The 56,414-nt window shown below is 68.6% G+C and carries 53 protein-coding genes (2 of these 53 cut by a window edge); 21 read left to right on the top strand and 32 right to left on the bottom strand.

The window, feature by feature from the left end; all coding sequences use genetic code 11:
- Positions 1–515, bottom strand: partial view of an NAD(P)-dependent oxidoreductase gene (locus tag D1610_RS03415; protein ID WP_118862680.1) — the 5' portion only. 352 nt of this gene lie to the left of the window's left edge; 515 of the gene's 867 nt are visible here — the first part of the coding sequence; it begins with the start codon at positions 513–515; its stop codon lies off the left edge, out of view.
- 59 nt (positions 516–574) lie between these two features.
- Between D1610_RS03415 and D1610_RS03410 the strand changes: the two genes are divergently transcribed.
- The 3 genes from D1610_RS03410 to D1610_RS03400 all read left to right on the top strand — a co-directional run bounded on the left by D1610_RS03410 (position 575) and on the right by D1610_RS03400 (position 3,672).
- Entirely contained in the window at positions 575–1,816 is a 1,242-nt protein-coding gene (locus D1610_RS03410; protein ID WP_118862679.1) for a threonine ammonia-lyase, read from the top strand.
- 9 nt (positions 1,817–1,825) lie between these two features.
- Complete coding sequence (locus D1610_RS03405) at positions 1,826–2,695, top strand: SAM-dependent methyltransferase (RefSeq protein WP_118862678.1); 870 nt, start codon at positions 1,826–1,828, stop codon at positions 2,693–2,695.
- A 176-nt stretch (positions 2,696–2,871) separates the two neighbouring features.
- Complete coding sequence (locus D1610_RS03400) at positions 2,872–3,672, top strand: arginyltransferase (RefSeq protein ID WP_118862677.1); 801 nt, start codon at positions 2,872–2,874, stop codon at positions 3,670–3,672.
- A gap of 34 nt (positions 3,673–3,706) precedes the next feature.
- Here the strand turns inward: D1610_RS03400 and D1610_RS03395 are convergent, their stop codons facing one another.
- The 4 genes from D1610_RS03395 to D1610_RS03380 all read right to left on the bottom strand — a co-directional run bounded on the left by D1610_RS03395 (position 3,707) and on the right by D1610_RS03380 (position 7,831).
- Positions 3,707–4,480, bottom strand: a complete 774-nt coding sequence (locus tag D1610_RS03395; protein ID WP_118862676.1) for a proteasome-type protease — start codon at positions 4,478–4,480, stop codon at positions 3,707–3,709.
- Positions 4,477–5,289 carry a transglutaminase family protein gene (locus tag D1610_RS03390; protein WP_118862675.1) on the bottom strand — a complete coding sequence of 271 codons (813 nt, stop codon included), beginning with the start codon at positions 5,287–5,289 and terminating at the stop codon, positions 4,477–4,479. The genes D1610_RS03395 and D1610_RS03390 overlap by 4 nt, the downstream gene beginning before the upstream one ends.
- Positions 5,289–6,227: an alpha-E domain-containing protein gene (locus D1610_RS03385; RefSeq protein ID WP_118862674.1), complete on the bottom strand. Its 939-nt coding sequence runs from the start codon at positions 6,225–6,227 to the stop codon at positions 5,289–5,291. The genes D1610_RS03390 and D1610_RS03385 overlap by 1 nt, the downstream gene beginning before the upstream one ends.
- Positions 6,228–6,379: 152 nt before the next feature.
- Complete coding sequence (locus D1610_RS03380) at positions 6,380–7,831, bottom strand: circularly permuted type 2 ATP-grasp protein (RefSeq protein WP_118862673.1); 1,452 nt, start codon at positions 7,829–7,831, stop codon at positions 6,380–6,382.
- A gap of 197 nt (positions 7,832–8,028) precedes the next feature.
- On the opposite strand from D1610_RS03380, the gene D1610_RS03375 reads away from it, so the two are divergent.
- Positions 8,029–8,847, top strand: coding sequence for an outer membrane protein (locus tag D1610_RS03375; RefSeq protein ID WP_118862672.1), 819 nt, complete (start codon positions 8,029–8,031; stop codon positions 8,845–8,847).
- A gap of 265 nt (positions 8,848–9,112) precedes the next feature.
- Here the strand turns inward: D1610_RS03375 and D1610_RS03370 are convergent, their stop codons facing one another.
- The 3 genes from D1610_RS03370 to D1610_RS03360 all read right to left on the bottom strand — a co-directional run bounded on the left by D1610_RS03370 (position 9,113) and on the right by D1610_RS03360 (position 12,591).
- A complete protein-coding gene (locus tag D1610_RS03370) occupies positions 9,113–9,721 on the bottom strand; it encodes a redoxin domain-containing protein (RefSeq protein WP_245941965.1) in 609 nt (202 codons plus the stop codon).
- On the bottom strand, positions 9,721–11,763 hold the full coding sequence (locus D1610_RS03365; RefSeq protein ID WP_245941964.1) for a protein-disulfide reductase DsbD family protein: 2,043 nt from the start codon (positions 11,761–11,763) through the stop codon (positions 9,721–9,723). Before D1610_RS03365 ends, D1610_RS03370 begins: the two co-directional genes overlap by 1 nt.
- Before the next feature lie 243 nt (positions 11,764–12,006).
- Positions 12,007–12,591 (bottom strand): ankyrin repeat domain-containing protein, encoded by a 585-nt coding sequence (locus D1610_RS03360; protein ID WP_118862669.1) that lies wholly within the window; start codon positions 12,589–12,591, stop codon positions 12,007–12,009.
- A 148-nt stretch (positions 12,592–12,739) separates the two neighbouring features.
- On the opposite strand from D1610_RS03360, the gene D1610_RS03355 reads away from it, so the two are divergent.
- A complete protein-coding gene (locus D1610_RS03355; RefSeq protein WP_118862979.1) occupies positions 12,740–14,416 on the top strand; it encodes an alkaline phosphatase family protein in 1,677 nt (558 codons plus the stop codon).
- Between the two features lie 118 nt (positions 14,417–14,534).
- Here D1610_RS03355 and D1610_RS03350 read toward each other — a convergent pair whose 3' ends face one another.
- The 5 genes from D1610_RS03350 to D1610_RS03330 form a co-directional block, all read right to left on the bottom strand.
- On the bottom strand, positions 14,535–15,464 hold the full coding sequence (locus tag D1610_RS03350) for a right-handed parallel beta-helix repeat-containing protein (RefSeq protein ID WP_118862668.1): 930 nt from the start codon (positions 15,462–15,464) through the stop codon (positions 14,535–14,537).
- A 53-nt stretch (positions 15,465–15,517) separates the two neighbouring features.
- Entirely contained in the window at positions 15,518–18,274 is a 2,757-nt protein-coding gene (locus D1610_RS03345) for a vitamin B12 dependent-methionine synthase activation domain-containing protein (RefSeq protein ID WP_118862667.1), read from the bottom strand.
- Between the two features lie 126 nt (positions 18,275–18,400).
- Positions 18,401–19,447: a homocysteine S-methyltransferase family protein gene (locus D1610_RS03340; RefSeq protein WP_118862666.1), complete on the bottom strand. Its 1,047-nt coding sequence runs from the start codon at positions 19,445–19,447 to the stop codon at positions 18,401–18,403.
- Between the two features lie 120 nt (positions 19,448–19,567).
- Entirely contained in the window at positions 19,568–20,509 is a 942-nt protein-coding gene (gene metF / locus D1610_RS03335) for a methylenetetrahydrofolate reductase (RefSeq protein ID WP_118862665.1), read from the bottom strand.
- Positions 20,506–21,459: an ArsR/SmtB family transcription factor gene (locus tag D1610_RS03330; RefSeq protein ID WP_118862664.1), complete on the bottom strand. Its 954-nt coding sequence runs from the start codon at positions 21,457–21,459 to the stop codon at positions 20,506–20,508. Before D1610_RS03330 ends, metF begins: the two co-directional genes overlap by 4 nt.
- A 181-nt stretch (positions 21,460–21,640) precedes the next feature.
- Between D1610_RS03330 and D1610_RS03325 the strand changes: the two genes are divergently transcribed.
- The 4 genes from D1610_RS03325 (at position 21,641) to D1610_RS03310 (ending at position 23,492) form a co-directional block, all read left to right on the top strand.
- Positions 21,641–21,937 (top strand): hypothetical protein, encoded by a 297-nt coding sequence (locus D1610_RS03325; RefSeq protein WP_118862663.1) that lies wholly within the window; start codon positions 21,641–21,643, stop codon positions 21,935–21,937.
- A gap of 78 nt (positions 21,938–22,015) precedes the next feature.
- Entirely contained in the window at positions 22,016–22,186 is a 171-nt protein-coding gene (locus D1610_RS16965; protein WP_182466680.1) for a hypothetical protein, read from the top strand.
- A complete protein-coding gene (locus D1610_RS03315) occupies positions 22,183–23,121 on the top strand; it encodes an aldo/keto reductase (RefSeq protein ID WP_118862661.1) in 939 nt (312 codons plus the stop codon). The genes D1610_RS16965 and D1610_RS03315 overlap by 4 nt, the downstream gene beginning before the upstream one ends.
- Positions 23,121–23,492: a YidH family protein gene (locus D1610_RS03310; RefSeq protein WP_118862660.1), complete on the top strand. Its 372-nt coding sequence runs from the start codon at positions 23,121–23,123 to the stop codon at positions 23,490–23,492. Before D1610_RS03315 ends, D1610_RS03310 begins: the two co-directional genes overlap by 1 nt.
- Before the next feature lie 105 nt (positions 23,493–23,597).
- On the opposite strand, the gene D1610_RS03305 is transcribed toward D1610_RS03310, so the two are convergent.
- Entirely contained in the window at positions 23,598–24,980 is a 1,383-nt protein-coding gene (locus tag D1610_RS03305) for a helix-turn-helix domain-containing protein (protein WP_118862978.1), read from the bottom strand.
- 163 nt (positions 24,981–25,143) lie between these two features.
- Between D1610_RS03305 and aceA the strand changes: the two genes are divergently transcribed.
- Positions 25,144–26,424: an isocitrate lyase gene (aceA, locus tag D1610_RS03300; protein WP_118862659.1), complete on the top strand. Its 1,281-nt coding sequence runs from the start codon at positions 25,144–25,146 to the stop codon at positions 26,422–26,424.
- Positions 26,425–26,525: 101 nt separating this feature from the next.
- Here aceA and D1610_RS16960 read toward each other — a convergent pair whose 3' ends face one another.
- From D1610_RS16960 to D1610_RS03285, 4 genes are read right to left on the bottom strand one after another with little or no spacing between them, the layout of a single operon-like run.
- Positions 26,526–26,729, bottom strand: a complete 204-nt coding sequence (locus tag D1610_RS16960) for a hypothetical protein (protein WP_222926918.1) — start codon at positions 26,727–26,729, stop codon at positions 26,526–26,528.
- Positions 26,730–26,750: 21 nt separating this feature from the next.
- Positions 26,751–27,152, bottom strand: a complete 402-nt coding sequence (locus D1610_RS03295) for a type II toxin-antitoxin system death-on-curing family toxin (RefSeq protein ID WP_118862658.1) — start codon at positions 27,150–27,152, stop codon at positions 26,751–26,753.
- Positions 27,149–27,397 carry an AbrB/MazE/SpoVT family DNA-binding domain-containing protein gene (locus D1610_RS03290; RefSeq protein WP_118862657.1) on the bottom strand — a complete coding sequence of 83 codons (249 nt, stop codon included), beginning with the start codon at positions 27,395–27,397 and terminating at the stop codon, positions 27,149–27,151. Before D1610_RS03290 ends, D1610_RS03295 begins: the two co-directional genes overlap by 4 nt.
- 31 nt (positions 27,398–27,428) lie before the next feature.
- Positions 27,429–28,748, bottom strand: a complete 1,320-nt coding sequence (locus D1610_RS03285; protein ID WP_245941962.1) for an amidohydrolase — start codon at positions 28,746–28,748, stop codon at positions 27,429–27,431.
- A 224-nt stretch (positions 28,749–28,972) separates the two neighbouring features.
- Here D1610_RS03285 and D1610_RS03280 point away from each other — a divergent pair, with 224 nt between their 5' ends.
- Both D1610_RS03280 and D1610_RS03275 read left to right on the top strand, forming a co-directional pair.
- Positions 28,973–29,389 (top strand): ester cyclase, encoded by a 417-nt coding sequence (locus D1610_RS03280; RefSeq protein WP_118862655.1) that lies wholly within the window; start codon positions 28,973–28,975, stop codon positions 29,387–29,389.
- Positions 29,389–30,009, top strand: coding sequence for a TetR/AcrR family transcriptional regulator (locus D1610_RS03275; protein WP_118862654.1), 621 nt, complete (start codon positions 29,389–29,391; stop codon positions 30,007–30,009). Before D1610_RS03280 ends, D1610_RS03275 begins: the two co-directional genes overlap by 1 nt.
- A 15-nt stretch (positions 30,010–30,024) precedes the next feature.
- Here D1610_RS03275 and D1610_RS03270 read toward each other — a convergent pair whose 3' ends face one another.
- From D1610_RS03270 to D1610_RS03260, 3 genes are all read right to left on the bottom strand, one after another.
- Entirely contained in the window at positions 30,025–30,666 is a 642-nt protein-coding gene (locus D1610_RS03270; protein WP_118862653.1) for a DUF4893 domain-containing protein, read from the bottom strand.
- Positions 30,667–30,823: 157 nt separating this feature from the next.
- Positions 30,824–31,609: a 3-hydroxybutyrate dehydrogenase gene (locus D1610_RS03265; RefSeq protein WP_118862652.1), complete on the bottom strand. Its 786-nt coding sequence runs from the start codon at positions 31,607–31,609 to the stop codon at positions 30,824–30,826.
- 132 nt (positions 31,610–31,741) lie between these two features.
- Entirely contained in the window at positions 31,742–32,890 is a 1,149-nt protein-coding gene (locus D1610_RS03260; protein WP_118862651.1) for a patatin-like phospholipase family protein, read from the bottom strand.
- A gap of 488 nt (positions 32,891–33,378) precedes the next feature.
- Here D1610_RS03260 and ypfJ point away from each other — a divergent pair, with 488 nt between their 5' ends.
- Positions 33,379–34,254, top strand: a complete 876-nt coding sequence (gene ypfJ / locus D1610_RS03255) for a KPN_02809 family neutral zinc metallopeptidase (RefSeq protein WP_118862650.1) — start codon at positions 33,379–33,381, stop codon at positions 34,252–34,254.
- Positions 34,255–34,395: 141 nt separating this feature from the next.
- Here ypfJ and D1610_RS03250 read toward each other — a convergent pair whose 3' ends face one another.
- Complete coding sequence (locus tag D1610_RS03250) at positions 34,396–35,757, bottom strand: NAD-dependent succinate-semialdehyde dehydrogenase (protein WP_118862649.1); 1,362 nt, start codon at positions 35,755–35,757, stop codon at positions 34,396–34,398.
- Positions 35,758–35,804: 47 nt separating this feature from the next.
- On the opposite strand from D1610_RS03250, the gene D1610_RS03245 reads away from it, so the two are divergent.
- Together D1610_RS03245 and D1610_RS03240 are read left to right on the top strand one after the other, a co-directional pair.
- Positions 35,805–36,050 (top strand): exodeoxyribonuclease VII small subunit, encoded by a 246-nt coding sequence (locus D1610_RS03245; RefSeq protein WP_118862648.1) that lies wholly within the window; start codon positions 35,805–35,807, stop codon positions 36,048–36,050.
- Between the two features lie 60 nt (positions 36,051–36,110).
- Positions 36,111–36,956, top strand: coding sequence for a polyprenyl synthetase family protein (locus D1610_RS03240; RefSeq protein ID WP_118862977.1), 846 nt, complete (start codon positions 36,111–36,113; stop codon positions 36,954–36,956).
- Positions 36,957–36,961: 5 nt separating this feature from the next.
- On the opposite strand, the gene D1610_RS03235 is transcribed toward D1610_RS03240, so the two are convergent.
- Together D1610_RS03235 and D1610_RS03230 are read right to left on the bottom strand one after the other, a co-directional pair.
- On the bottom strand, positions 36,962–37,267 hold the full coding sequence (locus D1610_RS03235) for a hypothetical protein (protein WP_245941960.1): 306 nt from the start codon (positions 37,265–37,267) through the stop codon (positions 36,962–36,964).
- A gap of 9 nt (positions 37,268–37,276) precedes the next feature.
- A complete protein-coding gene (locus D1610_RS03230) occupies positions 37,277–38,281 on the bottom strand; it encodes a glycerophosphodiester phosphodiesterase (RefSeq protein WP_425453201.1) in 1,005 nt (334 codons plus the stop codon).
- A gap of 67 nt (positions 38,282–38,348) precedes the next feature.
- Here D1610_RS03230 and D1610_RS03225 point away from each other — a divergent pair, with 67 nt between their 5' ends.
- Genes D1610_RS03225 through D1610_RS03200 form a run of 6 tightly spaced genes read left to right on the top strand, consistent with a single transcriptional unit; the run spans position 38,349 to position 45,827 of the window.
- Complete coding sequence (locus D1610_RS03225) at positions 38,349–38,849, top strand: 2Fe-2S iron-sulfur cluster-binding protein (protein ID WP_118862646.1); 501 nt, start codon at positions 38,349–38,351, stop codon at positions 38,847–38,849.
- A complete protein-coding gene (locus tag D1610_RS03220; RefSeq protein ID WP_118862645.1) occupies positions 38,846–39,829 on the top strand; it encodes an FAD binding domain-containing protein in 984 nt (327 codons plus the stop codon). The genes D1610_RS03225 and D1610_RS03220 overlap by 4 nt, the downstream gene beginning before the upstream one ends.
- A 17-nt stretch (positions 39,830–39,846) precedes the next feature.
- Positions 39,847–42,042 carry a xanthine dehydrogenase family protein molybdopterin-binding subunit gene (locus D1610_RS03215; RefSeq protein ID WP_118862976.1) on the top strand — a complete coding sequence of 732 codons (2,196 nt, stop codon included), beginning with the start codon at positions 39,847–39,849 and terminating at the stop codon, positions 42,040–42,042.
- Between the two features lie 60 nt (positions 42,043–42,102).
- On the top strand, positions 42,103–44,310 hold the full coding sequence (locus tag D1610_RS03210; RefSeq protein WP_118862644.1) for a xanthine dehydrogenase family protein molybdopterin-binding subunit: 2,208 nt from the start codon (positions 42,103–42,105) through the stop codon (positions 44,308–44,310).
- Positions 44,311–44,322: 12 nt separating this feature from the next.
- Positions 44,323–45,246, top strand: coding sequence for an XdhC family protein (locus D1610_RS03205; protein WP_118862643.1), 924 nt, complete (start codon positions 44,323–44,325; stop codon positions 45,244–45,246).
- On the top strand, positions 45,243–45,827 hold the full coding sequence (locus D1610_RS03200) for a nucleotidyltransferase family protein (protein WP_118862642.1): 585 nt from the start codon (positions 45,243–45,245) through the stop codon (positions 45,825–45,827). The genes D1610_RS03205 and D1610_RS03200 overlap by 4 nt, the downstream gene beginning before the upstream one ends.
- Positions 45,828–45,986: 159 nt before the next feature.
- Here the strand turns inward: D1610_RS03200 and D1610_RS03195 are convergent, their stop codons facing one another.
- From D1610_RS03195 to scpA, 8 genes are all read right to left on the bottom strand, one after another.
- Entirely contained in the window at positions 45,987–47,195 is a 1,209-nt protein-coding gene (locus tag D1610_RS03195) for an ABC transporter permease (RefSeq protein ID WP_118862975.1), read from the bottom strand.
- Positions 47,196–47,328: 133 nt separating this feature from the next.
- A complete protein-coding gene (locus tag D1610_RS03190) occupies positions 47,329–48,048 on the bottom strand; it encodes an ABC transporter ATP-binding protein (RefSeq protein WP_118862641.1) in 720 nt (239 codons plus the stop codon).
- Positions 48,041–49,453, bottom strand: coding sequence for an efflux RND transporter periplasmic adaptor subunit (locus D1610_RS03185; protein ID WP_118862974.1), 1,413 nt, complete (start codon positions 49,451–49,453; stop codon positions 48,041–48,043). Before D1610_RS03185 ends, D1610_RS03190 begins: the two co-directional genes overlap by 8 nt.
- Entirely contained in the window at positions 49,453–50,910 is a 1,458-nt protein-coding gene (locus D1610_RS03180) for an efflux transporter outer membrane subunit (protein WP_118862973.1), read from the bottom strand. The genes D1610_RS03185 and D1610_RS03180 overlap by 1 nt, the downstream gene beginning before the upstream one ends.
- 225 nt (positions 50,911–51,135) lie before the next feature.
- Positions 51,136–53,238, bottom strand: a complete 2,103-nt coding sequence (locus D1610_RS03175) for an acetyl-CoA carboxylase biotin carboxylase subunit (RefSeq protein ID WP_118862640.1) — start codon at positions 53,236–53,238, stop codon at positions 51,136–51,138.
- A complete protein-coding gene (locus D1610_RS17230) occupies positions 53,238–53,477 on the bottom strand; it encodes a hypothetical protein (protein ID WP_118862639.1) in 240 nt (79 codons plus the stop codon). Before D1610_RS17230 ends, D1610_RS03175 begins: the two co-directional genes overlap by 1 nt.
- The gene (bioB, locus tag D1610_RS03165; protein WP_245941983.1) at positions 53,474–54,460 is read right to left on the bottom strand and encodes a biotin synthase BioB; all 987 of its coding nucleotides are present in this window, start codon (positions 54,458–54,460) and stop codon (positions 53,474–53,476) included. Before bioB ends, D1610_RS17230 begins: the two co-directional genes overlap by 4 nt.
- A 128-nt stretch (positions 54,461–54,588) precedes the next feature.
- Positions 54,589–56,414, bottom strand: the 3' portion of a protein-coding gene (gene scpA / locus D1610_RS03160; RefSeq protein WP_118862637.1) for a methylmalonyl-CoA mutase. Its footprint extends 316 nt past the window's final position; 1,826 of the gene's 2,142 nt are visible here — the last part of the coding sequence; its start codon lies beyond the right edge, outside the window; it ends in the stop codon at positions 54,589–54,591.

Here is a 56,414-nt window from a genome sequence, read left to right as displayed (position 1 = left end):
TTGGTCGTCTGCCCCGCGCCCGGCCCGCCGACATGAACCATCCGCGCGGCATAGGCGCGCATCAGCGGCTCGGCCGCGGCGAACGCCGCCTCGCTTCCGCCGCACATGATCGAAAGCGCGCCGTTTTCCGCGCCCGCCTGCCCGCCCGAGACCGGCGCGTCGAGCGCCAGCACGCCCTTCGCCTCGGCCGCCTCGGCGATCCGCCGGGCGATGTCGGCCGAGACGGTGGTGTGATCGACGAACAGCGATCCGGCGCGCATCGCCTCCAGTGCGCCCTCCGTGCTGAGCATCACGCCGGCGAGATCATGATCGTTGCCGACGCAGGCGAACACCGCATCCGCCCCTTCCGCCGCCTCTCCCGGCGTCGCGCAGACGCGCCCGCCATGCGCCGCCACCCAGGCATCCGCCCTGGCCCGCGTCCGATTGAACACCGCGAGCTCATGCCCCGCCGCCGCCAGATGCCGCGCCATGGGGCCGCCCATCACGCCGAGACCAATGAATGCCAGTTTCGCCATGACCCCTGCGCATAAGGCGTGTTCCCCCCGCACGCCAGATGGTCTAGGCGTCCGCCCTTATGGCCACGCTCGCGAAACCCTCCCCCGCCCTTCCCGTCACCATCGACGACGTCCGCGCGGCGGCGATGCGGATCGAGGGCGCGCTGGTGAAGACGCCGACGCTCTACAGCCGCACCTTGAGCCAGCTGACCGGCGCCGAGGTGTATCTGAAGTTCGAGAACCTCCAGTTCACCGCCGCCTACAAGGAGCGCGGCGCGCTCAACACGCTGCTGCAGCTTTCGGACGAGGCCAAGGCCAAGGGCGTGATCGCTGCCTCGGCGGGCAACCATGCGCAGGGCCTGGCCTATCACGGCGCGCGGCTGGGCGTGCCGGTGACCATCGTGATGCCCAGGCACACGCCGACGATCAAGGTCATGCAGACGCAGAGCCACGGCGCGACGGTGGTGCTGGAGGGCGAGACGTTCGACGCCGCCTATGCGCATGCGCGCACGCTGGAGGCCGAACGCGGCTACACCTTCGTCCATCCGTTCGACGATCCGATGATCATCGCCGGGCAAGGCACCACCGCGCTCGAGATGTTCGAGGCGGAGCCAAGGCTCGATACGCTGGTGATCCCGATCGGCGGCGGCGGGCTGATCTCCGGCTGCGCGATCGTCGCGCGCGCGCAGGACCACGACGTCGAGGTCGTCGGCGTCGAGGCCGAGCTGTTCCCTTCGATGTACAACCGCGTCAACGGCACGCAGTATCCGTGCGAGGGCGACACGCTGGCCGAGGGCATCGCGGTCAAGGAGCCGGGCGGGATCACCGCGCAGATCGTCGAGGCGCTGGTCGACGACATCCAGCTCGTCTCCGAACGCCGGCTGGAGGAGGCGGTCAGCCTGCTGCTCCAGATCGAAAAGACCGTGGTCGAAGGCGCCGGCGCGGCGGGTCTCGCCGCACTGCTCCAGCACCCGGAGCGCTTCGCCGGCAAGACCTGCGGCATCATCCTGTGCGGCGGCAATATCGACACGCACCTGCTCGCCAACGTGCTGCTGCGCGACCTGGCGCGCTCAGGAAGGCTCGCCCGCCTGCGCATCCGCCTGAAGGACCGCCCCGGCGCGCTCTACAATGTCGCGCGCATCTTCGACGCGCAGCAGGTCAACATCATCGAGGTCTATCACCAGCGCGTGTTCACCACGCTGCCGGCGAAGGGCCTGGTGACCGACATCGAATGCGAAACCCGCGACCGCGCCCATCTCGACCGCCTGATCGCCGCGCTGAAGGCGGAGGGCTATGAGGTGGCGCCGGTGGAGCTGGCCTGAGGCCGCGGCATGGCGGCGAGCTGGAAAATCAGAATCGCCGCCATGTTCGCCACAACCCTCGCGGTCGCCGCGCTCGCGCTCGGCGCGCGCTGCATGTCGCTGACCTTGCCGCGCTGTTCGGTCGACACGCTGTGGAACGGCGGGCCGGCGCTCGACGTCCCCTATGCCCAGACCCGGCCGGAGGTGATCGCGAAGATGCTGGCCATGGCGGGGGTCGGGCGTGACGATTACGTGCTCGACCTCGGCACCGGCGATGGCCGCATCCTCATCGCCGCCGCGCGCGACCGCGGCGCGCGCGGCCTGGGAGTCGACATCGATCCGGTGCTCATCGATCAGGCGCGGGCCGACGCCCGGGCGACGGGGGTCGGCGACCGCGTCGCGTTCCGCACCCAGGATCTGTTCGAAACGCCGTTGGCGGATGCCGATGTGGTGACCATGTTCCTCCTGCCCGAGGTCAATCTGCGCCTCCGCCCGCGGCTGCTGGCGGAGTTGGAGCCGGGCGCGCGCATCGTCAGCCATGTGTTCGACATGGGTGACTGGCGGCCCGACGCGACCGGCCGCGCCGGCGGCGCACGGGTGCATGGCTGGATCGTCCCGGCGCGCATCGCCGGCCGCTGGCGTTTGCGCGAAGCCAGCGGGCGAACCGCCGAGTTGCGGCTCACCCAGCAGTTCCAGGAGGTGGCAGGCAGCGTGATTGTGGGCGAGGCCGCGCGTCCGATCGGACAGGTGGAGCTGACTGGGGGCCGCTTCCGTTTCACGGCCGACACAGGCGCCGGGCCGAGGCCCTATCAGGGCGTCGTGCGGGGCGATGCGATCAAGGGCACGGCGCCAGATTCTTCGGGCGTGGAGCGCAGTTGGCAAGCGACGAGGATCGAATGACGCCACCCGCTTGTGCGTAAGCTGTGGACCGATTTCCGTCCGTCTCGTGTTAACCTTCTTTGATGGTAAAGTGGCTTGCCCCGCGAGTCGGGGTGCGTCAAACCTTACCAGATCGAGTCATCAATTCGTAAACCCCGGCCTTTGCCGGGGCAGGCACAAGTCAGGGGCTGTCCGCGGTGAGCGCACCATTTCGCTTCCCCCGTTTCTTCGTCACCAGCCCCAATCCGTGCCCCTATCTGCCCGGAAAGCAGGAGCGCAAGGTCTTCACCGACCTTGCCGGACCGCACGCGCCCGAATTGAACGACGCGCTCGGCCGGATCGGTTTCCGCCGGTCGCAGTCGGTCGCCTACCGGCCGAGCTGCGCGGGCTGCGCCGCGTGCGTTTCGGTGCGCGTGGTCGCCGAGCGCTGGTCACCCAACAATACCCAGCGCAAGCTGCTTCGTCGCAACGAGGACATCACCGTCACCGCCTGCCGCCCCTGGGCGACGCAGGAGCAGTTCGACCTGCTGCGCGAATATCTCAGGCACCGTCATCCCGGCGGCGGCATGGCCAATATGGACGAGCATGACTATGCCGACATGGTCGAGCATTCGCCGGTCAACAGCTATGTCGTCGAATATCGCGAGCCCGATGTCGGCGGCCGGCCCGGCAAGCTGGTCGGCGCCTGCCTGACCGATCGCCAGGCCGACGGGCTTTCGATGATCTACAGCTTCTTCGACGCCGGGCCGGACGCGCGGCCCGGCCTCGGCAACCTGATCATCATGGACCACATCCTGCGCGCGCGCGCGGCGGGCGTCCCTTACGTCTATCTCGGCTATTGGGTGAAGGGATCGCCGCGGATGGCCTACAAGACACGCTATCGCCCCATGGAGGTGCTGGGTCCAATGGGCTGGAGCGCGTTCATGCCCGAACTGGAGGACAGCACCGTCGCGACGTCGGCACGGCCGATGCGGACATTGGAGCGCGAGCTGGCTTAAGCTTCACTGTTTCGGATGACTGGGTCCCTCGCCATCAAGATCCGGGGGAACTCGCCCCGCCCGCCCCATCCATGAACGGGGGCGGCGTGAGGCCGCGCAGGTCTTCCTCCAATCTTGCCGACCAGTCGCGCGACAGCTGCGCGAAATAGGCGTCGTCGGGCTCGATCCGCCGTTCGACGATCGGCCGTTCGCGGTCGGCGGGGATGACGATCAGGTCGAGCGGCATGCCGACCGAGAGGTTCGAGCGCATCGTCGCATCGAACGAGATCAGCCCCAGCTTGACGCCCTCGCCCAGGCTGATGCCCCAGTGCATCGCGCGGTCGAGCATCGGCTTGCCGTATTTGCGCTCGCCGATCTGGAAGAAGGGCGTGTCCGCGCCGCATTCTATGAAGTTGCCCTCGCCATAGACGAGATAGAGCGACAGCGGCCCGTCGGCGATGCGCCCGCCCAACAGCATCGAAGCGTTGGGATTGATCTCCGTGCCCTTGAAATGGAGGCCGATCGCGGTGCGCGCCGCCGCCACCGCCTCGCCGACGAGCTGCGCCGCCTGGAACATCGTCTGGACGGTCTTGAGCGTGCGCCTGGGCGCTTCGGCCTCGAGCGGCGGCAGGCCCTCCTGCAGCATCGACAGCATCGACTGGGTGATCGACAGGTTGCCGGCCGAGGCGATCACCATCAGCCGGCTATCGTCCTTCTCCATGACGTGAAGTTTGCGGAACGCGGAGATGCTGTCGATCCCCGCATTGGTCCTGGTGTCCGCGATCATGATGAGGCCGCCATCGGGCTTGAGGCCGATACAATAGGTCATTGCTCACCGCCGTTCATGCGCTCCACCTGGACATCCACGTCGAGCCATTCGCGCCCGGCGCCGAGGCGCGATCCCGCCACCGGAGCGGCCTGCGCCGCATCGAGCCCGCACGCCACGCGGACATAGGTCTGGTCGATCGGCCGCGCAAAGCTGGGATCGAAGCCGATCCACCCCTCGCCCTCAACATGCGCCTCCGCCCAGCCGTGCGTGGTCGGGCGCTCGGCCTCACGCTCGCAGGTCAGGCAGTGGCCCGAGACGTAGCGCGCCGGGAGGCCGAGGCTGCGCGCGGCGGCGACGAACATCTGCGCCATGTCGCGCGGGGTGGCGGTTTCGCGGGCGAAGGCCTCCGCCGCGGTGAGGCCGTGGTCGGGGCGGGCATGGCTGAGCGCGAAGCGCTTTGCGAAGGCGGTATTCAGGCTCTCCAGTTGCGCGCGCGGAGCGCCTCGTGCAGCCGCCGCGAACGCGGCGATCGCCGCATCAGCGCGGGTGAGATCGGTCGAGCGGGCGAACAGCGCCGGCGGCAGCGGTTCGAGCGTGCCCTTGACGACGCCGTCCACCTCGCCGGTCAGCACCTCGCCGGCGACGGCGATCTCGATGCCGGTGATCGGCCCGTCGATGTAGAGCATCGTCGTGCGGTTGCCGAAGCCGTCGCGCCCTTCGCGCAGCCGGGCGTCGCAATCGACGTCGATTCGCCACGACACGATGGTCTGGTCGTCGGTGTCGGACGGGGTCAGCCGCAGCAGCTGGACGATCCGCGCCTGGGGCTGCGAGAAACGATAGCGCGTCAGGTGATCGATCGAGAGGCGCATCAGTGCGTGAACCGGAACTGGCGCGCGATCGCCGCGTCGAGCAGCGCATTCTCGTCGATGAACGCCTGCAGATACTGGTGCAGCCCGGACTTGATGACCTCGCTCGAGCGGGTCTTGGCCATACGCGCCTGGCGCATCCGCGCCATCCGGTCGGCCTCGCCCTGCAGGCCTGTGCGCTTGCCGAGCGCGGAGAGGATCTCGACCGCCTCCTCGGTCGTCGCGGCGAGCGAGCGCGGCAGCTCGGCGCGCGCGAGCAGCAGGTCGATCACGTCGCCGGGACGCAGCCCCTCGCTGTAGAGCCAGCGATAGGCGGTGACGGCGGACACCGTCTGCAGGATCGTCGTCCACTGGTCGCGATCGATCGCGCCGCCGACCCTTTCGCCCTCCGGCAGCAGCAGGTGGTATTTGACGTCGATCAGCCGCGCGGTGTTGTCGGCGCGCTCGATCGCCTGGCCCAAGCGGATGAACCAGCTTGCCTGGTTGCGCATCATCCGGTGGATCGCGCCCTCGAACCCGCGCGTCTCCGCCTTGACCGCCTCGACCAGGTTGAGCGTCGCGGCGGCGCCGCCGGGGCTGGCGCGATTGTTGAAGATCAGCCAGGCGCGATTGATCGAGGTCCACGCCTCGCGGGTGAGCGCGGTGCGCACCGCGCGGGCATTGTCGCGCGCGCGATCGAGGCAGCGCACGATCGAGCCGGGGTTGGTCGCATCGAGCGTGAGGAAGCGCGCGACGAACTGCTGGCTGAGCCGCTCGCCGGTGGCGGCGAACGCCTCTTCGCTGTCGGTCACGGTCAGCGCGCTGGCCCAGGCGGCCTCTCCCGCCGGGCGCGCCGACAGCGCGTCGAGCCGCACCGTCGCCTCGACCAGCCGGGCGACGAAATCCGCGCGCTCTATGTAGCGGCCGAGCCAGTAGAGCGACCATGCGGTGCGCGAGAGCATCTAGGTCCTCCCCGAGCTTGCCTGGGGAGGGGGATCGCCCGAAGGGTGGCGGAGGGGGCATGCGGCGAGAGCGGAGTTCGGGGCTTGCCCCCTCCACCAGCCTGCGGCCGGTCCCCCTCCCCCGCTTCGCGAGGGAGGATTGGGAAGGCCACTCACGCCCGCACCTCCGGCTCATCGCCCAGCAGCACGAAGCTGTCCTTGGTCCCGCCGCCCTGGCTCGAATTGACCACCAGCGATCCCTCGCGCAGCGCCACCCGCGTCAGTCCGCCGGGGACGACCTGGACGCCGCTCGCGCCGGTCAGCACGAAGGGGCGGAAATCGACATGGCGCGGGACCACGCCCTTGTCACCGAGCGTCGGCACGGTCGAGAGCGCGAGCGTCGGCTGGGCGATGTAGCGGTGCGGCTCGGCGACGAGCGCGGCGCGGAAATTCGCGATCTCCTCATCGCTCGCAGTCGGGCCGACCAGCATGCCGTAGCCGCCCGATCCATCGACCAGCTTCACCACCAGCTCGTCCAGGTGATCGAGCACATATTCGAGCGCATCGGGCTCGCGGCAGCGCCAGGTCCGGACGATCGGCAGCTTGGCCTCCTCGCCCGAATAGAAGCGCACGATCTCCGGCATGTAGCTGTAGATCGCCTTGTCGTCGGCGATGCCGGTGCCGGGCGCGTTGATGATGGTGACGTTGCCCGCGGCATAGGCGGCGATCAGCCCCGGCACGCCGAGCATCGAATCCGGGCGGAACACCAGGGGATCGAGGAAGTCGTCATCGACCCGGCGATAGATCACGTCGACCTTCACCCGGCCGGCGATGGTGCGCATCCAGACGACATCGTCGTCCACCACCAGATCGGCCGCCTCGACCAGCTCGACGCCCAGATTGTCGGCGAGGAAGCTGTGCTCGTAATAGGCCGAGTTGTAGTGCCCCGGCGTCAGCACCACGCAATTGGGGCTGCTGCCCGCGCCCGGCGGCGCGACCGACTTCATCGTCTGGAGCAGCATATCGGTATAGCCGTCGACCGGCGCGACGCGGAACGACCGGAACAGCTCCGGACAGAGCCGGATCATCGCCTCGCGGTTTTCGAGCATGTAGCTGACGCCCGACGGCGTGCGGGCATTGTCCTCCAGCACCCAGAACTGGTCCGGCCCGGTGCGGACCAGGTCGATACCGCAGATATGCGCCCAGACGTGATGCGGCGGCTTCATCCCCGCGATCTCCGGGCGGAACTGCGGGTTGCCGAAGACCAGATCGGGCGGCAGCACGCCTTCCCTGACGATCCGCGCCTCGCCGTAGACATCGTCCAGGAACGCGTTGATCGCCTCGACCCGCTGGACCAGCCCCTCGGACAGCCGCGCCCATTCATCGGCGAGGAACACGCGCGGGACGATGTCGAAGGGGATGATCCGCTCGGCGGCGTCGGCGTCGCCATAGACCGCGAAAGTGATGCCGAGCTGGCGAAAGGCCGCTTCCGCCGCATGCTGGCGACGCGAAAGCTCGCTCGCCGGGGTCGCTTCGATCCACCGCGCCAGCTCGGCGAGTTCCTTGCGGGGACGGCGGCGGCCGCCCGTGCCCCAGATCTCATCGAACGCGCGTCGTTTCCCCATCGTAACGTCAAACCCCCACAGGCCGCGTGGTTCCATGCTGCATCGCCTTGCTGCGATGCACAAGCGATGTCGGCAAAGTGCGGCAGATAAAGGCGAATGTCGCATTTCGCCTATGCGGCGGCCCACTTCTGCCGTTACGCACGCGCCCCAACGAACGGGTCGCGCCGAACGCAAAAACTTGTCGTGGGGGGAAATCGATGACAAGCACCCGTTTCTCGCCGGCCCTGATGCTGGGCCTTGGCGCACTCGTCCTGCCTGCCGCCGCGCAGGCGCAGACCGCCGGCGATGTCGGCCCATATGGCACGCTCAAGCTCGGCGCCGAGGCGGTCGAGGATTTCGACCTCACCGCCTTCGCTCCGGCCGGCACCTTCTTCTTCGGCGAGGGATCGACCGGCGAATGCGGCGAGGGGGGCTGCCAGAGCGAGGCCGCCGTCACCATCCCCTCCGGATCGGACACCATCTCGGGCAGCATCCAGACCGACACCGGCTTCGCGGTTGCGGGGGCGCTGGGCTATGATTTCGGCATGTTGCGCGCCGAGGTCGAGGGCTCCTGGTCCGAGGCGGATATTTCGGGAATCGCGATCACCGGCGCGAGCGCGGGCGGCGAGGAGATCGACATCGACGATTTCGATCTGGAGGACGCCTGCGACGGCGATCCCGATTGCGTTGGCTTCTTCGGACCAGGCGGGTTCGGCGACGCCAAGGTGCGCCAGCTCGGCGCGATGGCCAATGTCTGGCTTGATATCCCGCTGGGCGGCGTCGAGCCCTATGTCGGCGGCGGCGTGGGCGTGGTCGACCTGAAGGTGACCGAAAGCGGCGCTGACAGCGAGACGCTGTTCGCCTGGCAGCTGGGCGCGGGCGTCGCCGTGCCCGTCGGCGACAAGATGAAGATCACGGTCGATTATCGCCACCGCGAGACCGACCGGCCCGACTTCGGATCGACCAGCAGCGAGGGCATCGCCGCCGAACGGATCAAGTCCGACGCGGCTTTCCTGGGTCTGCGCTTCTACTTCTGATCCACGCGGGGGCGGGATGCGTCCCGGAGGGGCTGGGGGGCCTCTCCGGGGCGCACTTCTCCACCCACGCCATCCGTCATCGGTGGAGCGCAATCCCCCTCCCTGCTTGCAGGGGGGGGCCAGGGGTGGGTGCACGCGTCTGCGTGCCCAAAGACTCGTCTGCGCCAGGACCAAGCGCTGATTCGGGATATCGAGTCCCGATCAGCGCCTTACCCACCCCTTATCCCCTCACTTTTTGGGGAGGGGGAGGAGCGGCGGTCGAGAGCTACGACGCGTATTTCACCGAGCAGCCATAGGGGCGGCTTTCCGCCACCGAGACGGGCTTCCCGGCCTTCATCTCGGCGAGCGCCGCCAGCACATGGTTGCGCGCGGCGGCGATGTCGGCGGCGTCGGCGGTCGGCTTGTCGTCGATCCCACCCTGATAGACCAGCACGCCTTCGGGGTTGATGACGTACATGTGCGGCGTGGTCTTGGCGTCATAGCCCTTGCCGACGATTCCTTCGGGATCGAGCAGATAGTTGCTCGCCTTGGAGCCCGAGGATTGCATGAAGGCGCGCGTCTGCTCGAGCGTCATGTGACCCTGGTTGCCCGGCGCGCCCGAGTTGATCGTCAGCCACACCGCGCCCTGGCCGACCGCCGCGCCTTGCGTCTTCTGCATGTTGCCGCTGTTGTAATGCTTCTGCACGAAGGGGCAGCCGCCATTGTGCCATTCGAGCACGACGGTCTTGCCCTTGAATTGGGAGAGCTGAACGGTCTTGCCGTTCATGTCGGTCAGCTTGAAGTCGCGCGCGGGCTGGCCCGTCACCTGCTGCGCCACGAGCGGCGCCGCGATCGCGATCGCGGCGGCGGCGAACACTCCCATCGTCATACGCATCATGTCTCTCCTTGATGAACCAGCGCGGTCAGCATGCCGGGTGTCAGGACCTGGGGCAAGATTTGCGGGACGGCGGCGCCCGGCGCGTAATAGAGATAGAGCGGCACGCCCGATCGGCCATGCGATTCGAGGAAGCGGCCGAGCGCGGGATCGCCATTGGTCCAGTCCCCCACCAGCACCTGCACCCCGCCCGCCTCGAACGCGTCGGCGACCGACGCGGTTTCGATCGCCGCCTTCTCATTGACCTTGCAGGTCAGGCACCAATCGGCGGTGAAATAAGCGAAAACCGGTTTGCCTTCGGCGCGCAGCGCGGCGAGGCGGGTTTCGCTGAATGCCTCCCCGGTGACATTTGCGCTCTCCGCCCCGGCAGGCGCGCGCGTGGTCAGCACGGTCGCACCGACAGCGAGCAGCAGCGCGGGCAGCACCGGCAACCACGCCCGGCCACTGCCGCGCATCTGCAGCCGCCCCGTCCACCACAAGGCAAGCACCAGCACGAGCGCGGCGGCGACGCCCAGCGTCATCCCGTCCACCCCCGCCTGCCGCCCCAGCACCCAGGCGAGCGCCAGCGCGGTGAGGAACATCGGCACGGCGAGGACGCGCCGCAGCCGCTCCATCCACGGCCCCGGTCTGGGCAGGCGGCGGCGCAGCGCGGGGACGAAGCCGATTGCGAGGAAGGGCAGCGCGATGCCGAGGCCCAGCCCGGCGAACACGCCGATCGCGGCAGCAGGCGGCAGGACCAGCGCCGCGCCCAGCGCCGCGCCCATGAACGGCCCGGTGCACGGCGTCGCGACGAAGGCGGCGAGCGCGCCCGTCAGGAACGCTCCGCCCTTTCCGCTCGCGGCAAGCCGGTTTACCGCGCCCGATCCGCTCAGCTCGAACAGCCCGGCTAGGTTGAAGGCGATCGCGGTGACGAGCAGCAGCAGCGCGAGGATCACGCGCGGGTCCTGCAGCTGGAACGCCCAGCCGACCGTCGCCCCGCCCGCGCGCAAGGCGAGCAGCAATCCGCCCAGCGCGACGCACACCGCGATCACGCCCGCGCCATAGGCCAGCGCCTCGCCACGCGCGGCGCGCTCGGACACGCCCGACCTGGCGAGGCTCAGCGCCTTGAGGCTGAGGATCGGGAAGACGCAGGGCATGATGTTGAGGATCAGCCCGCCCAGCACCGCCCCGCCCAGCGCGAGCAGGATGGTCGGGAGGCTGGCGCCGCCCCCGCCGGATGCGGCGGCCGCCACCTCGCCCGGCGTCGCGGTGAAGGAAAGCCCGCGATCGGGGCCGAGCGCCAGCACGCCGTCGAGCGACCTGAGCGCGCTCGCGCCGCCGCCCGCCTTGGTCGAGACGATCAGCGCCTCGTCCTCGCGGGTCACGCTTTGCGGCGCGCTGTGATCCAGCGCGCGCTCGGTCACGGGGAAGACATAGGGATCGGCGACGGACGCTTCGGCGGGCAGCGGTATGGCGATGCGCAGCGTGTCGCCCGCCACGGCGAAGGTCGCCGGCGAGCCGAGCGGGCGCGGCAGCTTCGCCCGCCAGCCGTCGAAACGCGCACGGATCGCCGGGTCGATCGCGCCGTCGCCCACGGTCAGCCGCGCCTCGACCGTCGCGCTTTCGGGCACGCACACCTCTTCGGTGCAGACGAGGTAATCGATCCTGGCGGAGACGGGGAGCGCGGTCCCGGCCGCCAGCCCCGCCGGCACCGAGAGCGGCGCGAGCATCGCATACTCGCCCTCGAACACATAGTTCATGATGCCGGCGATCATCAGCCGGTGGGGCACCGGATAACGGATCTCGCCCACCGTCGCTCCGGCCGGCAGCGTCCAGGCGAAGCGATCGGGCACGCCCGCGTCGCCGGGATTGATCCAGTAGCCGTGCCAGCCCGGGTCGGGCCGCGCGCGCACCGCCAGCATCACGGTGGAGCCCGGCACGGGCGCGGCGCTCTCGGCGACCAGCTCCAGCGCCAGATGCGGCCCCGGCGTGATCTGCGCGGACACGGCGCCGGCCGCGAACAGCGCCAGCCAGGCCGTCAGAAGGAAACGCAGAACCGCCACGGGGCGCACCCTAAAGTTGCCGCTCTGAACGAGCAATGGCCGGGATCGATTGGTGCTTAACGCTGCGTGCCTGAAACACGCAAATTCCTCCGTCACCCCGGACTTGTTCCGGGTCCATCGTGCCGCGAGAGTGGCGTTCACGCCTCTTGCTTTTGCCCAGCCGCCTGATGGGCCCCGGAACAAGTCCGGGGTGACGCCAGAAGGAGACATGCAACCCACAGCCCGCCAAATTTCGATCTGCCTCTAGTGGTAAGACCCCGTCTTCAGGCAGGTCTGCCACTTGCGGTATTCGCGCATCTTGCAGGTGCTGTCGCTGCACAGTGACGAGGACGAATAGTGCCGCGCATTGCACATCTTGCGGCGCGGGTCGACGGTGGCCGAGGATGTGGACGCCGCCGGCTTTCCCGGCGCAGGCTTGACCCGGGTGATCGGCGCCTTGCTCTGCGGCGCGGGCGTGTAGGGCGCGTTCTTCGCGTATTTCCCGCCCGCCTTCAACACCTCGGTCAACAGGGCCGAGCCGCTATAGGCCATGTCGGCCACGGTCGATCCGCTGTTGGTGCGGATATTGGGGTCTGCGCCGTGCTTCAGCAACGCGCGCGCGATCGTCAGATTGTTCTGGTCGGCGGCGAAATGCAGCAGCGTATAGCCCTCGCTGTTCTGCTGATTGATGTCGAACTGCCCGCTTTCAATCAGCGCCAGCGCCTTGGCGTCCTCCTTCCAGCGCACCGCCACCGCCGCATCCTCGAACGGATCGCCCGCGAACACGGCGGTTGCCATGCCCGCGCAGGAGAACGCCACGCAGGCGAGCACCAGTTTCAACGATTTCATGAGCCCCCCAACTCCCCCAAAACGCACGCGAATATCTTTCCCGCGCCCGTGTTCGCCTGTCAATTAAAACGGACGGCGAGATATCGGACCGCCTGCCATCAGAATGAAACGCAAGGCCGCCAACGGCTTCTCCTTGAAGCCGGCCGCGATGCTGAACATAAGGCCGGTCGTCCTCCACCCTCACCGGGAGCCACTCGTGAAACCAGCCCGATCGATCGCCGCCATCGCCCTGCTGGCCGCCGCGCCCGCCTTCGCGCAGGAGGCCGCGCCGGCCCAGCCCAGGCTGATCGTCGCGATCTCGGTCGATCAGTTCTCCGGCGACCTGTTCGCGCAATATCGTTCGTCCTTCACCGGCGGCCTGGCCCGGCTGGCGACCGAGGGCGCGGTGTTTCCCGCAGGCTATCAGGCGCATGCGGCGACCGAGACCTGCCCCGGCCATTCGACCATCCTGACCGGCAGCAACCCGGCGCGCACCGGCATCATCGCCAACAACTGGATCGACCAGGGCGCGGCGCGCGAGGACAAGGTGATCTATTGTTCCGAGGACGAAAGCGTCGCCGGATCGAGCTCCGACAAATACACCGTCTCTCCCGTCCACCTGAAGGTGCCGACGCTCGGCATGCGGATGAAGGCGGCCAATCCCGCCAGCCGCAACGTCGCGGTATCGGGCAAGGATCGCGGCGCGGTGATGATGGCGGGGCGCGACCCGGACCAGATCTGGTGGTGGGGCGGCCAAGGCTTCGTCACCTATCCGGGCAAGAGCTCGGCGGCGGCGGCCGCGGTCAACGCGGCGGTGACGCGCGCGATCGCGACCGCGCGCGCGCCGCTGGAGCTTTCCCCGCGCTGCGCGGCCCTCGCCCGGCCGGTCGCGGTCGGCGGAGGGACGGTCGGCGACGGCCGCTTCGCGCGCGAGGCGGGCGACCGGGGGCGCTTCCGCGCCTCGCCCGAGATGGACGGCGCGACGCTCGCGCTCGCCGCCGGGCTGATCGCCGAGATGCGGCTGGGCCAGGGTTCCGCGCCCGACATGCTGTCGATCAGCCTGTCGGCGACCGACTATGTCGGCCACGGCTACGGCACCGAGGGCAGCGAGATGTGCCTGCAGATGGCCGCGCTCGACCGCAGCCTGGGCGATTTCTTCGCCCGGCTGGACGGCGCGGGAATCGACTATGCCGTAATGCTGACCGCCGATCATGGCGGGCACGACCTGCCCGAACGCGCGCGCGAACAGGCCGCGCCAGACGCGCAGCGCGTCACCGCCGACCTCGCGCCCAAGGCGGTTTCGCAGCGGATCGGCGCGGCGCTGGGCCTGACCGGCGAGCTGGTGTTCGGCGACGGCTCCTTCGGCGACATGTGGGTCAGCCGCAGCCTGTCCGCCGCCGACAAGGCGCGCGTGGTCGCCGAGGCGAAGAAGCAGCTCTCCGCGCACCCCCAGGTGCAGGCGGTGCTGACGCGCGCCGAGATCATGGCGACGCCGATGCCGCGTGGGCCTGCCGACAGCTGGACGCTGCTCGAGCGTGCCCGCGCCTCGTTCGATCCCGAGCGATCGGGGGACTATGTCGTGGCGTTGAAGCCGCGCGTGACCCCGATCGCCAATCCGCGACCCGGCGGCGGCGTCGCGACGCACGGCAGCTTCTGGGACTATGACCGCCGCGTGCCGATCCTGTTCTGGCTGAAGGGCATGACCCCGTTCGAGCAGCCGCTGGCGATCACCACGACCGACATCATGCCGACGCTCGCGGCGCTGATCGGCCTCCCCGTACCGGCGAACGAGATCGACGGGGTGTGCCGCGATCTGGATGCCGGGCCGGGGACGACGTGCCGCTGAGGGGACCAGCCGCAGGCTGGTGGAGGGGGAGCGCCGCGAGCGAAGCGTTTGTGGATGGCCCCCTCCACCACCGCTCTTCGAGCGGCGGTCCCCCTCCCCGTGCCGGGGAGGATTTAGCTCAGCGCGCCTCGAACGGCTTGATCCCCTCGCTCAGCTGGTTGCCGGCGATCTCCAGCCGGTCGCCCGAATAATCGGCCACCCAGCTCGGCGACCTTTTCGCTCCCGGAGCCAGGCTGGCGATATTGTCGCGCACCGTCAGCCCGGCGGAGCTGTTCTGCCGATCCTCCGCCGCGACGACGATGAAGCCGGTCCAGTTCTCCTTGTCCGACCCTTGCACGAAGGTGTTGCGCGCGATCAGCCCGGTCGATCCCGCCGGCAGGTCGATCATGTAGTTGGTGCCCTCGCCCGCGCTGTCGTCGAAGCTCGAATCGGTGACCTCGATCCGCTTGGCGCGCAGCTTGACGTAATGGCCGCCGGTGCCGCGCTCGAAACGGCTGCGGGTGATCTTCACGCTGTCGATATTGCCGATATAGACCGAATGCGCGCAGCTCAGCCCCTGGTCGCAGCGGCCGAGGCCGGAGAACGTCGATCGATCGATGCTGATCGATTGCGGCTGGTCGCCGGCCAGGATGCCCTCCTGGCTGTCGAGGAACATCGCGTTCTTGACCGCGAGCGTGCCGATCTCCAGCCGGATGCCCGCGCCGTTGCCGTCGGGCACGCGCATGTTGCGGAAGACGATGCCGTCGACCACCGCGCTGGTGCCACGAAGCACGAAGGCGGCCTTGCCTTCGCAGGTGCCGCCATCGAAGATCACCTTGCCCGGCACCGCGGCCTGATAGACGATGTTGCCCGCTTGCTGGACGGTGCAGTCGCGATAGGTGCCCGGCGCAATGCGGATCGTCGCGGTGTCGTTATGGACCGCCTCCACCGCTTCGTCGAGCGTGCGGAAGCCCTGCCCTGTCTCGACCACGGTGAACGGTGCGGACGCCGGCTGGGCGAGACCGGGGCCGGCGGCGAGCGCGGCGGCGAGAAGGAGGAGTGTGCGCATGCCGCCAGGATGCCGCGCATACGCCCCCGCGATAAGGCGAATAGAGGGTTAACTCAGTCCAGATTTGGCCGCAGCCAGCGTTCCGCCTGTGCCAAATCGACACCGCGGCGCGCGGCATAGTCCTCCAGCTGATCGCGCCCGATTCGCGCCACGCCGAAATATTCGGCCTGGGGGTGACCGAAATAGAAGCCCGATACCGCCGCGGTCGGCAGCATCGCGAAACTCTCGGTCAATGACAGGCCGGTGCGTTCGGCGCCGAGCAGGTCGAACAGGACCGGCTTCAGGCTATGCTCTGGACAGGCGGGATAACCGGGCGCTGGGCGGATGCCGCGATATTGCTCGCGGATCAACGCCTCGTTGGTCAGCTGCTCGTCCGGCGCATAGCCCCACAATGTGGTGCGGACGTGCTGGTGGAGCCGCTCGGCGAACGCCTCGGCCAAGCGGTCGGCCAGCGCCTTCAAGAGGATGTCGCGATAATCGTCATGCTCGGCCCTGAAGCGCGCGAGGTGCGGCTCGATGCCGTGGATGCCGACCGCGAAGCCGCCGATCCAGTCGCCCGCGGGATCGATGAAATCGGCGAGGCACATGTTGGCCCGCCCCTCGCGCTTGGCGATCTGCTGGCGGAGCATGGGGAGGCGCACCTCCCCCTCCCCTTCAGGGGAGGGGGTCGGAGGGAGGGGCAGTGTGTCCATCGCCCTAGCCGGCTCTTCGCCGCCAATGTCGTTCCCCTCTCCCAACCAGTTCCGGGTCAACATCGCCCCGCGATGTTGAGATTGTGCCGGGGGCACAATCGACCCGGAACTCCTCTGAAGGGGAGAGGGCTTTAGAAAGACGTCATCGCCCTCCCTCCGGCATTCCCACAGTCCCGCAACGCCCCTTGCGGTCAGCCATTTCTCGGCGATGATTGTGTCGAGCATCGCCTGCGCATCGGCGAACAGGCCGCGCGCGCTTTCGCCGACCACCGCGTCGTCGAGAATCCCCGGATAGGTGCCGGCCAGCTCCCAGGCGCGGAAGAAGGGCGTCCAGTCGATCGTCTCGCGCAGATCGGTCAGGTTCCAATCCTCGAACAGGTGCACGCCGGGCTGCTTGGGAGCGGGCGGTTTGAGCCCGAAATCCGCCTCGAACCCACGTTCGCGCGCGGTCTGGAGCGGCAGCAGCTCGCTTTGTCCCTTGTTTGCGCGCGCGACGCGGACGGCTTCGTAATCCTCTGCGGTCTTGAGCACGAAGGCGTCGCGCTGCGTATCGCTCACCAGGGTCGAGGCGACGCCCACCGCGCGGCTGGCGTCGAGCACATGCACCACCGGTCCTTGATAGGCGGGCGAGATGCGCAGCGCGGTGTGGACCTTCGATGTGGTGGCGCCGCCGATCAGCAGCGGCATGGTCATCCCTGCGCGCTGCATCTCCTCGCCTACCGTCACCATCTCGTCGAGCGAGGGGGTGATCAGGCCGGAGAGCCCGATCATGTCGGCGTCGTTCTCGTTCGCCGCCTCGAGAATCTTCGACCAGGGCACCATCACCCCCAGATCGACCACCTCGAAGCCGTTGCACTGCAGGACGACGCCGACGATGTTCTTGCCGATATCGTGGACGTCACCCTTGACCGTCGCCATCACGATCTTGCCCTTGCCGCGCTGGCCCGGCTGCTTTTCCGCCTCGATGAACGGCAGGAGGTGCGCGACCGCCTTCTTCATCACGCGTGCCGACTTCACCACCTGCGGCAGGAACATCTTGCCCGATCCGAACAGGTCGCCGACGACGTTCATCCCGTCCATCAGCGGTCCTTCGATCACCTCGATCGGACGGGCATATTGGAGGCGCGCCTCCTCGGTGTCCTCGACGACATGGCTGTCGATGCCCTTGACCAGCGCGTGCTCCAGCCGCTTGGTCACGTCCCAGCCGCGCCATTCGGCCGCCTGCTTCTCGGCCACCGCGTCGCTGCCCTTGTAGCGTTCGGCGAGCGCGATCAGCCGCTCGGTCGCGTCGGGATCGCGGTTGAGGATGACGTCCTCGCACGCCTCGCGCAGCTCGGGATTGATCGTGTCGTACACGTCGAGCTGCCCGGCATTGACGATCCCCATGTCCATCCCCGCGGGGATGGCGTGGTAGAGGAAGATCGAGTGCATCGCCCGGCGCACCGGCTCGTTGCCGCGAAAGCTGAACGACAGGTTCGATAGCCCGCCGGAGATGTGGCAATGCGGGCAGCGCGCCTTGATCTCCCTGCACGCCTCGATGAAATCGACCGCGTAGTTGTTGTGCTCCTCGATCCCCGTCGCCACCGCGAAGATGTTGGGATCGAAGATGATGTCCTCGGGCGGGAAGCCGATGCCGGTGAGGAGCCGATAGGCGCGCTCGCAGATCTCGACCTTGCGGTCCCTGGTGTCCGCCTGGCCGACCTCGTCGAACGCCATCACCACCACGGCGGCGCCGTAGGCCATGCACTTGCGCGCTTGCTCAAGAAACTGCGCCTCGCCTTCCTTCATGCTGATCGAGTTGACGATCGGCTTGCCCGAGACGCATTTGAGGCCGGCCTCGATCACGCTCCATTTGGAGCTGTCGATCATGAAGGGCACGCGGGCGATGTCGGGCTCGGCGGCGATCAGCTTGAGGAAGGTGGTCATCGCCACCTCGGCGTCGAGCAGGCCCTCGTCCATGTTGACGTCGATCACCTGCGCGCCGTTTTCGACCTGCTGGCGCGCGACCTCGACCGCACGGGGATAGTCCCCCGCCATGATCAGCTTCTTGAACGCGGCGGACCCGGTGACGTTGGTGCGCTCGCCGATATTGACGAATTGGGCGGAGGATTGGGTCATCGTCTTCTTTCCCCCTCTCCCCTTCAGGGGAGAGGGTCGGGGAGAGGGGAAGTAACGGGAGACGGCGCTTGGGGCAGACTGCCCCTCTCCCAACCCTCTCCCCTGAAGGGGAGAGGGCTTTAAGGACTAAGCCGCCATCGTCATCGGCTCCAGTCCGGCGAGGCGGGTCAGCACCGGCGGCTGAGGCAGCGCACGCGGCTTCAGCCCCCGCACTCCGTCGGCGATCGCCTTGATGTGCGCGGGTGTCGATCCGCAGCAGCCGCCGAGGATGTTGACCTGTCCCGCGCCGGCCCACTCGCCGACCAGGCCGGCGGTGGTCTCCGGCGCCTCGTCATAAGCGCCAAGCTCGTTGGGCAAGCCTGCATTGGGATAGACCATGATCAGCGTGTCGGCGATGTCGGCCAGCGTCTTGACGTGCGGTCGCAGCTGCTCGGCCCCGAACGAGCAGTTGAGCCCGATCGTCACCGGCCGCGCATGGCGCACCGCGTGCCAGAACGCCTCGACCGTGTGGCCGGACAGGTTGCGGCCGGACAGGTCGGTCAGCGTCATGGAGAGCATGATCGGCACGTCGCGGCCCAGCGCCGCGCCCGCCTCGATCGCCGCCATGATCCCGGCCTTGGCGTTCAATGTATCGAACACCGTCTCGATCAGGATGAAATCCGCCCCGCCCTCCAGCAGCGCATCGATCTGCTCGCGATAGACACCGGTCAGATAGTCGAAGTCGATCTCGCGAAAGCCGGGATCGTTGACGTCGGGCGACAGCGACAGCGTCTTGTTGGTCGGGCCGATCGCGCCGGCGACGAACCGGGGGCGGCCGTCCCTCGCGGCATATTCGTCGGCCAGGCGGCGCGCGATCTTCGCCGATTCCAGGTTGATCTCGCGCACCAGGCTTTCCGCGCCGTAATCGGCCTGGCTGATGCTGTTGGCGCTGAAGGTGTTGGTCGAAACGATATCCGATCCGGCGTCCAGATAGGCGCGGGTGATCGTCTCGGGCACCTCGGGCATCGTCACCGCGAGAATGTCGTTATTGCCCTTCTGATCGTGGCTCAGGCCAAGGCTGCCGGCATAGGCCGCTTCGGCCAGCTTCCAGTTCTGGATCTCGGTGCCGAACGCGCCGTCGGTGATCAGGATGCGCTTGGCGGCCTCGGCGAGCAGTTTTTTTCGAGCACTCATCTCATTCTCCGTCACCCCGGACTTGTTCCGGGGTCCATCTCTCCACCCGCACGACCATCGCTCGTGGCGCGATGGACCCCGGAACAAGTCCCGGGTGACGGGCGGAGAGCGATGTGAAACCTAAGCCGCCTTCTCCCCTGCCACCGCCTTGGCCCTGAGGCCGAGCAGGTGGCAGATCGCGAAGCTCAGCTCCGCGCGGTTCAAGGTGTAGAAGTGGAAATGGCGCACCCCGCCGGCATAGAGCTTGCGGCACATCTCGGCGGCGATCGTCGCCGCGACCAGCGCACGCGCGCCGGGGTGATCGTCCAGCCCCTCGAACAGCCGGCCCATCCAGTCGGGGATTTCCGTTCCGCACATCCCGGCCATGCGCCGCGTCTGCGCGACGTTGGAGACGGGCAGGATGCCCGGCACGATCTCGCGGTCGACGCCCGCCTTCGCCGCCGCGTCGCGGAAGCGGAAGAAGGTTTCGGGCGAGAAGAAGAACTGGGTGATCGCGCGCGTCGCGCCGGCATCCAGCTTGCGCTTGAGATTGTCGATGTCGGCGGCCGCATCCGCCGCCTCGGGATGGCATTCGGGATAGGCCGCTACCGAAATCTCGAACGGATGCCGCGCCCTGAGCCCCGCGACCAGATCGGCAGCGCCGGCATAGCCGTCCGGCCGGGCGACGAACTTCGCCCCCGCGGTCGGCGGATCGCCGCGGAGCGCCACGATATGCCGCACCCCCGCCGCCCAATATTCATCGGCGACGGCGAGGATCTCGTCCTTCGTCGCCTCGACGCAGGTCAGATGCGCCGCGGCCGACAACAGTGTCTCGCGCTGGATCCGCGCGACGGTGGCGTGGGTGCGCTCGCGGGTGGAGCCGCCGGCGCCGTAGGTCACCGAGACGAAACGCGGGCACAAGGGGGCGAGCGCCTGAATCGAATCCCACAGCGTCTCCTCCATCTTCTCCGTCTTTGGCGGGAAGAATTCGAAGCTGACCTGCGCGTCGCCCGCCAGATCGGCGAACAGCGGCGCGTCGAGCGCGCGGCGCGCCTCCTCCAGTTGTCCGAACGTCGGGGTCATGCCGCCTTCACCTCTTTCAATTGCGCGGCGGGCCGGCGGCCCAGCCAGAGTTTCACCGTCAGCTCGCCGCCCTCGAGCGTCTCGACCGCCGCCGTCTCAAGGCCGGCGGCGTCGAACCAGCCCGCCATCTGCGCGTCGCCGAAGCCGAGGCGGGCATGCGCGTCGCGGGTGCGCAGTTCCTCGCGCTCGTGCGGGGCGAAATCGGCGATCAGCAGCCGCCCGCCGGGGGCGAGCACGCGCGCGGCTTCCGCGATCACCGCTTCCGGCTCCTGCGCGAAATGGAGGACGTGATGCAGGATGGCGAGGTCCGCCGCGGCCGCGTCCAGCGGCAGAGCGGTGAAATCGGCCTGGCGCAGCTCGGCATGATCGAGACCCTGGGCGGACAGCTTGGCCCGCGCGAGGCGGAGCATCTCCGACGAACGGTCGATCCCGATCGCCGAGCGCGCCCCGCCGGCGAACAGCTCCAGCATCCGGCCGGTGCCCGTCCCGATATCGACGAGCTTGGCCACCGGCCGGTCGCCGAGGATGCGGGCCATCGCCGCCTCGACCTCGCTTTCGGCGATGTGGAGCGACCGGATCGCGTCCCACTCGCCGGCGTTGGCTTCGAACCAGGCGGCGGCCGCGGCGGCGCGATCGGCGCGCACCGCGGCGAGACGCGCGGCGTCCGCCACCGCCCAATGGTCCTCGCCCGGCCACGCATCGATCGCGGCGATGAGCGGCGCCACGCGCTCGGCGGCGCCCAGCGCAACGAACACCCAGCTGCCTTCCTTGCGCCGCTCGGCTATGCCGGCATCGCACAATATCTTCACATGGCGCGATACGCGTGGCTGACTCTGCCCCAGCACCTGCGCCAGTTCGCCGACCGACAACTCCATTCGCCTGAGCAGCGCGAGAATGCGCAGCCGCGTCGCATCGCCAACGGCGCGGAAGATGTCGAGTGCGGGGCTCATTCCCTATCATATAAAGAAATCTTTATATGAGGTCAATGTTCGGAACATTGCGGAGACGTGACGGTTTGGCATTGCGCGCAGGCGGACGGACGTTTAGCTTTCCGCCGCGCGGCGCAGGAGGGGACGTCAGCATTGCCTTTCCACGCCGCAGCGTTTTCCCATCACATGTAAGGGGTTGTCCATGAAGAAGCTTGCTCTGTCGATCGCCGCCGTGGCCGCGCTCGGCCTCGCCGCCTGCAGCCAGAATGCGCAGAACGAAACCGCCGAAGCCGGCAACGCCGTCGCCGCCGACGCCAACGCCACCATGGGCGAAGCGATCGACGACATCGACGCCGCGACCGACAATGCGCTGGGCGCCGCCGAAGCGACGATGGACGAGGCCGGCGCGGCCGTCGCCAACGGTGCGGACGCCGCTGGCGAAGCGGTGAGCGACGCGGGCAACGCGCTCTCCGAAGCCGGTTCGGACATGAAGAACTGAGGCCGGTCCTTCGACCGTCTGATCATGACGGGGGCCGTTCCGGGATACCGGAGCGGCCCCTTTCGTTTGGAGTTGACGATGCGCGCGCAGATTCTGCTTCCCCTCCTCGCCCTCGCCGCCTGCGGCAGCGATCCGGAACCCGCCCCGGGGGGCGTCACGCCCGCGGAGCAGCAGGCGCTGAACGACGCCGCGGCGATGCTAGACAATCAGAGCCTCGTCGATTTCAACCAGACGGAGACCCAGGAATGACGGAGAAGCGCCCGCTCGGATCGAGCGGCCTCGAGATCGCGCCGCTGGTGCTGGGCGGCAATGTGTTCGGCTGGACCGCCGATCGGCAGGCGAGCTTCGCGGTGCTCGACGCCTTCGCCGATGGCGGCGGCACGATGATCGACACCGCCGACGTCTATTCGGCCTGGGTATCGGGCCACAAGGGCGGCGAATCCGAAAGCATGATCGGCGAATGGTTGAAGGCTTCGGGCAAGCGCGACCGGGTGTTGATAGCCACCAAGGTCGGCATGATGCCGGGCGGCCTCGCGCCCGATCGTATCGCCGATGCGGTCGAAGAGTCGCTCCGGCGGCTCGGGACGGATCGGATCGATCTCTATTTCGCCCATCAGGACGACGAGAACGTCCCGCTGGCCGATGCGCTGGGCGCGTTCGCCCGGCTGGTCGAGGCGGGCAAGGTCCGCAGCATCGGCGCATCCAACTATAGCGCGATGCGGCTGAAGGAGGCGATCGATGTCGCCGCGGCCGAGGGCCTGCCGCATCATGCGGTGCTGCAGCCCGAATATAACCTGCTCAGCCGCCGCAAGTTCGAAGGCGAGCTGCAGGACCTCGCCATCCAGCACAATATCGGCGTGATCCCCTATTACGGCCTCGCCTCGGGCTTTCTCACCGGCAAATACCGCTCCGAAGCCGATCTCGGCAAAAGCCCCCGTGGTGGGGGCATGAGGAAGTATCTCGAAGGCAAGGGCCCCGCCATGCTGGCGGCGATGGACGGCGTCGCTGACGAAACCGGCGCCACCCACGCGCAGATCGCGCTTGCCTGGCTCGCCGCACAGCCCGGCGTCACCGCGCCGATCGCCAGCGCGACCAGCGCCAGCCAGGTAGAGGATATGCTCGGCGCGATGCGGCTGGAACTGAGCGCCGGCCAGATCGCCAAGCTGGATGCGGCGGGCGGCTGATGCCGGCCGAGGACCGAACCCATCTCGCCGAAGACCGCACCGCCTTCGCCGAGGATCGCACCGCGCTCGCCAACGAACGCACCTTCGCGGGCTGGATGCGCACCGGCCTCGCCGCCGTGGCGGTCGGAATCGGTTTCCACGCGCTGTTCCGCTCGATCGAGCCGCTCTGGGTGCCCAAGGCGCTGGCGACGGTCTTCGTCCTGGTCGGCATCTTCATCTTCTGGGCGGCCGAGCGCCGCGCCTGCGCCGTCATGGAAAGGCTCGACACCCACCAGGTCCGCACCGCGGCCAATCGCAGCCTGCGCATCATCGCCGTCGCGCTGTCGCTCGGCGCGCTGGGCCTTATCGCCGGGCTATGGCTGCTGGTGTAGCGCCGACGTCACAGATGGGCGATCACCGCTTCCGGCTCGGTCGACGGCACCGCTCGACGAGCGGCCGGCAGGGTCGCGCGCACGATATCGGGCAAGCTTCGAGGCCTAGTCCGCGACGAAGCCGAACGGCGACACCCCCCGCTCGCGATCATTGACGATGAGCGTGCGCCCCGCCGGCGGAGCGGACCTTTGCGGGCAATCGATCCGGGTGCAGGCCCGGCAGCCCAGTCCTATCGGCGTTGCGCCCGCGCCCTTCAGATCGATGCCCTTCGCCATGGCGAGGGGCGCGGCAAGGCCCGCCGCGACACCCAGGCCGATGGCGAACTCGGCGCTCACACCGCCGTAACGCCGCCCCTGCGGCTGCACCGTACGGCTCATCGTCAGCCAGCGGGCGCCGTCTTCCAGCTCGACCAGCTGCACCATCAACCGTCCCGGCCGGTCGAAAGCATGGTGCAATTGCCAGAGCGGACAGCGTCCATCCGCCTCGACAAGCGCAGCGCCGCTCGCGCCGGCGTAGCGCTTGGACGCCACGCCCGCGCGATCGATGCGGATCATGAAGAAGGGAAGCCCGCGCGCGCCGACGCGCTGCAGCGTCGTCAGCCGGTGGGCGACCTGTTCGAACCCGCTGCCGAAGCGTCGCTGAAGCAGCTCGATATCGTAGCCGGTTCCCTCGCACGCGCGCAGGAAGCGGGCGTAGGGCATCATCAGCGCAGCGGCGAAATAGCTCGTCAGGTGGCGGCGATAAAGGCGTTCGGCGGCGCGGTCGACGAAGCCAGCGCCGGTCACCATCGCTTCGATCTCGTCGCGCGCCTCGATTTGGCCGAGTTGGAAGGCGGCGGCGAAGCTGCGCGAGGCGGGATCGAGCGTTTCGGACAGCTGCAATTGCCGGGCGTGAAGATCGAGGCGGCGCAGCCTGTCTGGCATCACGTCGAGCGGCAGGATGCGGATCGCCAGGCTGTGGCGGGCGCGCAGCCGCTCCGCGATCGCGCCGTAAAGGTCGCCCGACCCCAGCCGCAGTTCGTCCGACAGCGCCTCCGCCGCCGCGTCGAGGTCAGCGAAATGGTTGCGCCAGCGCTCGATCTCGCGCCGCACCCGCACGATCGGGTCGTCCGCCGGCGTCGTCCCGCCAGCGCCCATCCGGTCGAACGCGCGCGCGAACGCCTCGACGCCGCCCGGCGCGGCGGAAAGCCATTCGGCGAGCTCGGTGCGATCGATCTCCAGATCGGCGAACAGCGGATCGGCCAGCCGCCGCCGCATCGCCTCCACTCCCCCGCCCGGCTCCTCCGCCGCCAGCCGCAGCGGATCGAAATCGAACCGCTCGGCCAGCCGCAGCATCAGCGTCGCCGAGAGCGGCCGCTGGTTGCGCTCGATCAAGTTAAGATAGCTGGGCGACACGTCGAGCACGCCGGCCATCGCCGCCTGGGTCAATCCCGCGCCGCGCCGCAACCGCCGCACCGCATGCCCGGCAAACAGCTTCGGATCGGCCATCATACCTCTGTCAATTTATTACAGAACGACAATGCGTACCGATGACGAGCCCACAGCGCCACATCAATTTCACCATGTCCCCTCTCGCCGTCTTGCCGAATGTCCCGCAACAAGGCGGCACCGACACGTCCTATCCGGCGAATCGGCAGTGAAGGACATGACAATGACCAGCTTCGAAGACCTGATCCCAGCTCCGACCGGCCGTTTCGACGGCATCACCCGGCCCTACGGTCCGGCGGACGTTCAGAAGCTGCGCGGGTCGGTCGTTATCGAGCACACCCTGGCGCGCAAGGGCGCCAACAAGCTGTGGGAGCTGCTGCAGAACGAGGACTATATCAACGCCCTCGGCGCGCTATCCGGCAACCAGGCGATGCAGATGGTCCGCGCCGGGCTGAAGGCGATCTACCTTTCCGGCTGGCAGGTCGCCGCCGACGCCAACACCGCAGGCGCGATGTACCCGGATCAATCGCTCTATCCGGCCAATGCCGGGCCGGAGCTGGCGCGCAAGATCAACAACACGTTCCAGCGCGCCGACCAGATCGAGCATTCGGAAGGCGGCGCGACGCGCGACTGGTTCGCCCCGATCGTCGCCGATGCCGAAGCGGGCTTTGGCGGGCCACTCAACTGCTTCGAGATCATGAAGGCCTATATCGCCGCGGGCGCGGCAGGCGTGCATTATGAGGACCAGCTCGCTTCGGAAAAGAAGTGCGGCCATCTGGGCGGCAAGGTGCTGATCCCGACCCAGGCGCATATCCGCAACCTCGACGCCGCGCGTCTCGCCGCCGACGTCTCGGGCGTGCCGACGATCATCTGCGCGCGCACCGATGCCGAGAGCGCCAAGCTGATCACCAGCGACATCGACGAACGCGATCATGAGTTCCTGACCGGCGAGCGCACCGCCGAAGGCTTCTTCCGCCTGAAGGAGGGCACCGGCGTCGACCATTGCATCAAGCGCGGACTCGCCTTCGCCGAACATGCCGACCTGCTCTGGTGGGAGACGAGCTATCCCAATCTCGACGATGCGCGGCGCTTCGCCGAGGCGATCAAGCGCGAATATCCGAACAAGATGCTGGCCTATAACTGCTCGCCCAGCTTCAATTGGGAGGCGAAGCTGGACAAGGAGACGATCGCGAAATTCCAGCGCGAGATCGGCGCGATGGGCTACAAATTCCAGTTCGTAACCCTCGCAGGCTTCCACCAGCTCAACTACGGCATGTTCGAGCTGGCGCGCGGCTACAAGGATCGCGGTATGGCGGCCTATTCAGAACTGCAGCAAGCGGAGTTCGGCGCTGAGGCGCACGGGTACACCGCGACGCGGCATCAGCGCGAGGTCGGCACGGGTTATTTCGATCTGGTCGCGACCACGCTCGCCGGCGGATCGAGCAGCACCACCGCGCTCGCCGAATCGACCGAGGCGGACCAGTTCAAGGCCGCCGCCGCCTGACGAGTTCGGCGCGGGCGTTCACCCCGGCCCCGCGCCAACATTTTCCTGGGGAGGAAAGGTGCCCGCCGTGGGAAGCGATTCCCGCGGCGGGCATTTTCATGTCACTCGGCCGGCTCGGCCTCGTCGGGCCAGAATTCGTAGCCGATGGCGGTCTGGACGATCACCAGCGTATCATCCACGGCCACCCCCAGATGCTTGACGACGGCCTCCGGCAGGACGATCCCGATCGCATCGCCGACGGGTATGATCTGTGCGCGCAGCATGGCGAACACCGCTAAAGCACTCCCGCCCAACATGACCGCCAATATCGTCCGAAACGGATACGATTATTCCGGTGCGGCAACGATGTGCCGGCGGAACCAGGCGGAGACCGCGCCTTCTTCCAACTCCCCCGAAGCGAGTGCGATCATCATCCGAATTGCGTCTGCCTTATCGAAGGCGAGCTCGACGCCGTTGAGCTTGAGGAACAGGCGCGCCATCACCCACGCAGTACGCTTGTTGCCGTCGGCGAAAGGGTGATTGCGCGCAATCCCAAAGGCGTAAGCGGCTGCCAACGAACACAAATCGGTCTCGCCATAGTTGAACCGGTTGACCGGTCGCGCCAGGGCTGATTCGAGCAGGCCGACATCCTTGGTTCCGGCGAGTCCGCCATGTTCCGCGAGCTGGCGATCATGCACCGCCTGGGCGACATCCGCGCCGACGAAGCGCGGCGCAGAGGCGCCGCTCATTTCGCCAGGACGGCGAGAATGTCGCGGTCGTCGCGCATGATCGCTTCGGCGGCCGCCATCGCGTTGACGAAATCGGCGTCGCGCGCGCCGATCGTGATCGCATCGCCGGGCGCTTCGGTGATGAACACCTCGTCGCCAGCCGTCACCCGCATGCGCGCCAGCACTTCCTTGGGCAGCACTATGCCGACCGAGTTACCCACCTTGACGAGCTTGGCGGACCGAGTGAAAGGCGTGATTGCGTTCATACGAATGTTATAACTTCAGCATGCTCTTCAGTCAACGCTTCGCCAATATGTCGAGCGCCGCGGCGGTGATCGCTTCGGTGGCGGTGGCGATGGTCTTTTCGGCGTCGGGCGCCCAATGGGCGGAGTGGAGCGAGGGGAGCGGCTTGCCGCCGGGCTGCCTGGAGGCGTCCCACACCGCCTGCGGCACGCCGCCGACCCAGAAGATCGTGCTCTGGATCGACTTGTCGGCGAGATGATAGCGGCCGAAATCCTCGCCGCCCATCGTCGCGGGCGTGGCGACCACCCGGTCCGCGCCGAAGCGCGCGGCGAACAGCTCGCGCAGCCGCCCGGCGAGCTCGGGCGTGTTGTAGGTGGCCGGCGTGAACTCGTCCTTGATCTTCACGGTCGGCATCAGGTTTTCGGGGATGCCGGCGGCGATCGCCTCGCCCCTCGCGATCCGCGCGATGCCGTCGAGCAGCTGCTTCCTCACCTCGGGCGTGTAGCTGCGCACGGTCAGGAGCAAGGTCGCCTCCGCGGGCACGATATTATGCTTGGAGCCGGCGCGGAAGCTGCCGACGGTCACCACCGAAGGCGCCTGCGGATCGACCTCTCGGCTGACCAGAGTCTGCAGCGCGGTGACGATGCGCGCGGCGAGCACCACCGGATCCTTCACCGTGTGCGGATAGGCGCCGTGGCCGCCGATGCCCTTCACCACCAGATCGACCGAATCGACGTTCGCCAGCGCATAGCCGCTGGTGATGCCGATCATCCCCGCGGGCATTGCGGCGTTATCGTGAAAGGCGATGGCGTGGGTCGGCTTGGGAAAGCGCGTGTAGAGCCCGTCATCGAGCATCCACTTCGCCCCCCAGCCGCGTTCCTCGGCGGGCTGGAGGATCATGACCAGCGTGCCCGACCAGCGATCCTTCATCGCCGCCAGCCGCTTCGCCGCGCCGACCCAGGCGGACATGTGCGTATCATGCCCGCAAGCGTGCATCACCCCGCTCTCGATCCCCTCGTCAGTGGTCGCGCGGACCTTTGAGGCGAAGGGCAGCCCGGTATCCTCGGTCACCGGCAGGCCGTCCATGTCGGCGCGCATCAGGAGCACCGGGCCGGGGCCGTTCTCCATCACCGCGACGACGCCGGTGCGCCCGACCTTCTCGGTCACCTTGAAGCCGAGCTTCCTCGCCTCGGCGGCGAGCTTGGCGGCGGTCTTGACCTCCTTGCCCGACAGCTCGGGGTTGGCGTGCAGATCGCGGTAGAGCGCGATGAGCGAGGGCATGTCCTTCGCGACATCGGCGCGGAGACTGTCCTGCGCGGCGGCGGGCGCGGCGAGCAGCAGCGAAGATGCGGTAACCAGATACCCGAACTTCACGATCCTCGCGCTTATGGGAATAAGCGATTTCGGGCGAAGTTCGCCGATGCGTGGGAAGGCGGTGCGAAGGATGGATGCGCTCATGCGGGGAACGTATCGAAGCCCGGCGATGTAGGACAGCGCGAAATCGTCCCGCCCTCCAATGCGCCCTGATCATGAAATATGGATATTGTAATGAGATTGGAGTCTCATTATAGGAGATTCATCTCACAGGGAGGACGACGATGACACATGAGGATATGGACCGCGCGCTGGACGAGCATTTCGGCTTCGAGATGCGGGACGATGTGGAAGGGGTGCTGGCGACGCTGACCGACGACGTCGAGCACGACATCGTCGGATGGCCGACCGGCCCGACCTTCGGATCGGCCGCGCCGCGCGGCTTTTACGAGGCGCTGTTCACGGACCTGACGGACGGGGAAGTGACGAGCCAGCGGCGGCTCTACGGCGAGAATTTCATGGTCGACGATTCGGTCTGGCGCGGTTCGGCCCCGGGGCGCCCGTTCGGCATCGACGGCAAGGGCCGCCCGCTTTCGTTCCGCCTGCTGCACGTGATCGAGTTCGCCGAGAGCGGAAAGATCAAGCGCGAGAATGTCTGGGTGGACCTTGCCGCCATCCAGCAGCAACTGGCGAGCGCCTGATGGGAGCCGGACAGGGCACGGGCAGGACCAACCAGCGCAATCGCACGCGCAAGGACCTGCTCGACGCCGGCGCCCGGCTGATGAAGGCGAACGGATCGCGGCCCACCCTGGAGGAGGTGGCCGAGGAGGCGATGGTCTCCCGCGCCACGGCCTACCGGTATTTTCCCGGCGTGGAGGCGCTGCTGCTGGAAGCGTCGGTCGACGTCGCCTTTCCCGACGCGGAAGCGATCCTGGAAGACTCGCCCGCGGACGATCCGGTCGCCCGTCTGACGGCGGCCGACGATGCGATCGAGGCGATGATCCGGGACAACGAGGTCCAGCTGCGCATGATGCTGATCCAGAGCCTGGAGCAGTCGCTCCAGAAGGATTCGGCCGGCGTGCCGACAAGGCAGAACCGGCGTTCGGCATTGATCGACAGCGCGCTCAAGCCGACGAGCGAGCAGTTCGAACCGGCTTCGTTCAAAAGGCTCAAGATGGCGCTGGCGCTGATCATCGGCCCGGAGGCGATGCTGGCCTTCAAGGATGTGCTTCGGATCGACGATCGCCGCGCGCGCGAGCTGCGGCGCTGGATGATCGACGCGCTTGTCCAAGCGGCCAGAACGCGGAAACAGGGCGGATAGGGAAAGACGGGCGGGCTACGCCGCCGCAGGCACCAGCTCGATCACGTCCAGCACGCTTTCGAAGCGCGGATAGGGCAGCACCAGGCGCCATTTGCGCGGGCCGACGCGCTCGACAAGGCCGGCCATGTCGCGCTCGCCGTCCTGGCCGTATTCGATCGCGCGGGTCTCGTCGCCGAGCATGAGCGTGCCGAGGAATATCTCGCGGCTGCCGGTATCGGGGAAGACCAGGCCGACCGGTCGCTGCGAGCCGCTGACCTTGGCGAAGCCCTGCACCTCTCCCTGATCGTCCACCCGGCAATCGAAGGCGGGATAGGCGGTGAAGGCGCGGCCGGCATCGGACCGCGACCCGAGCTTGATCACGCGGCATTTGTACGGGCCCGGCGGCAGCGCCGCGCCGGCGAGCGCCGCGTCGGGCTCAAGCAGCGCGCCCTCGGCCTGGATGCGGTTGAGGTCCGCGGCCGAATCCACCTGATCGAGCGCGGCGAGCCAGGCCTGACGCCAGCCGCGGATGCGTTCGCGGTCGGCCGAGGTGGCGGTCGCGCGCCAGTTGGCGGCGGCGGGCGAAGCGGACGGGGTCTCGACGCCTTCGCGCTGGGCGCAGGCGGCAAGGGCGATGACGGACGCGAACGCGATCCCGAGGTGCGACCTTCTGGGCATGTGCGCGCGAGGCTAATGGCTCGGCGTGGGATGGCAAGCGCTCTTGCTCCCCTCCCTGGAAGGGAGGGGCTGGGGGTGGGTCGATGCCGCGGGCGTTATGCTCTGCGAGGCGCCGGACCCACCCCCGCCCCCTCCCTTTCAGGGAGGGGAGAAGAAGTCATGCCGCGGTCCAGCCGCCGTCCATGCTGAGGTTGGCGCCGGTGATCGACTTGGCTTCGTCGCGGCAGAGGAACAGGGCGAAGGCGGCGACCTGTTCGGGGGTGACGAACTCCCGGGTCGGCTGGGCGGAGAGGAGGACGTCGTTCAGCACCTGATCGCGCGTCAGGCCGCGCGAGGCCATGGTGTCGGGGATCTGTTTTTCGACGAGCGGCGTCCAGACGTAGCCGGGCGAGATGCAGTTGACCGTGATGCCGTCGGTCGCGACCTCGAGCGCGATGGTCTTGGTCAGCCCGGCGATGCCGTGCTTGGCCATGACGTACGCCGACTTGTTGGGACTGGCGACGAGGCTGTGCGCCGAGGCGGTCGAGATGATCCGCCCCCACCCCTTCTTCTTCATGTGCGGCACCGCGGCGCGCATCATGTACCAGGCGGAGGTTAGGTTGATCGCGATGATCGCCTCCATCTTCTCGGGCGGGAAATCCTCGATTCTGGCGACATGCTGGATGCCGGCATTGTTGACGATGATGTCCGCGCCGCCGGTCTCCGCGACCGCGCGCTCGACCAGCGCGGCGATCTGATCGGGTTTGGTCATGTCCGCGGGATCGTAGAGCGCGGCGGCGCCCGAGCTATCGGCGAGCGCGGCGCGCTCCTTCTCGATATCGGCCGCATCGCCGAAGCCGTTGATGACGACGTGCGCGCCCTCGGCGGCGAAGGCCTTGGCATAGGCGAGGCCGATACCCGAGGTGGAGCCGGTGACGATGGCGGTCTTGCCCTTGAGGAACATGGGTTTCTTCACTCCTGCTATTCTCAACTCCGTTCGTTTCGAGCGTAGTCGAGAAACGTGGTTTCGCGCGCGGGGGCTACGTGTCTCGACTTCGCTCGACACGAACGGGGAAGGGAGCGGACCGCATCCTTTCTAGCCCGGCCCCAGATCGAACGCGGCGTCCTTGCCGGTGGCGATGTTCATGGCGAGGAGGGCGGACCGGTCCATCGTCGCGGCGACCGCCTCCTGCCCCGCCGCCCAATGTTCGCGCATGGTGCGCTGGCTGAATTCGTAATCGCGGCTGCCGCCCTCCCAGGCATTGGCGCGGTAGATCAGGTGGACGAGGTTGACCGGCTGTTCGGCCGATCGCGCAGCGAGATCGCGCGCGTCGGGATCGTCGCGCAATTCCGGCGGCAGCTTCGCCAGCAGGCGGCGGATCGCGGCGCGTTCGTCGCGCAGCTTCAGCCGCTCCACCGTCACCTGGCGGGTGCGGCTGGAAAAGCGGATCTCCTTCTCGCGCGCCATCACGTCCATGATGGTGTGCGGCAAGGGCGCGGCCGAGGAGAAGAGATCGACCTGGAACACCAGCAGCTCTGCGGTCTGGTTGTCGAGGACATGGCCGAGCGGGGTGTTCGAGACGAGGCCGCCGTCCCAGTAGAATTTTCCGTCGATCTCGACCGGCGGCAGGCCCGGCGGCAGCGCGCCCGAGGCCATGATGTGGCGCGCGTCGATCCGATCATGCGCCGTGTCGAAATAGCGGAAATTGCCGCTTTCGAGCTCGACCGCGCCCACCGAGAGGCGCACGGGGCCGTGATTGACGCGATCCCAGTCGATCAGGCTGTCGAGCGTCGCCTTGAGCGGAGTCGAATCGTAGAAGCTGAGCGCCGCGGGGGTGCCCGGCGCGGCGAAGGTCGGCGGCAGGTGGCGCGGCGAGAAGAAGCCCGGCACGCCGGCAAGCGCGACGAAGCCCGCCGACCATTCGTGGACGAACTCGCGCAGCTGATCGTTGGGGAAGATCGGGAAGCTGGGGAGCGCGCTGGTCACCTTGTCCCAGAAGGCGGTGAGCTTCTCGACCCGTGTCTCGGGCGGGTTGCCGGCGAAGATCGCGGCGCCCACCGCACCGATCGAGATGCCGGCGACCCAGTCCACCTCGATTCCCGCCGCCTCCAGCGCCTCGATCACGCCAGCCTGGTAGCTGCCGAGCGCGCCGCCGCCCTGGAGCACCAGCGCGACCTGATCGGGCAGCGGCAGCGCCTTCGCCCGGCGGCGGGTCCTGGGCGGGCTGGGATCGGCATCGGCCATCGGGCGGTATGTGGGACCGTTTGTGCTGCACCGCAACCGGGTTGTGGATGTGAGGAGAATGCTTTCACGCTGAGATCGCGGAGAAGGGGAAAGAGATTTGGTTCACGCGAAGGCGCGGAGGCGCGAAGAGAAGAAGGAGTTGGTTCGCGCAGAGACGCGGAGACGCAGAGGAGATAAGGAAGAGTTCTAGGCCGCTACGCGGCAATTTGCTCTTCTTCTCCGCGTCTCCGCGTCTCCGCGTGAAAAACCTCTTCGCGCCCTCGCGCCTTCGCGTGAACCAGACCTTTTGGCGTCGCCCCTGCCCTTCGACTGCCTGCAAGGCAGGCGCTCAGGATAAACTTCAGCCTGCGGCTGAAGGCAGGGGCCGCTGGGCTTGCGGCACATCCAGCGTCCCCCTTGCCGCCTGAGGCCCCTCGCAGGGGCGACGGCATACGCTTTGCAACTCCCGGCCCCGGCGCGCATTGTGCTTTGAAAGGGAGGACGCCCCAATGCGGCTCGACGATCTGGATCCATCGGAGAATGTGCGCGATCTCGGCCATGGCGGCGGGGGCGGCGGCGGCCTTGGCGGGCTGATCGGCTTCCTGCCGCTGTTGATGGGGCGGCGGATGGGGTGCGGCGGCATCGCGCTGCTGCTGATCGTCGGCGCCTTCTATCTGTTCGCGAGCGGCGGCGGCGGGCTGCTGTCGACCGGATCGGGCGTGCAGCAGGGATCGGGGCCGGCGACCGCGTGCGACACGCAGGAAGAGCTGTTCGCCTGCCGCGTGCTCGCCTCGACCGAGCAGACCTGGGGGCCGGTGTTCGCGCAGGCCGGGGCGAACTATCCCGAACCGTCGCTGTCCTTCTACCAGCAGCGCGGCGATTCAGGCTGCGGCGCGGCGATGGCGGCGATGGGGCCGTTCTACTGCCCGAGCGACAACAACATCTATCTCGATACCGATTTCTTCCGCGAACTGAGCCAGCGCTTCGGCGCGGCGGGGGATTTCGCCCAGGCCTATGTCATCGCGCACGAGGTGGGGCACCATATCCAGACGGTCGACGGCACCATTCCGCGCGTGCAGCAGGCGCAAGCGCGCGTCGGCCAGGCCGAGGGCAACGCGCTGCAGGTGCGCGTCGAGCTGCAGGCCGATTGCTATGCCGGGGTGTGGGCGGCGCTCAACCGCAACCGGCTGGAGCCGGGCGATATCGAGGAGGGCATGACCGCCGCTGCGGCGATCGGCGACGACACGCTGCAGCGCCAGGCGCAGGGCCGGGTGGTGCCGGAAAGCTTCACCCACGGCACCTCCGCCCAGCGCCAGCAATGGCTGCGGCGCGGGCTGGAGACGGGCAACCCGGCGGCGTGCGACACCTTCTCGGGGGCGATTTGAGGAAAGCGATACACATCCCCCAAATCGTCATGCCGGACTTGTTCCGGCATCCATCTATCCATTCGCGATGATCGGAATTGTGGCGCGATGGACCCCGGAACAAGTCCGGGGTGACGGCCGTGGTTGGCGAGTGCTGGAGCCCTACAGCATCACCGTCTTGAGGTTCATGAACTCGTGCAGGCCGTGCGCCGACAGCTCGCGGCCGTGGCCGGAGCGTTTGACGCCGCCGAAGGGCGCGGGCGGGGCGGAGGCGAGCATCTGGTTGACGGCGACCATGCCCGCCTCGATATCGCGGACGAAGCGGTCCTGCTCGGCCCTGTCGGTCGTCCATATCGAGGAGCCGAGGCCGAAGGGCACGTCGTTGGCGCAGGCGATCGCGGCGTCGAGGTCCGCCACCTTGAACACCATCGCGACCGGGCCGAAAATCTCCTCATGCGCGAAGGCGTCGTCGAGCGGCACGTCGACCAGCACGCCGGCGGACATGTAGGCGCCCTTGCCCGGCAGCGCCTCGCCGCCGAACAGCAGCCGCGCGCCCTTCGCCTTCGCCATGTCGAGCTGGTCGAGCACGGTCCGGCGCTGCGCCTCGCTGGAGAGCGGGCCCATGTCGCTATCCTCGGCGAAGGGATCGCCGGCCTTGACCGCCTTCATGCCGGCGGCGAAGCGCTCCATGAAGGCATCGTAGATATCGGCGTGGACGATCATCCGCTTGGCGCAGATGCACGACTGGCCGGTGTTCTGGATGCGCGCGGCGACCGCGGTCCTGGCCGCGAGGTCGAGATCGGCCGAGGGCATGACGATGAACGGGTCCGATCCGCCCAGCTCGAGCACGACCTTCTTGAGGTTGCGCCCGGCCGCCTCGGCGACGGCCATCCCCGCGCCCTCGCTGCCGGTGAGGGTCACCGCGGCGATGCGCGGGTCGTCGATCAGCGCCTCGACCTTCGACGACGTGATCGCGAGATTCTGGAACAGCCCGGCGGGCGCGCCGGCGGCGACGATCATCTCCTCGATCAGCGCCGCGCAGCCCTGGACGCTGGAGGCGTGCTTCAGCAGGCCGACATTGCCCGCGAGGATCGTCGGCGCGGCGAAGCGGACGACCTGCCAATAGGGGAAGTTCCACGGCATCACCGCGAGCACCGGGCCGAGCGGCAGCCAATGCCCCTCGGCCGCCTTGCCCCCGCCCAGATCGAAGCGGCGCACCGCCAGCATCGCCGGGCCTTCCTGCGCGTAGTGGCGGAATCCCGCGGCGCATTTCTCGACCTCGGCGATGGCGGATTTGAACGTCTTGCCCATCTCCTCGGAGGCCATGCGGGCGAGGCGGTCCTTGCCGGCCTCGAACGCCTCCGCGATACGTTCGAGCAGCGCGGCGCGCCCGGCGACCGGGGTCGTGCGCCACGCGTCGAACGTCTCCGCCGCGCGCGCCAGCTTCGCCTCGATCTCGGCGGCGGTGAGCTCTTCATGGGTGGCGATGGTCTCGCCGGTCGCGGGGTTGATGCTGTTGAGCATGGGCGTTCTCCTTGACCCCTGAACGCCCGCTATCGCATAGCGGACGCATGGAACAGCCCGCCGATATCGCATCCCTGTCGTTCGAGCAGGCGCTCAAGGAGCTGGAGGCGATCGTCTCACGCCTGGAGACCGGCGACGCCGCGCTGCAGGAGGCGATCGACCTCTACGAGCGCGGCGACAAATTGCGCGCGCAATGCGCCGCGCGGCTCGACGCGGCGCAGATGCGGATCGAGCAGGTCAAGGCCGACGCTCAGGGCCGGGCGATCGGCGTCCAGCCATTCCAGGCCGGCTGAGCGGAAGTGCCGCACGCGAGCCTCGCGCTGAAGGCGGCGCTCAAGGAGATATCCGCCGAGATGGACCGGCGCTTCGACGCGCTGCTGGTCATCCCCGACGATCCGCGCGCCGACCTGTACCGCGCGATGCGCCACGCCGCGATCGGCGGCGGCAAGAGGCTGCGGCCGCTGCTGACCTTCGCCACCGCGCGGCTGTTCGGCGTCGACCGCGGCTGCGTCGCGCGCGCGGCGACGGCGATCGAGGCGATCCACGTCTATTCGCTGATCCATGACGACCTGCCGGCGATGGACGACGACGACATGCGCCGCGGCAAGCCGACGGTGCACCGCGTCTATGACGAGGCGACCGCGATCCTGGCGGGCGACTGCCTCCACGCGCTCGCCTTCGAGGTGATGGCGCACGAGAAGACCCATGCCGACCCCTTCGTCCGCGCCGAGCTGGTCGTCTGCCTCGCCCAGGCGGCGGGGCCGGCGGGGATGGGCGGCGGGCAGATGATGGATCTGAAGGCGGAGGACGCCCGCTTCGACCTCGCCACCGTCACCCGCATGCAGCATATGAAGACCGGCGCGCTGATTGCCTGCGCGGTGGAGGCGGGCGCGATCCTCGGCCGCCTGCCGCCCGACCAGCGCACGCCGCTGAGGGGCTATGCACGCGACATCGGCCTGGCCTTCCAGATCGCCGACGACATCCTTGACGAGGAGGGCGACGAGGCGCTCGCCGGCAAGGCGCTGGGCAAGGACGCGGCGGCGGGCAAGGAGACCTTCCTCAGCCTGATGGGAATCGACCGCGCGCGCGAGCAGGCGCGGATGCTGGTCGACCAGGCGATCCACCATCTGCAGAGCTATGGCGCCGAGGCCGACCTGCTGCGCGACATCGCGCGCTATGTGATGGAGCGCGACCGGTAAGCCGGTCAGTAGGGCGTCGCCGCCCGCTCGCGGTCCTTCGCCGCGCGCTTGCGGGCGAGCTCGGCGTTCTCCGCCTCCTCGCGCAGCCGCTTCTCTTCCTCCCTGGCGGCCTTGCGCGCGGCGCGGCCTTCCTCCTCCTCGCGCTCTCGCATCTCGCGGCCGTAATTGCGGTCGGCCTCGTCCTGGCTGGTCGTCGCCCAATCGACTCCCTGCCCCACCGCCTTGACCGGGAAGGTGACGATATCGGCGGCGGTGCGGCAGCCGCCGAGGGCGAGCAGCGCCAGCGGCGCGAGGATCAGGATACGCGACATGGCGCCATTCTACTCCTGGTTGTGCGTCTTTCCAACGGTTTGCGCCGCGACGCCCGGAAAATCGGAGAATATGCCGTCCACGCCCATGTCGAGATAGGCGGCGATCTCGCCAGGCAGATCGCCCCGCCCGCGCGGATTGACGCCGGACCAGCGACGCATGGGGAGGAAATAATTCTCCGCGCGGAAAGTCCAGGGGTGCACCTTGAGCCCCGCCGCGTGCGCCGCCTCCACCAGTTCGGCGGTGACGACGTCCTTGTTGGGGCCGATCCCGTCGGCATAGGTGGCGATCGCCTTCAGCCCCGCGGGCGTGCGCATCGCCGCGTAGCTTTCCACCGCGCGATCGGCCGGCGCGCCCTCCTTGTCGATCAGCTGGATCAACGACAGATCGGTGAGCTTCCGCAGCGCCTTCAGATTGTCCACCTCGAACGACTGGATGAACACCGGGTCGCTCCGCCTGGTCCACCCCGCCGCCTTCAGCTGCTCGATCAGCCGCGCCTCCAGCGGCAGGCCGATCGACGCGAAATAGCCAGGATGCTTGGTCTCCGGATAGATGCCGACGCCGTGCTTCTGCGCGAGTGCGATGACTTCGGCGAGCGTCGGCACCTCGAAGCGGCCGTCATATCCGGTGTTGGCGGGGCGAAGCTGCGGCAACCGCTCCTTCGCGCGCAGCGTCTTCAGCTCGGCGAGGGTGAAATCCTCTGTGAACCAGCCGGTCACCTGCTTGCCATCGATCGCCTTGGTCGTCCTGCGGCCGGCGAATTCGGGCCGGCCGGCGACATCGGTGGTGCCGGAAATCTCGTTCTCGTGCCGCGCGACGAGCACGCCGTCGCTGGTCGGCACCAGATCGGGCTCGATGAAGTCGGCGCCCTGCGCGATCGCCAGCTCATAGGCGGCGATGGTGTGCTCGGGCCGCTCGCCGCTGGCGCCGCGATGGGCGATGACGATGGCGTTATGGGCGGCGTCGCTGGTCACCGGCTTGCTCTCCTCGGCGCAGCCCGCGACCGGCATCAACATCAACAGACAAGCCGCGGATAGTTTCATCGCCTTTCGCGTTAACCCGGCAAGCCAAGGGAGCGCCACCATGCAATTCACCATCAACGGGCAGGTCCATGAGGCCGATGTCGATATTCGCACCTCGCTGCTCGATCTGGCCCGCGAGCATCTGGGCCTGACCGGCAGCAAGAAGGGCTGCGATCACGGCCAGTGCGGCGCGTGCACGATGATCGTGAACGGGCGGCGGATCAATTCCTGCCTCACGCTCGCCGTGATGCACCAGGATGACGATATCGTGACGATCGAGGGGCTGGGGGGGCCCGACGCGCTCAACCCGCTGCAGCGCGCCTTCGTGACGCACGACGCATTCCAGTGCGGCTATTGCACGCCGGGACAGATCTGCTCCGCCACCGCGATGATCGAGGAGGCGAGGATGGGCTGGCCCAGCCATGTCTCCGAGCGACTGGACGGCGACGTGATCCTGGACAATGACGAGATCTCGGAACGGATGAGCGGCAATATCTGCCGCTGCGCCGCCTATCCCAACATCGTCGATGCGATCCGCGAAGTGGCGGAGGCGGGCGCATGAAGACCTTCGACTATGCGCGGGCGGACAGCCCCGAGGCCGCGGTTGCCGCCGCGGACGAGGAAACGCGCTTCATCGCCGGCGGCACCAACCTGCTCGATCTGATGAAGCTGCAGGTGATGACCCCGGCCAAGCTGGTGGACATCAGCAGGCTCGACCTCAATCGCATCGAGGACATGGACGAAGGCGGCCTGCGCATCGGCGCGCTGGTCGCCAACAGCGATCTTGCCGCCGATACCCGCGTGCGGAGCCGCTACGCGGTGCTCAGCCGCGCGCTCCTCGCCGGCGCATCCGGCCAGCTGCGCAACAAGGCCTCGACCGGGGGCAATCTGCTGCAGCGCACCCGCTGCTATTATTTCTACGACACCGCCAGCCGCTGCAACAAGCGCGAGCCGGGCAGCGGCTGCGATGCGCGCGAGGGCTTCAACCGCATCCATGCCGTGCTGGGGACGAGCGAGCAGTGCATCGCCACCCATCCCGGCGACATGCCGGTGGCGATGCGCGCGCTGGACGTGGTGATCGTCACATTGAAGAAGGACGGCGACCGCCGCCGCATCCCGATCGCCGACTTCTACCGCCTGCCCGGCGACACGCCGCAGATCGAGACGGTGCTCTACCCGGGCGAGCTGATCACCCATGTCGAGCTGCCGCCCGCGCCGAGGGGCCGCCAGATCTACCGCAAGGTGCGCGACCGCGCCTCCTACGCCTTCGCGCTGGTGTCGGTCGCCGGGATCGCGTCCGTCGAGGACGGCAGGATCGCCTCCGCCGCGCTGGCCTTCGGCGGCCTCGCCCACATGCCGTGGCGCGACCCGGCGGTCGAGGCCGCGCTGATCGGCCAGCCGCCTTCGACCGAGGCGTTCAACGCCGCCGCAGACGCGCTGCTCACGGGCGCGCGCGGGTTCGGCCACAACGATTTCAAGCTGCCCCTAGCCCGCCGCACGCTGATCGCCGTCCTGCGCGACCTGACGGGAGACGCGTCGTGAGCGCCCATGTCATCACCATGGACGCGCCGGTCGAGACCTCGCTGCTCGATACGGGCGCGCAAGGGATCATCGGCAAGCCGCTCGACCGGATCGACGGGCCGCTGAAGGTCGCCGGCAAGGCGATCTACGCCGCCGAGCAGGATGCCAATACGCTGCACGGCGTGCTGGTCGGCGCGCGAATCGGCAAGGGACGGGTCGCGGCGATCAACGAGGCGGCGACGCTCGCCACACCCGGCGTCATCCGCGTGTTCACCGATTTCGAGACCTTCGCGCGCAACCCGCAGCAGGGCGGCGAGGAAGAGGCCCCGACCCAGGGCGTGCGCGAGATCGCCTATGTCGGCCAGCCGCTGGCGCTGGTCGTCGCCGAGAATCTGGAGGCAGCGCGCGAGGGAGCCGAGGCGCTGGTCATCGCCTATGAGGAGGAAGCGGGCGCGTTCGAGCGCGAGGCGCACGCCGCCGAATGCGAAACCCCGCCCGACGCCAGCACGCCGGCGCATTCGTCGCAGGGCGATCTCGACAGGGCGATGGCCGACGCGGCGGTGACGATCGACGTCACCTACACCACGCCGAGCCAGTCCAATGCGCCGATGGAGCCGCACGCGACCATCGCCCGCTGGGACGGCGACAATCTGATCCTCCACACCGCCAACCAGATGCTGGCGTCGTGCCGCAAGCAGATGGCCGACGCGCTGGGCATCGAGGAGACGAACGTCCGCCTGATCGCGCCTTATGTCGGCGGGGGCTTCGGATCGAAGCTGGGAATCGCGCCGGAGGCGGTGGCGGCGGCGCTGGCGGCGAGGGAACTGGGCCGGCCGATCAAGGCGGTGATGAGCCGCCCCCAGGTGTTCGAGGCGACCGTCCGCCGATCCGACACCCGCCAGCGCATCCGGCTGGCGGCGGGGCATGACGGCCGGTTGACCGCGATCGGCCATGAGACGCTCGCCAGCAATCTCGACGGCGAGGATTTCTTCGAGCCGGCGGGCATCGCCACGCACTTCCTTTATGCCGGCGAGAACCGATCGATCACCCATGATCTGGTGCGGCTGAACCTGACGCTCTCCGGCTCGATGCGCTGCCCGGGCGAGGCGGTGGGCATGCTCGCGCTCGAATGCGCGATGGACGAGCTGGCCGAGGCGCTGGGCATGGACCCGATCGCGCTGCGCAAGGCCAACGAGCCCGAGCGCGACCCCGAGCAGGACATCCCCTTTTCCAGCCGCAACCTGATCGCCTGCATGGACCGCGGCGCGAAGGAATTCGGCTGGGACCGGCGCGACCCCACCCCCGGCGGCCGGCGCGAGGGCGAATGGCTGATCGGGCTGGGCATGGCGGCGGCGGCGCGCAGCAACCTGATGCAGCGATCGGCGGCGCGGGTGACGCTGCGGCGCGACGGCGCGGTGATCGTCGAGACCGACATGACCGATATCGGCACGGGCAGCTACACCATCCTCGCGCAGATCGCGGGCGAGATGCTGGGCGCGCCGATCGGCCGCGTGCAGGTCTCGCTTGGCGACACCGACCTTCCCCCCGCCGCAGGTTCGGGCGGGTCCTGGGGCGCGAACAGCGCCGGTTCCGCGGTCTATGCCGCGTGCGAGGCGATCCGCGCGAAGCTGGCCGGGGCGATGGGCGCCTCTCCCGGCGACCTCACGCTCAAGGACGGCGAGGCGATCGCCGGCAACCGCCATGTCCGGATCGCCGACCTGATCGACGGCGACCTGACCGAGGAGGGCGCGATTCGACCGGGCAAGACGGACGAGGCGTTCACCCAGGCGGCGTTCGGCGCGCATTTCGCCGAGGTCGCAGTCAACGCGGTGACGGGCGAGACGCGGGTGCGGCGGATGCTCGGCGTGTTCGCGGCAGGCCGCATCCTCAACGAGAAGACCGCGCGGTCGCAATGCCTGGGCGGGATGACCTTCGGCCTGGGCGCGGCGCTGACCGAGGAGCTGGTCCACGACATCCGCAACGGCAAGTGCGTCAACCACGATCTTGCCGAATATCACGTTCCCGCCAATGCCGACGTGCCGCAGCAGGAGGTGATCTTCATCGAGGAACGCGACCATGCGGCCAACCCGATGCTGACCAAGGGCATCGGCGAGCTCGGCATCTCGGGCGCGGGCGCGGCGATCGCCAACGCGATCCACAATGCGTGCGGGGTGCGGGTGCGCGACTATCCGCTGACGCTCGACAAGCTGCTGCCGGGATTGCCGCCGGTTTGAGGTTGCCGCGGCGGCATTGGGTCCTACCTTGCAACCGAATCATGTGAGGGGGCGACGGTCATGCGCGAAGTGAGAATGGACGGCCCCTACCGCCCGGCCGCGCTGGGCGCGAGCGCGCAGGGGCTGCTCGGCAGGCCGGTCGATCGCTACGACGGTGCGGCGAAGGTCAGCGGCACGGCCGGATATGCCTTCGAGGGCGCGCCCGAGGGGACGCTGTACGGCCATGTCGTCGGCGCGGAGATCGGCGCGGGCCGCGTCCTTTCGGTGGACGTCGCCGCGGCCGAGGCGATGCCGGGCGTCGTCGCCGTCATCCATGACGATCCGCGCATGCCCTCTGGCGAAGCCAATTCGGAACATGCGCCGAAGGTGGGGCCGGCGGACCGCATTCATCATTACGGCCAGCCCATCGCGATCGTCGTCGCCGAGAGCCAGGAGGCGGCTCGCGCCGCCGCGGGGGCGGTCAGGATCGACTATGCGCCGTCCGAAGGCCGCTTCGACAGCCGCGCCGCGGAGGTCGAGCACGATCATAAGCTCGGTTTCCTGCCGACCATCCGCAGGGGCGATCTCGACGCCGCGCTGGCCGAGGCGGAGGTGGTGTTCGACGAGCGCTACGCCACGCCCGTCCACTTCCCCGCCGCGCTTGAACCGCACGCGACCATCGCCTGGTGGGACGGCGACCGGCTGACGGTGCGCGCCAGCCTGCAGATCGTCGGCGCGGCGCGCACCGCCATCGCCGTCGCGCTTGACATGCCCGAAGCGAAGGTCCGCGTGCTGGCGCCCTATGTCGGCGGCGGCTTTGGCGGGAAGACCGGCGTGGGGCCCGAGACGATCCTCGCCGCCATCGCCGCGCGCCGCACCGGACGTCCGGTCAAGATCGCCCTGCCCCGCCGCCAGATCGCCTATCTCGGGCACCACAGAACCGACACCGTCCAGCGCCTGCGCATCGGCTGCAACCGCGATGGCCGGATCTCGGCGATCGCGCATGAGGGCGTCGCCGCGCAGAAGGAGGACCGGACGTTCCTCGAGCCGATCCCGTTCGGCACGCTGCCGCTCTACGCGGGCAAGGTGCGCCATTTCGCGACGTCGCTGGTCCGCGTCGACCTGCCCGGCACCGGCGCGGTGCGCGCGCCGGGCGAGGCGATCGGCACCTTCGCGATCGAGTGCGCGATGGACGAGCTGGCCGAACGGTTGGGCCTCGATCCGATCGAACTGCGCCGCCGCAACGAGCCCGAGACCGATCCGCTGTCGGGCAAGCCCTTCTCCACCCGTCGCCTGCTCGATTGCTACGATGAGGGCGCGCGCCGCTTCGGCTGGGACCGGCGCGCCGCCACGCCCGGCAGCGTTCGTGAGGGCGAATGGCTGATCGGCGCCGGCATGGCCGCGTCGTTGCGCGGGAACTTCACCGTCAAAAGCGAAGCGCGCGTGACGCTCGACGCCGACGGCCGCGCGGTGATCGAGACCGACATGACCGACATCGGCACCGGCACCTACACCATCCTCGCGCAGGTCGCGGGCGAGATGCTGGGCCTTGGCGTCGACCGGATCGACGTGCGGCTGGGCGATAGCGAGATGCCGCCGAGCGCGGGCTCCGGCGGCTCGTTCGGCGCGGGCAGTTCGGCGTCCGCGGTGGCGCTCGCGTGCGAGGACATCCTCGCCGAGCTCGCCCGGCGGATGAACGCCGCGCCCGAGGAGCTGTCGCTGAAGGACGGCGTGGTGACGGCGGGCGGCCGCAGCACCCCGCTCGCCGACCTGGTGCGCGGCAAGCCGATCGTCGCGAGCGGACGGATGGGGCCGGGCAAGGAGAGCAAGGCGACCAGCCAGGCCAGCCACGGCGCCCATTTCTGCGAGGTCGCGGTGAACGGCGTGACGGGCGAGGTGCGCGTGCGAAGGATGCTCGGCGTGTTCGACGTCGGCCGCGTGCTCAACGAGAAGACCGCGCGCAGCCAGATCGTCGGCGGGGTGATCTGGGGCATCGCCTATGCGCTGAGCGAGGACGGCGTGGTCGATGTGCGGAGCGGGCGCTTCGTCAATCCCGATTTCGGCGAATATCACGTCGCGGTGAACGCCGACGTGCCGCAGATCGAATGCCATTTCATCGAGGAGGTGGACGACCACGCCAATCCGGCCGGCGCCAAGGCGGTGGGCGAGCTGGGCATCTCCGGCGCGGGCGCGGCGGTGGCGAATGCGGTGTACAATGCCACCGGCGTACGCGTGCGCGACTTTCCCATCACGCTCGACAAGCTGCTGCCGGGGCTGCCGCCGGTATGAGGGCGACCGATCATGGCCGATAACGACACCGTGATCGCCGCAGCGCGCGAATGGGCTGGCCAGCCGCTTGCGCTGGCGACGGTCACCTCCACCTGGGGATCGGCGCCGCGTCCGCGCGGCAGCCATATGCTGGTGCATGGCGACGGCCGGTTCGAGGGTTCGGTGTCGGGCGGCTGCGTCGAGAACGACATCATGCAGGCCGCCGCCGAGGTGATCGCCGGCGCGCCGTTCCAGCTCCGGCGCTACGGCGTCGCCGATGCCGACGCCTGGGAGGTCGGCCTGCCCTGCGGCGGCGAGATCGAGGTGATGGTCCAGCCCGTCGCGCCGACCGGCTTCGATCCCGAGCTGTTCGATCGCATCGCCGAGGCGCGCGCCGAGGGGCGCGCGGCGACGGTGTTCACCGATCTCGACAGCGGCGTTTCCTCGCTCCGCGCCGAGGAAGCCGCGCGCGTGTTCGCCAACCGCTACGACCCGCCCCGCCGCCTGCTGATCGTCGGCGCGGTGCAGATCGCGCAGGCGCTCGGCCCGCTGGCGCGGACGCTGGGCATCGAGGTGGCGGTGATCGATCCGCGCGGGCGCTTCCTGACCGAGGAACGCTTTCCCGGCGTGACGCTCGACGATCGCTGGCCGGACGAGGCGGTCGCCGCGTATGCCCCCGGCCCCGCGACCGCCGTCGTCACCCTGAGCCACGACACCAAGATCGACGATCCCGCGCTGGAGGCGGCCCTGCGCGGCAAGGCCGGCTATATCGCCGCGCTGGGATCGCGCCGCAGCCACGCCGCGCGGCGCGAGCGGCTGGCGGCGGCGGGCTTTACCGGGGCCGATCTCGACCGGATCGACGCTCCGGCCGGCCTCGATATCGGCGCGGTCGGCCCGGCCGAGATCGCGCTGTCGATCGCCGCGGGGATGATCGCGGCGTGGAACGCCAAGCCATGATCCGCGCCGAGGACACCGCGCTGGTGCTGCTCGCCGCCGGCCGCTCACGCCGCTTCGGCGCGGCGGACAAGCTCGCCCAGCCCTTCCTCCACCAGCCGCTCGGCCTCCATGTCGTCACCGCGCTGGAGGCGATCCCCTTCAGGGGGCGTTACGCCGTGGTCGATGGGACGCGGGTCGATTTCGCCGCGCGCGGGCTGACCATGGTGCGCAATGACGATCCCGACCTCGGCCTGTCGCGATCGGTGATGCTGGGCGTGACCGCGGCCAAGGGCTGCGGCTGCGCAGCGGTGCTGATCGCGCTTGCCGACATGCCGCGCGTCACCGCCGCGCATGTCTGGCGGCTGCTCGACTATGCGGAAGGGCCCGACGCGATCGTCGCCTCGTCGAACGGTGACCATCCGACCCCGCCGGTGCTGTTCGGCGCGGCGCATTTCGACATGCTGCTGACGCTCGAAGGCCAGGCCGGCGCGCGCGACCTGGTCCGCGCCGGCCACCACATGGTCACCTCGCCCGACGAGCTGGTCGATATCGACACGCCCGAGCAGCTCGCGGCGCTGCGGAAGAAGTACGGCGTCGGGTAGCTTCCTCCCCTCCCTTTCAAGGGAGGGGTCGGGGGTGGGTGCGCGCGTCTGCGCGCCCAAAAAGCCTCTTCGACGCCCAGCCCGAAGCGCCGAACGCGACATCGAGCCGCGCCCGTCGCTTCACCCACCCCTAACCCCTCCCTTTCAGGGAGGGGAAACTCACTCGTGCCGCAGCGCGTCGATGGGGTTGAGCGCCGCCGCGCGTCTGGCCGGGAAATAGCCGAACACCACGCCGATGATCGCCGAGATGGCGAAGGCGGCGACGTTGATCTCCGGCACGAAGATCCATTTCACGTCCATCACCGGCACCAGCGCGGCGACGGCGAGCTGCGCCACCAGCAGGCCGATCAGCCCGCCCAGGCATGACAGCACGATCGCTTCGACGAGGAATTGCAGCAGCACCTCGCGCGCGACCGCCCCGATCGCGAGGCGGATGCCGATCTCGCGCGTGCGTTCGGTGACCGACACCAGCATGATGTTCATGATGCCGATGCCGCCGACGATCAGGCTGATCCCCGCGACCGTCGCGACGATGCTGGTCAGGAGGTTGGTCGTGCCGGTCAGCGTGTCGGAGATCTGGCGCGTGTCGAAGATGTTGAAGTTATCGTCCTCGCCCGGCTCGATATTGCGGCGGTCGCGCAGCAAATCGCTGATCGATTCCTGCACCACCTGCGTGTCATAGGCCTGATCGACGCCGACCAGGATCAGGCGGATGTCCTGCGATCCCGTGAAGCGGCGCTGCACCGTCTTGATCGGCATGATCACGGTATCGTCCTGATCCCCGCCGAAGCCCGCCTGACCCTTGGTCGCGAGCGTGCCGATCACGTCGCACGAGATCTGGCCCAGGCGGATGCGCTCGCCCACCGCGTTGCCGCCGCGGAACAGGTTCTGCTGCACGGTGCTGCCGATGATGCAGACCGACTTCCCCGCGGCCTCCTCTTCCGGGCTGAAGGTGCGGCCGGCGGTCAGCTGCCAGGGCTGGACCTCGAAATAGGCGTTGGTGGTGCCGTTGATCGTCGTCGTCCAGTTCGCGCCGTCATAGATCGCGATGGCGGACGCCTGCGCCTGCGGCGCGACCGCGCGCACGCCGGTGACCTGACGCTGCAGCGCCTCTATATCCTGCGCATCGAATTCGGGCGGGCGCGGCCCGCCGCCGCCGCGACCGAAGCCCTGGCCGGGGCGGATCTGGAGAACGTTGGTACCGAGCGCGGAGATCTGCTCCTGCACCGCCGCCGTGGTGGCGTTGCCCAGCGTCACCATGGTGACCACCGCGGCGACGCCGATGATGATACCCAAGGTCGTCAGGAACGATCGCAGCATGTGCCGCCGGATCGACCGGATCGCGAGGACGAAGGTGGTGCCGATGATCATTGCGCGCTCCGCCAACGCTTCTCGACTTCGCTCGAAGCGAACGGGCCCAGGGAAAGCTTGCAACCCAAGTCCCCGCTCGTTTCGAGCGAAGTCGAGAAACCTATCGCTGAAGAAGCAATCGGCGACCCGCTCACGCCACCGCCTCCCCGGCCCGGTGCCGGGCATCGATGCGCTCGACCAGGCCGTCCTTGAAATGCACCACCGTGCGGGCGAAGGCGGCCATGTCGGGCTCATGCGTCACCATCAGTACGGTGATGCCGCTCCGGCGGTTGAGATCGGTCAGGAGCTCCATGATCTCGACCGAGCGTTCGCTGTCGAGATTGCCGGTCGGCTCGTCTGCCAGCAGCACATCGGGATTGGTGACGATCGCACGGGCGATGGCCACACGCTGCTGCTGCCCGCCCGAAAGCTCGGCCGGGGTATGGTCCCACCATTCGGCGAGGCCGACCTTGTCCAGCGCGGCCATGCCCATGTCGGCCCTCGTCTTCTTGTCCTCGCCGCGATAGAGCAAGGGCAGCTCGACATTCTCCAGCGCGGAGGTGCGGCTCAAGAGGTTGAACCCCTGGAACACGAAGCCGAGATAGCGGCGGCGGAGCAGCGCGCGCTGGTCGCGGTCGAGCGCCTCGACATGATGGCCGCGGAACAGGAAGGTGCCGTCGGTCGGCACGTCGAGGCAGCCGAGGATGTTCATCGTCGTCGACTTGCCCGATCCCGAAGGCCCCATCACCGCGACGAAATCGCCGCCGGCGATGTCGAGGTCGACGCCCTTGAGCGCCTGGAACGCGGTCGGCCCCTCGCCATAGGTCTTGGTGACGCCGCGCAGGCTGATGATCGGCGCGGGATCAGCCACCGCGATTGACCCGGACCTGCGCGCCGCCCTTGCCGCGCGCCCCGCCGCCCGCGCGGCCTTCCTCGCCGGAAAGCTGGCCGGTGATCACCTGCTGACCGCGCTTCAGGTCGCCGCCGATCACCTCGGTCATCTGGCCGTTGGTATCGCCGGTCTGGACGCTCACCGCCTGGGGCTGGCCGTCCGCGCCGAGGACATAGACCGTCTGGGTCGCGCCGCGATCGAGCGTGACGGTGCGTTCGGCGCGGTTGCCGCGGCGCCCGCGGCGCGGGATCAGCGCGCCGGTGACGCCGCCCTTGGCCTGCGCGTCGCCACCGCTCGCGGTGGGCGTGAAGCGCAGCGCCGCATTGGGCACCAGCAGCACATTCTCCTTGCGCGAGGTGACGATCTCCGCTGTCGCGGTCATGCCCGGACGCAGCTGCAGCTCGGGATTGGCGACGCTCAGCTCGGCGGCGTAGCTGATGACCTGGCCGGTCGAGCTCGACGTGCTCGTGGTCGAGGATGACGACGCCGCCTGCGCCGACAGGTTCGATCCGACATCGACGCGGGTGATCCGCGCGGGGAAGGTGCGGCCGGGGAAGGCGTCGACGGTGAATGTGGCGTCCTGCCCTTCCTTGACCGATCCGACATCGGCCTCGTCGATCGCCACCTCGAGCTTCATCGACGAAAGGTCCTCGGCGATGACGAACAGCGTCGGCGTGTTGAACGAAGCGGCCACGGTCTGGCCGGGATCGACCTGGCGGGCGAGGACGACGCCCGATACCGGCGAGCGGATGATCGCCCGCGCGCGCTGCGTCTGGTTCTGCGCGAGCGCGGCACGCGACGCCGCGGCGTTCGCCTGCGCCACCTTGAGCGAGGCGACGGCGCGGTTGGTGTTGGCGCGCGCGGTGGCGAGCTCGGTATCCGACGGCACCCGCCCGCCGGACAGCCGCCGCACCTCCTCCAGCCGGTTGAGCTGCGCGCGGGCCTCGGCGACGGTCGCCTCGGCCTGCCCGATCTGGGCGAGATTGGCGTCGAGCGCGGCCTGGCTCTGGCGGATCTGATCGTCGAGCTGTTCGGGATCGATCAGCGCCAGCGCCTGCCCGGCGGCGACCCGATCGTTCACGTCCACGACCACTTCAGTGACCAGGCCGGACAGCTGCGAACCGACCTGCACCTGGTTGGTCGGCGCGAGCTTGCCCGTCGCGGAGACGGTGACGGTCAGGTCGCCCTGCCTCGCCGGCGCAGTGGAATAGCTTGTCTCGGCGGCGGGGTTGAGCCAGCTCCACAGCGCGAAGATGAGCAGGAGCGCGCCGACACCGATCGCGCCCCACTTCGCGTAACGCTTCCATCTGGGCTGGGCCGAGCCGCCGAGGAACTCCTCGAGATCGGCCCTGGTCTCGGTCGGGGGGACGGGCTGGTCGGCCATCATTCGGTCTCCGGGGCGGTCGGCACGGTGGTGGCGTCCCAGCCGCCGCCGAGCGCGAGGTAGAGCTGGACGAGCGCGTTCGCCTGATCGGCGCGCGCCGCGGTCAGACCGTTTCGCGCGCTGAGCAGCGCCGCCTCATTGGTGTTGAGCGTGGTGAAATCGGTAAGGCCCGAACGGTATTGCAGCCGCGAGAGCAGCGCCGAGTTGTTCGCTGCGTCGAGCGCGATGGCGAACTGCCGCTCGCGCTCGCGCGCCGCGCCCAAAGCGACGGCGGCGTTCTCGACATCCTCCAGCGCGACCAGCACGGTCTGCTTGTAGGCGGCGAACGAGGCCTCGGCCGCCGCCTCCTGCGACCGCACCTGCGAGCGCAGCCGCCCGCCGTTGAAGATCGCCTGGGTCAGCCCGGCGAACAGCCCGCCGGTGATCGAATCGAAGATCTCGCCGAGCACGTTCGAATTGGCGTTGATGTTGCCGCTGATGCCGAGCGACGGATAGAGCTGCGCCTCCGCCACGCCGATCTGCGCGGTCGCGGCGGCGAGGTTGCGTTCGGCCGCGCGGACGTCCGGGCGCTGGCGCAGCGTATCGGCGGGAATGCCGACGGCGATGTTCTCCGGCCCGCGCGGGATCGGCCTGATCGCCGCGAGCTGCGGCTTCAATGCGCCCGGCGCTTGGCCGGTCAGCACGCCGAGCCGCGAGACCGCGGCGTTGTAGTTCGCCTCGATGGTCGGGATGTTCGCCGCGGTCTGTGCCCGGGCGCTGCGCGCCTGCTCGGCGTCGAGCGAGGAGACCAGCCCGGCCTGCACGCGGAAGCCCGCGATCTCCAGATTGTCGTCCTGGATCGCGAGGCTCGCGCGCGCATTGTCGAGCTGCGCCTGGTACAGCCGCGCGAGGATGTAGTTGCGCGCCACCTCGGCCTGGATCGAGGTCAGCACCGTCGCATAGTCGAAACCCGAAGCGGCATATTGCGCGCCCGACGCCTCGACCGTGCGGCGCACCTCGCCGAACAGACCGACCTGATAGCTTGTGTCGAGCCCCAGCGAGAAGCTGTCTCCCGACCCGCGCGAGATGGTGGTGACGGTGCCGTCGGGCAGGGTGATGGTGCTCGATCCGGAGAGATCGAACGAGCGCGAATAGCCCGCCGATCCGCTCAACGACGGCAGCAGGTCGGCGCGCGCCTGGACCAGCCCCTCGCGCGCCTGGCGCAGGCGGGCGACGGCCTGCGCGATATCGAGGTTGGAGGTCCGCGCCTGCTCGACCAGCTGGCCCAGCATCGGATCGTCGAAGCTCGCCCACCAGCGCGTGAGATCGGCCTGCGCGGCCTGATCGGCCTCGACCGAATAGCTCGCGGGCACGCCCAGCTCGGTCGCGGTCGCGGGGCGGTAATCCGGGCCGACGGTGCAGCCCGCGAGCGCGGTCGATGCGATCAGAACGAGGATCAGGGGCGTTTTGAGCGACATGGTGTCGTATGTGACCGCCACGCCCGGATCGGGCAATCGCTTTTGTGTCGCCAATTGTAACAGCCGCGCAAGGATCGTTCAGATACGCATCGCCCCTGCGAAGGCAGGGGCCGCTGAGTTTGTGGCACATTCAACCGCGCCTATGCCGACTGCGGCCCCTGCCTTGGGTTCCCAGCAAAGTAATACTTTGCTGGGGGCCCTGCGCAGGGGCGACGGAATGGCCAATTACTCCAGCTCCAGGATCACCGCGTCCACCGCCAGGCTCTCGCCGGCCGCGGCGCGAACCTCCTTGACCACGCCGGCCTTCTCGGCGCGCAGGATGTTCTCCATCTTCATCGCCTCGACCACCGCGAGCGGCTGGCCGGGCTCGACCTTGTCCCCCTCGGCCACGTCGAGCCGCACCAGCAGGCCCGGCATCGGGCAGAGCAGGAAGCGCGAGAGATCGGGCGGCGCCTTCTCGATCATGTGCCGGGCGTGCGGCGCGACATGCGCCGGCAGCACGCGCACCCTGTGTTTGGCGCCGCGCGTGCCGATCGCAAAGCCGGTGGCGGTGCGCGCGAGCGAAAGCGTCAGCGGCGCTCCGTTCCACTCGGCGTCCACCATCGTGTCGCCGGGGGTGTATTCCAGCCCCAGGTCGAGCTCCTCGCCATCGACGATCAGCGCGTCGGGCGAGACCGAGACGTCGTGCGTCTTCCCGCCCAGCGTCACCTGCCAGTCGGCCGGCGGGCGCAGCCGGTCGCCAAGCTGCCCGTCGACCCGCCGCGCGCGATCCGCCTGCGCGGTCGCGGCGAAGGCGGCGACGCCGGCGATGGCGGCGAGCAGTTCGTCCGAGGCGGGGGCGCCGTGGAAGCCCTCGGGATATTCCTCGGCGATGAAGCCGGTGGTGATCTCGCCCGAGCGGAAGCGCGGGTGCTGCATCAGCGCGGAGAGGAAATCGAGGTTGGTGCCGGGTCCGGAGATGACGAACTGGTCGAGCGCCGCGATCTGCGCGTCGATCGCCGCCTCGCGCGTCGGCGCATGGGTGATCAGCTTGGCGATCATCGGATCGTAGAACATGCTGACCTCGCCGCCCTCGGCGACGCCATCGTCTATGCGGACGCGAACCAAATCCTCCCCGCTTGCGGGGAGGGGGACCACCGACCGCAGGTCGGTGGTGGAGGGGGCAGGCCACGAGCGATTCGCTTGTGGCGCCCCCCCTCCACCATGCTGCGCATGGTCCCCCTCCCCGTGCCGGGGAGGTTCATACCGCACCAGCCGGCCGATGCTGGGCAGGAACCCCCGATAGGGGTCCTCGGCATAGACGCGGTTCTCGATCGCCCAGCCGTCTATCTTCACGTCGTCCTGCCCGAACGGCAGCTTCTCCCCCGCCGCGACGCGGATCATCAGCTCGACCAGATCGAGGCCGGTGATCTCCTCGGTCACCGGGTGCTCGACCTGCAGGCGCGTGTTCATCTCGAGGAAGTAGAAGCTCTCGCCGCTCTTGTCGGCGCCCGAGACGATCAGCTCGACCGTACCGGCCGAATAATAGCCCACCGCCTTGGCCAGCGCGACCGCCTGCTCGCCCATCGCCTTGCGCATCTTGGGCGTCACGAACGGCGACGGCGCCTCCTCCACCACCTTCTGGTGGCGGCGCTGCACCGAGCATTCGCGCTCGTTCAGATAGACGATGTTGCCGTGCCGGTCGCCGATCACCTGGATCTCGATATGGCGCGGGCTTTCGATGAACTTCTCGATGAACACGCGATCGTCGCCGAACGACGCCAGCCCCTCGCGCTTGGTCGCCTCGAACCCCTCGCGCACGTCCTGCTCGCTGTACGCCAGCCGCATCCCCTTGCCGCCGCCGCCGGCCGAGGCCTTCATCATCACCGGATAGCCGATGTCGGAGGCGATCCTGACCGCCTCGTCGGTATCGGCGATCTCGCCCAGGAAACCCGGGACGACGTTGACCCCCGCCTCCTTCGCCAGCTTCTTGGATTCGATCTTGTCGCCCATCGCCGCGATGGCATTGGGCGGTGGGCCGATAAAGGCGATCCCCGCCTCGGCGCACGCCTTGGCGAAGCTTTCGCGCTCGGACAGGAAGCCGTAGCCGGGGTGGATCGCGTCCGCCCCCGTCTCCTTCGCCGCGAGCAGGATCAGATCGGCCTTGAGATAGCTCTCCGCCGCCGGCGCCGGCCCCAGCCGCACCGCCTCGTCCGCCATCAGCACATGGGGGCTGCGCGCATCGGCATCGGAATAGACCGCGACCGTGGCGATCCCCATCCGCTTGGCGGTGCGGAACACCCGGCAGGCGATCTCGCCCCGATTGGCGACCAGGATTTTCTTGAACATTACTGATCGGACCTCTTCTGGGCCTGCCTCAAGACTCGACGGGCGAGCCAGTGGCAAAAAAGCAGCGTAATGATTGCATAGAGAGCGGCAGGACCGACGCTTGCGAGCGCAACCATCCAATATGGCGCGACATCGAGTCCGCCGAGCGGGCTGATGATGCCAACAAATGCCGCGACACCATACCAATAGATCGCTGACCCCAGCGCGAACAGGATTGAGGCCCGACGAATGCGGATCATTCCGCCGCCACCCGCATCGGCTCCTCGGCCTCCATCGGCCGCACGCCGAGCTTGGCGAACAACGCGGCATCCGCGCTGTCACCACGGTTGCCGGTCGTCAGCAGCTTGTCGCCGGTGAAGATCGAGTTCGCCCCCGCCATGAAGCACAACGCCTGGGTCGCCTCCGACATGCTCTCACGCCCCGCGCTCAGCCGCACCATGCTCATCGGCATGGTGATCCGCGCCACCGCGACCGTCCGCACGAACTCGATATCGTCGATCTTCGCGAGCGGGGTATCGGCCAGCATGTCGCCCAGCACCGTGCCCCTGACCGGCACCAGCGCGTTGACCGGCACGCTTTCGGGATGGCGCGGCAGCGTGGCGAGCGCATGGATGAAGCCGACGCGGTCCTCCCGCGTCTCGCCCATTCCGACGATCCCGCCGCAGCACACGTTGATTCCCGCACTCCGGACATGCTCCAGCGTATCCAGCCGGTCCTCGAAGCTGCGCGTGGTGATCACCTCGCCATAACGTTCGGGCGAGGTGTCGATATTGTGGTTGTAGTAATCGAGCCCCGCATCGGCGAGCATCTCCGCCTGCCTGGGCGTCAGCATGCCCAGCGTCATGCAGGTCTCCATCCCCATCTGGCGGACGCCCTTCACCATCTCGACGATGGCGGGCATGTCCCGGTCCTTGGGGTTGCGCCACGCAGCACCCATGCAGAAGCGCTGGCTGCCCGCATCCTTCGCCTGCGCCGCCATCTGCAGCACCGCGCGGGAGTCCATCAGCTTGGTCGCCTTCAACCCCGTGTCGGCATGCGCCGACTGCGAGCAATAGCCGCAATCCTCCGGGCAGCCGCCGGTCTTGATCGAGAGCAGCGTGCACAGCTGCACCTCGCCCGCGGCATGATGCGACCGGTGGACGGTTTGCGCGCGGAACATGAGCTCGTCGAAGGGCAGGTCGAACAGGGCCGCGATTTCGACGCGGGTCCAGTCCTGCCGGATTTCACTCCCCTCCCTGCCAAGGGAGGGGCTGGGGGTGGGTTTCTCTCGAGGAAACGCAGGTATTTCCTCGGGGCGGACCCACCCCCGACCCCTCCCTTCCAGGGAGGGGAGATCGTTCACAGCATCACTCATTCCGCAGCTTCCTCCTCGGGCGGCATATTGTGGCCCAGCAGGCGCAGCACCGCGCCCGCCGCGTCGACGAGATTGGTGCCGGGGCCGAAGATGCCCTGCACCCCGGCGTCACGCAGGCCCTGATAATCCTGTGCGGGGATCACGCCCCCGGCGATGACCTTGATGTCGCTGCGCCCGGCTTCGCGGAGATGGCCGATCAGCTCCGGGATCAGCGTCTTGTGCCCCGCCGCCAGCGATGACGCGCCGACGATGTCGACATCGGTCTCGATCGCCAGCCGCGCGGCTTCCTCAGGGGTCTGGAACAGCGGGCCGGCGACCACCTCGAACCCGAGATCGCCGAATGCGGAGGAAACGAGGTTCGCGCCCCGATCATGCCCGTCCTGCCCCATCTTGGCGACCAGCATCCGCGGCTTCCGCCCCATCCGCCGCTCGATCGCGCCGACGCCGGCGACGAGGCCCGTCCAGCGCGCATCGTCGCCATAGGCGCCGCCATAGACGCCCTTCACCGGCGTCGGGCTGGTCTCGTAGCGGCCGAACGCCGCCTCCATCGCCAGGCTGATCTCGCCCAGCGTCGCCCGCGCGCGCGCGCAATCGACGGCGAGGGCGAGCAGGTTACCGTCATCCTTCGCGCCATCGGTCAGCGCCTTCAATGCGGCCAGGCAGGCATGTTCGTCACGCTCCGCCTTGACCCGCTCGATCCGCGCGATCTGGCCGGCGCGGACCTTGTGGTTGTCGACGTCGAGGATCTCGAGCTCGCTCTCCTCGGCCGCGCGATACTTGTTGACGCCGACGATCACCGCCTCGCCGCGATCGACCCGCGCCGCACGCGCCGCCGACGCCTCCTCGATCATCGCCTTGGGCCAGCCCCTGGCGACCGCCTGCGCCATGCCGCCTTCGGCCTCGACCCGCTCGATGATCTCCCAAGCCTTGTCGACCAGCTCGCGGGTCAGCGCCTCGACATAATAGCTGCCGCCCAGGGGATCGACGACATTGGTCATCCCCGTTTCCTCGGCAAGCACGATCTGCGTGTTGCGCGCGATACGGGCGGAGAAGTCTGTCGGCAGCGCGATCGCCTCGTCGAGCGCGTTGGTGTGGAGCGACTGGGTGCCTCCCAGCATCGCCGCCATCGCCTCGATCGTGGTGCGGATGACGTTGTTGTAGGGGTCCTGCTCGGTCAGCGACACGCCCGACGTCTGGCAATGCGTCCTGAGCATCTTGGAGCGTTCGTCCTTCGCCTCCAGCCCGGTCATCACCCGGTGCCACAGCGTGCGCGCCGCGCGCAGCTTCGCCACCTCCATGAAGAAGTTCATGCCGATCGCGAAGAAGAAGGAGAGCCGCCCGGCGAACGCGTCGATATCGAGCCCCGCGGCCATCGCCGCCTTCACATATTCGCGCCCGTCGGCGATGGTGAAGGCCAGCTCCTGCAGCTGCGTCGCCCCAGCTTCCTGCATGTGATAGCCGGAGATCGAAATCGAGTTGAACTTCGGCATGTTGGCGGAGGTGTAGGCGATGATGTCCGATATGATCCGCATGCTTGGGCCGGGCGGGTAGATATAGGTGTTGCGGACCATGAACTCCTTCAGGATGTCGTTCTGGATGGTGCCGTCCAGCCTCTCCCGAGGGACACCCTGCTCCTCGCCTGCGACGATGAAGAAGGCGAGGATCGGGATCACCGCGCCGTTCATCGTCATCGAGACCGACATCTCGCCGAGCGGAATGCCGTCGAACAGGATCTTCATGTCCTCGACCGTGTCGATCGCGACGCCGGCCTTGCCGACATCGCCCGTCACGCGCGGATGGTCGCTGTCGTAGCCCCGGTGCG

Origin of the sequence: Sphingomonas gilva (assembly GCF_003515075.1) — a bacterium.
GTDB lineage: Bacteria > Pseudomonadota > Alphaproteobacteria > Sphingomonadales > Sphingomonadaceae > Sphingomonas > Sphingomonas gilva.
This window is presented reverse-complemented; position numbering and strand designations above follow the sequence as displayed.

Bases quoted from the DNA above. Each gene is read 5' to 3' on its own strand.
- D1610_RS03345 (WP_118862667.1), bottom strand. From the start codon at position 18,274: ATGACCCAATCCTCCGCCCAATTCGTCAATATCGGCGAGCGCACCAAC.
- D1610_RS03350 (WP_118862668.1), bottom strand. From the start codon at position 15,464: ATGCGCACACTCCTCCTTCTCGCCGCCGCGCTCGCCGCCGGCCCCGGT.
- D1610_RS03380 (WP_118862673.1), bottom strand. From the start codon at position 7,831: ATGGGGAAACGACGCGCGTTCGATGAGATCTGGGGCACGGGCGGCCGC.
- D1610_RS03260 (WP_118862651.1), bottom strand. From the start codon at position 32,890: ATGGCCGATGCCGATCCCAGCCCGCCCAGGACCCGCCGCCGGGCGAAG.
- D1610_RS17230 (WP_118862639.1), bottom strand. From the start codon at position 53,477: ATGATCCGCATTCGTCGGGCCTCAATCCTGTTCGCGCTGGGGTCAGCG.
- D1610_RS03355 (WP_118862979.1), top strand. From the start codon at position 12,740: ATGCTGAACATAAGGCCGGTCGTCCTCCACCCTCACCGGGAGCCACTC.
- D1610_RS03280 (WP_118862655.1), top strand. From the start codon at position 28,973: ATGACACATGAGGATATGGACCGCGCGCTGGACGAGCATTTCGGCTTC.
- D1610_RS03175 (WP_118862640.1), bottom strand. From the start codon at position 53,238: ATGTTCAAGAAAATCCTGGTCGCCAATCGGGGCGAGATCGCCTGCCGG.
- D1610_RS03220 (WP_118862645.1), top strand. From the start codon at position 38,846: ATGAAGACCTTCGACTATGCGCGGGCGGACAGCCCCGAGGCCGCGGTT.
- D1610_RS03330 (WP_118862664.1), bottom strand. From the start codon at position 21,459: ATGAGCCCCGCACTCGACATCTTCCGCGCCGTTGGCGATGCGACGCGG.
- D1610_RS03390 (WP_118862675.1), bottom strand. From the start codon at position 5,289: ATGCGCCTCTCGATCGATCACCTGACGCGCTATCGTTTCTCGCAGCCC.
- aceA (WP_118862659.1), top strand. From the start codon at position 25,144: ATGACCAGCTTCGAAGACCTGATCCCAGCTCCGACCGGCCGTTTCGAC.
- D1610_RS03290 (WP_118862657.1), bottom strand. From the start codon at position 27,397: ATGAACGCAATCACGCCTTTCACTCGGTCCGCCAAGCTCGTCAAGGTG.
- D1610_RS03310 (WP_118862660.1), top strand. From the start codon at position 23,121: ATGCCGGCCGAGGACCGAACCCATCTCGCCGAAGACCGCACCGCCTTC.
- D1610_RS03200 (WP_118862642.1), top strand. From the start codon at position 45,243: ATGATCCGCGCCGAGGACACCGCGCTGGTGCTGCTCGCCGCCGGCCGC.
- D1610_RS03385 (WP_118862674.1), bottom strand. From the start codon at position 6,227: ATGCTCTCGCGCACCGCATGGTCGCTCTACTGGCTCGGCCGCTACATA.
- D1610_RS03410 (WP_118862679.1), top strand. From the start codon at position 575: ATGGCCACGCTCGCGAAACCCTCCCCCGCCCTTCCCGTCACCATCGAC.
- D1610_RS03375 (WP_118862672.1), top strand. From the start codon at position 8,029: ATGACAAGCACCCGTTTCTCGCCGGCCCTGATGCTGGGCCTTGGCGCA.
- D1610_RS03205 (WP_118862643.1), top strand. From the start codon at position 44,323: ATGGCCGATAACGACACCGTGATCGCCGCAGCGCGCGAATGGGCTGGC.
- D1610_RS03360 (WP_118862669.1), bottom strand. From the start codon at position 12,591: ATGAAATCGTTGAAACTGGTGCTCGCCTGCGTGGCGTTCTCCTGCGCG.
- D1610_RS03395 (WP_118862676.1), bottom strand. From the start codon at position 4,480: ATGACCTATTGTATCGGCCTCAAGCCCGATGGCGGCCTCATCATGATC.
- D1610_RS03225 (WP_118862646.1), top strand. From the start codon at position 38,349: ATGCAATTCACCATCAACGGGCAGGTCCATGAGGCCGATGTCGATATT.
- D1610_RS03370 (WP_245941965.1), bottom strand. From the start codon at position 9,721: ATGCGTATGACGATGGGAGTGTTCGCCGCCGCCGCGATCGCGATCGCG.
- D1610_RS03235 (WP_245941960.1), bottom strand. From the start codon at position 37,267: ATGTCGCGTATCCTGATCCTCGCGCCGCTGGCGCTGCTCGCCCTCGGC.
- D1610_RS03325 (WP_118862663.1), top strand. From the start codon at position 21,641: ATGAAGAAGCTTGCTCTGTCGATCGCCGCCGTGGCCGCGCTCGGCCTC.
- D1610_RS03210 (WP_118862644.1), top strand. From the start codon at position 42,103: ATGCGCGAAGTGAGAATGGACGGCCCCTACCGCCCGGCCGCGCTGGGC.
- D1610_RS03315 (WP_118862661.1), top strand. From the start codon at position 22,183: ATGACGGAGAAGCGCCCGCTCGGATCGAGCGGCCTCGAGATCGCGCCG.
- D1610_RS16965 (WP_182466680.1), top strand. From the start codon at position 22,016: ATGCGCGCGCAGATTCTGCTTCCCCTCCTCGCCCTCGCCGCCTGCGGC.
- D1610_RS03305 (WP_118862978.1), bottom strand. From the start codon at position 24,980: ATGGCCGATCCGAAGCTGTTTGCCGGGCATGCGGTGCGGCGGTTGCGG.
- D1610_RS03215 (WP_118862976.1), top strand. From the start codon at position 39,847: ATGGACGCGCCGGTCGAGACCTCGCTGCTCGATACGGGCGCGCAAGGG.
- D1610_RS03240 (WP_118862977.1), top strand. From the start codon at position 36,111: ATGGACCGGCGCTTCGACGCGCTGCTGGTCATCCCCGACGATCCGCGC.
- D1610_RS03265 (WP_118862652.1), bottom strand. From the start codon at position 31,609: ATGTTCCTCAAGGGCAAGACCGCCATCGTCACCGGCTCCACCTCGGGT.
- D1610_RS03180 (WP_118862973.1), bottom strand. From the start codon at position 50,910: ATGTCGCTCAAAACGCCCCTGATCCTCGTTCTGATCGCATCGACCGCG.
- D1610_RS03185 (WP_118862974.1), bottom strand. From the start codon at position 49,453: ATGGCCGACCAGCCCGTCCCCCCGACCGAGACCAGGGCCGATCTCGAG.
- D1610_RS03245 (WP_118862648.1), top strand. From the start codon at position 35,805: ATGGAACAGCCCGCCGATATCGCATCCCTGTCGTTCGAGCAGGCGCTC.
- D1610_RS03275 (WP_118862654.1), top strand. From the start codon at position 29,389: ATGGGAGCCGGACAGGGCACGGGCAGGACCAACCAGCGCAATCGCACG.
- D1610_RS03270 (WP_118862653.1), bottom strand. From the start codon at position 30,666: ATGCCCAGAAGGTCGCACCTCGGGATCGCGTTCGCGTCCGTCATCGCC.
- D1610_RS03250 (WP_118862649.1), bottom strand. From the start codon at position 35,757: ATGCTCAACAGCATCAACCCCGCGACCGGCGAGACCATCGCCACCCAT.
- D1610_RS03340 (WP_118862666.1), bottom strand. From the start codon at position 19,447: ATGAGTGCTCGAAAAAAACTGCTCGCCGAGGCCGCCAAGCGCATCCTG.
- ypfJ (WP_118862650.1), top strand. From the start codon at position 33,379: ATGCGGCTCGACGATCTGGATCCATCGGAGAATGTGCGCGATCTCGGC.
- D1610_RS03295 (WP_118862658.1), bottom strand. From the start codon at position 27,152: ATGAGCGGCGCCTCTGCGCCGCGCTTCGTCGGCGCGGATGTCGCCCAG.
- D1610_RS03230 (WP_425453201.1), bottom strand. From the start codon at position 38,281: ATGTTGATGCCGGTCGCGGGCTGCGCCGAGGAGAGCAAGCCGGTGACC.
- metF (WP_118862665.1), bottom strand. From the start codon at position 20,509: ATGACCCCGACGTTCGGACAACTGGAGGAGGCGCGCCGCGCGCTCGAC.
- D1610_RS03405 (WP_118862678.1), top strand. From the start codon at position 1,826: ATGGCGGCGAGCTGGAAAATCAGAATCGCCGCCATGTTCGCCACAACC.